This is a genomic window from Saccharothrix sp. (assembly GCF_031180885.1).
Classification (GTDB): Bacteria; Actinomycetota; Actinomycetes; order Mycobacteriales; family Pseudonocardiaceae; genus Actinosynnema.
Genome location: NZ_JAPSLK010000030.1, coordinates 1 through 57322, shown reverse-complemented (window position 1 = coordinate 57322; position 57322 = coordinate 1). Strand labels below are relative to the sequence as shown.

Sequence of the window (57322 nt, the reverse complement as noted above, 5' to 3'; positions counted from 1 at the left end):
CCCACCTCGCGCAACTCCATCGCGGACACCATCAACTGCACCCGGATCGGCAACGGCTCCCGCTGGTACGCGGCGACCTCGATCGGACTGCTCCCGATCAACCCCGCCCCCACCCCGGCTTCGGCGGCCAGCACGACCCCCTCGCGCAGGCACTGCTCCGCCCCCAGCCGCACGTCCGACGCGATGTCCGCCACCGGGTACGGCAGGATCAACGCCCGCACCGCCGTCTGCGCGCTCTCCGCCAGAAACCCATCAGACGAGGGCACCCCCAGCAACCCGAGCACGTCACTGCTCACCACGCACGCGTGCCCAGACACGTCCTGCACGTACACCCGCGACCCGACCGAGTCCAGATCACGCGCGGTCAACGGCCGGTCCAGCACGCGGTGGTCGTACCCCGCCGCCTCCAGCCACGTCCCGCGCGGCGCGGCCCGCAACACCTCCAGCACCTCGGCGACGGTCCGGCACCTGGACACATCCGGCACGCGCGACGCCCGACCGGCCCACGCCAGGTGGGTGTGCGCGTCGATGAACCCGGGCAGGACGGTCGCGCCACCCAGGTCCACCACCCGGCGCGCCGGCAGGTCGGTGTCCAGCGCCACGATCCGACCGCCCCACACGCCCACCGAGGACGCGGACGGTCGGTCCGGGTCGAGCGTCACGAACCGGCCGCCGGTGAGCTTGAGGTCGAGGATCACCCGTGCAGGCTAGCGAACCGCCTCCTTAGGTTAGGGTTAGATAACTTAGGCGAGCCTAAACCGAGGAGGGGCCCGATGCGGGTCGTCATGTTCGGCTACCAGACCTGGGGCCACCGCACGCTGCAAGCCCTGCTGGACTCCGAGCACGAGGTGGCGCTGGTCGTCACCCACCCCAAGAGCGACCACGCCTACGAGCGCATCTGGAGCGACTCCGTCGCCGACCTGGCCACCGAGCACGGCGTCGAGGTCGTCATCCGCAACCGCCCGGACGACGACGAGCTGTTCCAGAAGCTCAAGGAGGTCGCCCCGGACGTCATCGTGGCCACCAACTGGCGCACCTGGATCCCGCCGCACATCTTCACCCTGCCCCAGCACGGCACCCTCAACGTCCACGACTCCCTCCTGCCCGCCTACGCGGGCTTCTCGCCGCTGATCTGGGCCCTGATCAACGACGAGAAGGAGGTCGGCGTCACCGCGCACATGATGGACGAGACGCTGGACGCGGGCGACATCGTCCTCCAGCGCGCCGTCCCGGTCGGCCCGCGCGACACCACCACCGACCTGTTCCACAAGACGCTCGAACTGTTCGGCCCGATCACCGTCGACGGCCTGGCCGAAATCGCCAAGGGCCGCACCGACTTCACCAAGCAGGACCGGTCCAAGGCCAGCTTCTTCCACAAGCGCGCGGAGGAGGACCTGCGCATCGACTGGACGTGGGAGGCCGAGGAACTCGACCGCCTGGTCCGCGCGCAGTGCGCCCCGTACCCCAGCGCGTTCTGCTTCCACAAGGGCAAGCGCCTGGAGATCGTCGAGGCGGACGTCTCGGCGGCCCGCTACGGCGGCACGCCCGGCCGGATCTTCTACCGCGAGGGCGACGGCGTGGCGATCGTCGCGGGCGCCGAAGCGCGCCGGGGCCGCAACCGCGCGTTGCTGGTCAAGAAGGTCCGCACCGAGGACGGCCGCGAACTGCCCGCCGCGGAGTACTTCACGCACATGGGCGGCTACCTCACCAGCCGCCCCTGACGGCCGCGGGGTGCCCGGTGGCCGGGCACCCCGAAACCCGTTGGCCCGCCGTCTCTTTTCGCACCCGGTGATCTCGTCGTGACCGTGATCGCTGATCATTGGGCCATGAGCCGGAAGCGGTCGACGACGTGGGTCAGCGTGGTCGTGTTCCTCCTGTTGATCGTCATCGGGTACTACCTGACCCGCTACCAGGACGAGACCGCACCACCCACCACCACCCAGGGACCCGCCGAACCCGGCCAGGACCCGGCAGCGCAACTCGCGGCCCTGACCATCGCACCCGAGGGCAAGATGGCCGGCTACAGCCGGGACCGCTTCCCGCACTGGAGCAGCCAGGGCAACTCGTGCGACACCAGGGAGATCGTGCTGCAGCGCCAGGGTTCGGACGTCCGCAGCGACGACCAGTGCCGCGCGACCTCCGGCACATGGGTCAGCGTGTACGACGGCGAGACCATCACCGACGCGGGCAAGCTCGACATCGACCACACCGTGGCGCTGGCGGAAGCGTGGCGCTCGGGCGCGGACAAGTGGACCGACGAGCAGCGCCAGAAGTTCGCCAACGACCTGGGCGGCATCCAGCTGATCGCGGTCTCGGCCACCAGCAACCGGGCGAAGGGCGACCAGGACCCGGCCAAGTGGAAGCCGCCGGTGCAGGGCTACTGGTGCACCTACGCGCTGAACTGGATCTCCGTCAAGACGACCTACAAGCTCACCATCGACCAGGCCGAGCACGACGCCCTGGCCTCGATGATCACCCAGTGCCCGAAGTAGCCGGCCAGAGCTGGGCCAGCCCCAACGCTTCCGGCTCGCCCTCGCCGACCTCGTCGAACGGCAACTCCCGCCACGCCAACCGCACGCGATAACGCCCAGGACCACCAGGCACCTCAAGGACCGCCCCGCCCGCGGTGTTCTGGTCGATCACCAACCGCCCGCTCGGCAGGGACAGCGTCACGTCCTCCACCCGAGGCCATTCTCGGCCGTCGAACGGCGCAGGCTCGTCCCAGAACTCGACCCGCAGTCGCGCCCGGATGACGTCGTCCTCGGTCCCGAGGAACACAGCCGTCTCACCCACGCTCAGCCCGGCTTTCCCCGGCGGCCCGGGCAGATCACGCGCCGATCCGTCCACCAGGCCGAACATCCGGTAGTCCGTCACGATGTCGTGGTCGTCGCCCGCCAGCAGCACCCGGGCACGCTACCTCGCCTCAGGGGCGCAGGGACTGCAGCTGGTCCACCAGATCCGTGTAAGCCTCGGTCCGCCGAACCCAAGCCGCCGACCCCGAAGCGGCCGAAGGCGGGTCCCCCAACGGGTCCACGGCCGTCCGCACCCCGTACTCCAACCGGTACGCGATCAACCCGGTGGCCGCCCGCAGCCACGGCGACGGGTCCGGGCTGGTGATCTCCCCGAGCCCCACCCGGAACCACACCGGCATCCGCAAGTCCTGCGCCAGCGCGCGTTCCAGCCGCCGCGCCGCCGCGTCCCAGATCTCCTCGCGCGCCTTCTCGCCGGCGACGATCGCCTCCTGCCGCCACGCCTCCTCGGCCGCCGCGCTGTCCGCCGCCAACCGGGTCGCCGCATCCAGCGCACCGGCTTCGCGCGCCCCGATCTGCCAGTCGAGCTGGTGCACCTCGTGCTCCAGCGCGTCCCGCTCGAACCTCGGCATCCGGCCCGACGCCAGGCGCGCCCCGCCCGCGTCCCGGCGTTCCTTCAACGCCTCGTACTCGGCGACTTCCTGCCGCAGCTCCACGCGGACCGAGTCGGCCAACACCTCCTGCTCGGCTTCCCACGCCGCCCGCAGCGCGGCCACGATGTCGGCCACCTCGCCGTCCACGGCGTCGAGGTCCTCGTCCGGTCCCGAACCGGCGCCGGACAGGCGGCGCTCCAGCACGAGCAGCCGCGCGCTGACCCGGCCCAGTTCGGCGGTCAGCACCTGGGTCGTCGTGATCAGGTCGGCGACGGTCGGCTCGACCTGGTCGAGTCGCTCTTTCTCGGTGGGCGCCACGCGATCCAGCCAACCCCACGAACCCCGTCTCACCAGGCCCGCAGCCGAAAAACCACACAGACAAACGGCAACAACCGCCCATCAGGGTCAACGGTCGACTACGCACAGCGACATTCGGGTAAATGAGTCCCCAACGGTGTATGTCTAGAACATGTCGACATCAGTGCGCGAGACCGAACGAAAGTTCGATGCGCCCACGGGCGCCGACCTCCCGGATCTGGCCGACCTGCCTGGTGTCGCCGCGGTGTCCGGCCCGGAGCAGCAGCAACTGGAAGCCGTCTACTACGACACCGCCGACCTCCGCCTGGCCCGCGCCGGCCTGACGCTGCGCCGCCGCACCGGGGGCGACGACGCGGGCTGGCACCTCAAGCTCCCGGTCGACGGCGACACCCGCGAGGAGGTGCGGCTGCCACCGGGGCGCGCGGCCAAGCACCCGCCGCGGGAACTGGGCTCGCTGGTCCAGGTCCACGCCCGCGGTGACGCGTTGTCGCCCGTCGCCCGCATCCGGACCAACCGCCGACGCTGGCAGCTCGTCGACGACAAGGGCGGCCTGCTGGCCGAGGTCGTCGAGGACCTGGTGTCCGCGCAGGACGTCACCGACGACTCGAACGTCGACTCCTGGCGCGAGATCGAGGTCGAGCTCGGCGACGGCGGCGACACCGACCTGCTCGACCGGGTCGAGCAGCGCCTCAACGGCGTCGGCATCCACCGGTCGACCTCGTCCGCCAAGCTCGCGAAGCTCCTGGCCGACCGCATCGGGCCGACGCCGCCGCCGCGGACCGACAACACCGCCGGCGGGGTCGTCCTCGCCTACCTGCGCGAGCAGGCGGACTCGCTCAAGGCGCACGACCCCAAGGTCCGCCGCCGCGAGGAGGACGCCGTCCACCAGATGCGGGTCGCCACCCGCCGGATGCGCAGCGCGCTCCAGGCGTTCGGCCAGGTCGTCGAGCGCGACGAGACCCGGGCGCTGACCGACGAGCTGAAGTGGATCGCCGGGGTGCTCGGCGAGGCCCGCGACGCCGAGGTCCTGCGCGCCGCGTTCGAGGCGCACGTCGCCGACCTGCCCGGCGAACTCGTGCTCGGCGCCGTCCCCGCGCAGCTCACCCGCTACTTCGCGCCGCGCGAGGAGCAGGCGCACCAGGCCGCGGTGACCGCGCTGGACAGCCGCCGCTACTTCGACCTGCTCGACGCGGTGGACGCCCTGATCGCCGACCCGCCGCTGACGCCGCTGGCGTCCGGCAAGGCGAAGAAGGTGCTGCCGCGGTTCGTCGACAAGACGTACCGCCGGTTGAAGAAGGCCGCGGACAACGCCCACGACGACACGTCCCTGCACGAGGCCCGCAAGGCCGCCAAGCGGCTGCGGTACGCGGTGGAGACCGTCGAGCCGGTGTTCGGCAAGTCCGCCAAGAAGTACCGCAAGCGGCTCAAGCAGCTCCAGACGCTGCTCGGCGAGCACCAGGACAGCGTCGTCGCGCGGCCGGTGCTGCGGGAACTGGGCGCGCAGGCCCACCTCGACGGCGAGAACGGGTTCACCTTCGGCGTGCTGCACGGCCGGGAGACCGCGCGGGCGCGGCGGGTGGAGGAACGGTTCCCCGCCGTCTGGGCGGACCTGGGCCGCCCGAAGCTGCGGTAATTGGTCCAGACCTTGACACCACCTGGTCCGGCTGTAACGGTGATCGGGCCGCCGCCTCGGGTGATCCACGCCGACCAGGAGGACGTCTCGTGCCCCGACTCGGAAGAACCGCAAGAGCCCTGGCCACCCTGCTGCTCGCGGTCGGCGCCGCGGCCCCGGCGCTCCCGGCCCACGCCGGCCCGACCGCGGCCCAGGCGGACCCCGCACACGCCGCAGTCCCGGAGAAACCGTTGCAGCACATCGTTCCCGCCCCGGTCCGGGTCACGCCGAGACCGGGGACGACCTACCACCTGACCCCCGACACGCGCATCTACACCCACCCCGGTTCGCGCGCGGCCGAACAGGTCGGCGAGTTCTTGGCGGACGTGCTGCGGCCGTCCACCGGGTACCGGCTGCCGGTCGTGCCCGGCGCGTCCGGCAAGGGCGTCAGCCTGCTGCTCACCGGCGCCGACCCGCGCGTGGGCGACGAGGGCTACCAGCTCGACGTGACCCGCCGCGGCGTGGTGATCCGGGCGAAGACCGCCGCCGGGCTGTTCGCGGGCGTCCAGACGTTCCGCCAGATCCTGCCCGCGAAGGTCGAGGCGAAGTCCAAGCAGCGCGGCCCGTGGACCGCGCCCGGTGGCAGCATCCTGGACTACCCGCGATACGCCCACCGCGGCGCGATGCTCGACGTGGCACGGCACTTCTTCTCCGTCGACGAGGTCAAGCGGTACATCGACCAGATCGCGCTGTACAAGGTGAACAAGCTGCACCTGCACCTGGCCGACGACCAGGGTTGGCGGCTGGAGATCAAGAGCTGGCCCCGCCTGGCGACCTACGGCGGCAGCACCGAGGTCGGCGGCGGACCGGGCGGCTACTACACGCAGGAGCAGTACAAGGACCTGGTCGCGTACGCGGCGGCCCGGCACATCGAGGTGATCCCGGAGATCGACATGCCGGGCCACACCAACGCCGCGCTGGCGTCGTACGCGGAACTGAACTGCGACGGCGTCGCACCGCCGCTGTACACCGGCATCGAGGTCGGCTTCTCGTCGTTGTGCATCGACAAGGACATCACCTACAAGTTCGTCGACGACGTGCTGCGCGAGGTCGCCGCGCTGACCCCCGGCAAGTACATCCACATCGGCGGCGACGAGGCCCACGCCACCACGGACCCGGACTTCATCGCGTTCATGAACAAGGTCCTGCCGATGGTGACCAAGTACGGCAAGCAGGCCTCCGGCTGGCACGAGTTCGTCAAGGCGAACCCGCCCGCGTCGGCCGTCCCGCAGTTCTGGGGGACCAAGACGGTCGCGGCCGACATGGTCGAGGCGGCCAAGCGCGGCAACGAGATCGTGCTGTCCCCGGCCACCAAGGCGTACCTGGACATGAAGTACGACGAGCACACGCCGTTGGGGCTGAAGTGGGCGGGTTACACCGACGTCGAGGACGCGTACGACTGGAACCCGGGGGCGTACGTCCAGGACCTGCCCGCGGAGGCGGTGAAGGGTGTCGAAGCTCCACTGTGGACGGAGACGTTGACCAAGTCGGCGGATCTGGAGTACATGGCGTTCCCGCGGCTGCCCGCCATCGCCGAGTTGGGCTGGTCGCCGTGGTCGACGCACAGCTGGGACGACTTCAAGGTTCGGTTGGCTGCGCAGGCCGACCGCTGGCACGTGCTGGGGATCAACTTCTACCCGTCGCCGCAGGTGCCCTGGAAGTAGTTGGAGGGGTGGGGTGGGGGTTGCTCGCGTTGGGCATCCCCATCCACCACCCCCGCCAAGCCACCCCGGCAAGAGCCACCAAAAGCACCGCCTGCGGCGGAAACGCCCCCGCCTGCGGCGGAAGCCCCGGCTTCGGCGGGCAGCACGGCCCGGCTTCGCCGGGCCGTGCTGCCGTCGTGGTCAGAAGAAGCCCTGGGCGTCGGGCGAGTAGCTGACCAGCAGGTTCTTCGTCTGCTGGTAGTGGTCCAGCATCACGCGGTGGTTCTCGCGGCCGATGCCCGACTGCTTGTAGCCGCCGAACGCCGCGTGCGCGGGGTACGAGTGGTAGTTGTTCACCCACACCCGGCCCGCCTGGATCTCGCGGCCCGCCCGGTAGGCCACCCCGCCGTCGCGGGACCACACGCCCGCGCCCAGCCCGTACAGGGTGTCGTTGGCGGTCTTCACCGCGTCGTCGAAGTCGTCGAACCGGGTCACCGACACCACCGGGCCGAAGATCTCCTCCTGGAACACCCGCATCTTGTTGTCGCCCTCGAAGATCGTCGGCGTCACGTAGTACCCGCCGGACAGCGCGCCACCGAGGTCGGCCCGCTCCCCGCCGCACACCAGCCGCGCGCCCTCGGCCTTGCCGATCTCGATGTAGGACAACACCTTCTCGACCTGCTCGCGGCTGGCCTGCGCGCCGATCATGGTCTCGGTGTCCAGCGGGTCGCCCTGCTTGACCGCCTTGGTGCGCTCGGTCGCGTCGGCCAGGAACTCCTCGTAGATCGAACTCTGCACCAGCGCCCGCGACGGGCACGTGCACACCTCGCCCTGGTTGAGGGCGAACATGGTGAAGCCCTCCAGCGCCTTGTCGTAGAACGCGTCCCGCTGCGCGGCCACGTCGGCGAAGAAGATGTTCGGGCTCTTGCCGCCCAGTTCCAGCGTCACCGGGATCAGGTTCTCGCTCGCGTACTGCATGATCAGCCGACCGGTGGACGTCTCCCCGGTGAACGCGACCTTCGCGACCCGGCGCGACGACGCCAGCGGCCGGCCCGCCTCCGGCCCGAACCCGTTGACGACGTTCACCACGCCCGGCGGCAGCAGGTCGGCGATCAGGCCCATCAGGACGTGGATCGACGCGGGGGTCTGCTCGGCGGGCTTGAGCACGACCGCGTTGCCCGCCGCGAGCGCGGGCGCGAGCTTCCAGGTGGCCATGAGCAGCGGGAAGTTCCACGGGATGATCTGGCCGACCACGCCCAGCGGCTCGGGGAAGTGGTAGGCCACCAGGTCCTCGCTGATCTGCGAGATCCCGCCCTCCTGGGCCCGGATGACCCCGGCGAAGTAGCGGAAGTGGTCCACCGCCAGCGGCAGGTCGGCGGCCAGCGTCTCGCGGACCGGTTTGCCGTTCTCCCAGGTCTCGGCGACGGCCAGCGCCTCCAGGTGGTCTTCGATCCGGTCGGCGATCTCGTTGAGCACGTTCGCGCGCTCGGCGGCCGACGTGCGGCCCCACGCCCGCGCCGCGCCGTGGGCGGCGTCCAGCGCCCGGTCGACGTCCTCGGCGGTGCCGCGGGCGACCTCGGTGAACACCTCGCCGGTGACCGGGGTGGGGTTCTCGAAGTAGCCGCCCTTCGCGGGTGGGACGTAGTCGCCGCCGATGAAGTGGTCGTACCGGTCGCGGTAGGTCACCACGCTGTCCGCCTGGCCGGGTGCCGCGTACTTGGTCATCCCCACTCGCCTCCCGCGTCGTCGTCGTCGATCAACGGCCGAAAGGTAGGCGGCGCAACGTTGCAGTCACGTTGCACCCGATCGGACCACCCGCCGGCTTGCCGCGCCGCGCCGCCGCGCGTCATCCTGGGTGGCCAGGAGGTTCCCGCCATGCACCCCGACCCGCGCCGGCTGGCCGCTCTCCACACGGCTGTCCTCAGCGGGTCGGCGGCGCGAGGCGCGCGGCCGGTGATCATCGAGTCGTGGCGGCGCTCGCTGGCCGCCCGGGTGGACCCGGACCGCCACGAGGCGCCCGTGGTGCTGGCCCCCGACGAGGTGGCGGACCTGCGCGACGCCCACCCGCTGGCCCCGATGCTGCCGATGCTGCGGGAAACCCTGGTGACCATCGCGGACGACGCCCAGCACGTCATGATCATCACCGATGCCGACGGCCACATCCTGTGGTGCGAGGGCGCCCGGGACGTCCACCGGCTCGCCGAACGCGCCCGCCTCACCGAGGGCTCCCGGTGGAGCGAGGACGCCATCGGCACCAACGCCATGGGCACCGCGCTGGCCGTGGGCAGCCCGGTGACCGTGCACTCCGCCGAGCACCTGGTCCGCACCTACCACGGCTGGACCTGCGCGGCGAGCCCCGTGCGCGACCCCGACACCGGCGCGACTCTCGGCGTGGTCGACCTCAGCGGCCCGGTGACCAGCCGGCACCCGGTGACCGGCGCCCTGGTCCGGACCGCCGCGCGCCTGGTCGAGACCCAACTCCAGATCGAGTTGGCGGCCCGTGAGGAACACCTCCGCGCGGCCAACATGCGCCACCTCATCGCGTTGCGCGGCGAACCCGGCGCCCTGCTCAGCCCCACCGGCCGCGTCCTGGCCGCCGAACCCCAGGGCCTGATCGGCTCACGCGTGGACCTGAGCACCCCCGTCCACCTGCCCGACGGCCGCGAGGCCCACCTGGAACCCCTGGACGAGGGCTACCTGCTCCGCGTCCCCCGACGAACGACCCGCCGCCCCACCCTGTCCCTGCACTTCCTCGGCGGCCTCACCGGCTCACTGGACGGCCGCCCCCTGGTCCTGTCCCTGAGACACGCCGAACTCCTCACCGCCCTGGCCCTGCACCCCCGAGGCCGCACCGCGGAACAACTCGCCCTCCACCTCTACGGCGAACGCGGCAACCCCACCACCATCCGCGCCGAACTCCACCGCCTGCGCGCCCAACTCGCCGACGTCCTGCAAACCCGGCCGTACCGCCTGGCGGCCGACGTGAAGGCGGACTTCCTGACCGTCCGCAAGGCGGTCCGCGCCGGCGACATCGCGAAGGCGGTCACGACCTACCGCGGCGACCTCCTCCCCCGCTCCGACGCCCCGGTCGTGTCCGACGAACGCGAAGACCTGTCGGCCGCCGTCCGCCGAGCAGTCCTGGCCACCGACGACCCGGAACTCCTCTGGACCTTCGCCGGCAGCACCGACGACATCGAAGTCCTCGAACGCCTAACGCAGGTGCTGCCGGCCACGGACCCACGACGCGACCTGGCTCGCACCCGCCTGCGCCGCGCCCTCGCCTAACCTGGTCCGCATGGGGTTCTTCGCGCCGGGGGACGTGGTGTTGCGTCGGGAAGTGCTGCACGGGAAGCCGTGGTCGGTCATGCCGACGCGGGTGGTGCAGGACGGGCCGGACCTGCTCGCCGTGTTCATCGTGCCCGGGACCGTGTTCGGCTATCCCGACCACCACTACGGCCACCCCTGGCGGGCCAAGGGGAACACGCACTGGCGCGGCCACGGCAAGCTCCAACTGCACCGGCCCGGCGACGCCTACTCCGTCGAACTGTTCTGGAGCGGCGAGGACCGGCGGTTCCAGGGCTGGTACCTCAACCTCCAGGACCCGTTCCGGCGCACCCCGCTCGGCTTCGACACGCTCGACCACGCCCTCGACTACTGGCTCGACGCCGACGGCCGCTGGGAGGAACGCGACCGCGACGAGTTCGAGGAGCAGGTCGCCGAGGGCAAGTACGACCCCGCGCAGGCCGACGACATCCGCCGCACCGGCAAGGAGATCGTCGCCATGCTCGACGCCGGCGCCACCTGGTGGGACACCCGCTGGGCCGACTTCACCCCCGACCCGGACTGGCCCGTCCCGGTGCTGCCCGACGGCTGGGAGGACTACCCGCTGCCGTGAGGATCCAGCCCCTGACCCCGGACACCCTCGTCGCCGAACTGGTCGAGCGCGTCGACGCGTTCCCCAAGGACACCTGGACCCGGGTGCTGGTCGACGGCGCGCCCCCGACCCGGCCCGGCGCGCTGGCCGACGCCCTGGTCGACCCGCTCCGCGCCAAGGGCCGGCCGACGCTGCGGGTGTCCGCCGGGGACTTCCTGCGCCCCGCGTCCGTCCGCCTGGAGCACGGCCGCACCGACCCCGAGTCGTTCCGCACGAACTGGCTGGACGTCGGCGGCCTGCTCCGCGAGGTCCTCGACCCGCTCGACCCCGGCGGCACCGGCCGGGTCCTGCCCTCGCTGTGGGACGCCGACCGCGACCGCGCCAGCCGCGCCGACTACGTCACCCTCCCGCCCGGCGGGGTGCTGCTCCTCGACGGCACCCTCCTGCTGGACAAGTGGCTGCCCGCCGAACTGACCGTCCACCTGTGGCTGTCCAAGGCCGCCCTGGAACGCCAGACACCCGAAGAGGAGCGCTGGACCCTCCCCGCCTACGAGGACTACGAACCCGGAGCGGATGTGACGGTGCGCTACGACCACCCCGCCCGGCCCGCTCTCGTGGGTACAGTGGGTCCGGGATAGGAGAGGAGGCGTGATGACCAGGCTGCACCTGCTGCTGGCGGGTCTGTTCGCGCTCACCCTCCTGCACTCGCCCACCGAACTGGTGGCCGCCCTCGCCGCGGTCGCGGTCGTGGTGCTGCTGCTCACCGCCGCACCCGACGTCCAGGCCGCGCCCGCCTGGGTCCGGTCGCTTTCCTTGCGCGACAAGGCTTTGCGCACGGCATTCCTGCGCCTGCGCGACCCCGACGCCGCCGGTCGCCCCCGTCCGCGAGCACCGGGACTCGGCTTCTAACTGCCGACGTCCCCCTTCCCAGCTCGCACCCAGACGGAGAGAAGTTGTTCCACGCCTTGGGCTCTGCCCTGGCGGGCATCGCCACGCCCGCTCTCGCCATCGTCCTGTTCACCGCCGCCGTCCGACTGCTCATGCACCCGCTCAGCCGCGCCGCCGTGCGCGGTGAGAAGGCGCGGGCCGCGCTCGCCCCGCAGATGCGGGAGGTCCAGGCCAAGTACGGCAAGGACCCGGTGAAGCTCCAAGAGAAGACCTTGAAGCTCTACAAGGACAACGGCACCTCGCTGTTCGCCGGGTGCCTGCCCGCGCTGGTGCAGCTGCCGTTCTTCATGGTCATGTACCGGCTGGTCACCACCCCGAACCCGCTGCTGGACGGCACCCTGTTCGGCACCCCGCTGGGCACGCACTGGTTCGGCGCGTTCGGCCACAACGCGGTGTTCCTCGGCCTGTTCGCGGCGCTGACGGCGATCGCGTTCGCCACTTCGCGCCGGCAGGCGGCGGTCGCGGCGCGCAGCGGTGGTCCGCAGCCGCCGTTCGCGCAGGTGCTGCGGCTGTTGCCGCTCGGCACGGTCTTCATCGCGGCCGTGCTGCCGCTGGCGGCCGGGGTCTACCTGCTCACCACGACCGCGTGGACGCTCGCCGAACGCGCGTACCTGTACCGCACGATCAAGGAACCCGTGGTTCACGCGCAGCGGCGGTAGACCTCGCTGGCCAGGTCGGCGGCGTGCCGCATGGCCTGGGCGTGCAGCGCGGTCAGCGAGAGGACGTCGGCCTGCTCCTCGGGGTCGGCGTCCTCGCCGTCCAGGCGCTCCTCGGCCGTGGTGTAGACGACGCACTCGGCGGCCACGCTCAGCCTGCGCGCCAGGAACGCGACGGCGGTCATGAGGTTCTCCGCCTCCTCCGAGGTGATCGGCACGACCCGCGGCGCCTGGTCGGCCAGCTCGTCCCCGGCGGCGCCCAGGTCGGGCGGTTCGGCGCAGCTCGCCAGACCGGTGTCCCACCGGCACGCCGCCTCGTGCAGTGACTCGATGAACGGCTCCCAGTCGATGTTCCGGTCCATTGCTCAGCTCGCCTTCCTCTCCTCGCCTGCTACGGGTTGAGTGCCCGCGCACCCACCGGGACATGCGAGTTTTCCCTTTCGGGTGGAAGGCGGCCCCAACCGGTTACGCAACGCCCGTCGAGGGGTATACCCGCAGGTCAATATGCCACTGCCCGGGCGGTGAACTGGGGTGACGGGACCACGCCGGCCGTCGACGGGTAGGAGATCCGGTCGAGCACGCCGTCCGAGGTGTAGCGCTGGGCCGGGTTCGCGGCGAGCTTGTCCAGCCACACCGTCGAGCCGAACGCGGCGTCCTCGCCGGTCGCGTCCTGGGACCGGATGCGGGGCGTGTTCAGCGGGTCGAAGTCGGCCGCGAACGGCGACGGGGCCGGGTTCGAGCCGACCAGCAGCACGCACGCGTAGTCGTACGACGTGCCGTCCGCCCCGCCCCGCATGGCCAGCACCGGATCGCGCGGGATCGCGCCGAACGGCAGCGCCAGGCTCTTGACCTGGTAGTCCGGCACGGCCCGCTGGATCTCGCGCTGGCCGTCGCTGATCGCCTTCTGCGCCTGGTCGGCGGGCACCGAGGACAGGTTCGTGTGGTACAGCGTGTGGTTGCCGATCTCGAAACCGTGGTCCCGCAGCCACGGCAGCACGCCGGAGCCGTCCGCCGACCCGAACGGCGCTGCGTTGACGTACATGCTCGCCACCGGCCGGAACCCCGGGTGCTTCGCGGCCACGTCGAGCAGGATCGCGATCGCCGTGCCGGGCGCGGGCTGCCCGGAGGCGTCCAGCGCGAACTGGGTCGGGTCGCCGTCGTCGAACGTGAGCACCACCGGGTGCTTGCCCGCCGGGATGTCGATCCGGCCGGTCGCGTACTCCAGGGTGGTCACCGGCACGTAGTCCTCGGCGACGAGCCGCTCCAGTTCGGCCCGGAACGCCTCGGGGGTCCGGTCGTAGACCGAGGTCGGCTGGGCGACCAGCCGGTGGTACATCAGGACCGGCACCTGGCCCAGTTCGTTGGCCCCCACCGCGGCCGGGTCGGGCGGCGCGGACGACGTCGTGGTCGGCGCGGAGGACGCGGCGATCGGCGAGTTGGGGGGCTGTTGGGCGGCCGGCTCGGCGCACGACGCGGTGAGGACGGCCAGGAGCGCGGCAACGGCCAGGGCGCGTTTGGACGGCGACGCGGTGGGGTTCACGATTCCGCAAGGTACGCCGGTCCACTCCGGGTCGCCCGGTTTGACACATTCGGATGACATCTGGTTTACCTGCCTCCTGAGGCGGTATGTCGCGCATTGGCAAAGCGCCGCGCTGATCGGAGTGGTCGATGTCGAAATCCACGCGAAAAACGAGAAGGGTCCTCTTCCCGGCGGCCGCCGCGGTGGCGTTGCTCCTGGTAGCGGGCATGATCACGACATTCGTGCAGCACCGGCCGACCAGCCTCGCGGTCGCCGAATTGGCCGACGGCGGCGCCGTCACCCATTCGGGCTGGGAGCGCGTGGCCATCACCGCGGACGATCCGGGCGAACTCGATCGGGTGATTGTCGAGGTGGACGGCCGACCGGTGGAAGCGCGGCGCGGGGAAAAGGGCATGACGTTGTCCGGGCTGCAACTCGCCGAGGGCCCGCACACCCTGACGGTGCGCGCGGCCAACCCGCTGCCGTGGCTGCCCGACGCCGTCATCGAGCGCCGGTTCACCCTGGACAACACCCCGCCGAAGGTGTCCGTCGAGCAGGTCGACGCCAAGTCGCCGCGCGGTCCGCTGACCGTGCGCGGCGCGGTCGAGGGGGCGGACGAGGTGCAGGTGGGCGACCAGCGGGTGCCGGTCAAGGACGGCAAGTTCGAGGTGTCGCTGAACGCCGTGCCGGCGAGCCTGCTGCTGCAGGCCAAGGACGCGGCGGGCAACTCCGGGCGGCACGAGATGGCGGTCAAGGTGCCGCACCCCGGGATGCGGGCGGTGCACATGAGCGCGGCCGCGTGGGCGACGGCGGAGTTGCGGGAACCGGTGCTGGCGCTGGCCCGGGACAAGAAGATCGACGCCATCCAGTTGGACATCAAGGACGAGAGCGGCGAGATCGGCTACACCTCGCAGGTGCCGCTGGCCCAGCAGATCGGCGCGAACCGCGGGTACTACGACGCCAAGGCGGCCCTGGACCAGTTGCACGGCATGGGGTTGCGGGTCGTCGGCCGGCTGGTCGCGTTCCGGGACCCCGTGCTGGGCAGGGCGTCCTGGCAGGCCGGCGCGCACGACCGGCTGGCCCGCAACAAGGGCGGCGGGCCGTGGTCGCGGCACTACGGCGAGTACGCCTTCACCAACTTCGCCAACCCCGAGGTGCGCGAGTACAACATCGCGATCGCCAGGGAGGCGGCGGCTTTGGGGTTCGACGACATCCTGTACGACTACGTGCGTCGACCGGACGGCCCGTTGGGGCAGATGGAGTTCGCCGGCCTCTCGGTGACCCCGGAGCAGTCCATAGTGGACTTCCTGCGCGACTCGCGGGCGGCGGTCCGGCCGCACGGCGCGTACCTGGGCGCCTCGGTGTTCGGCATCGCCGCGCACTCCGCTACGGACATCGCCCAGGACATCCCCGCGCTGTCCGCGCACGTGGACTACGTGTCGCCGATGGTCTACCCGTCGCACTGGGGGCCGGGCGAGTACGGCGTGGACAACCCGGAGGGCATGCCGTACGAGATCGTGAAGGCGTCGATCGCGCACTTCGTCGAGCTGACCAAGGACACCGGGGCGACGGTCATCCCGTGGCTGCAGGCGTTCTCGCTCAAGCACCACTACGGGCCGGGAGAGGTGCAGGCGCAGGTGACCGCGTCCGCCGACGCCGGGGTGAAGTCGTTCCTGCTGTGGAACCCGGCGTGCCGCTACGACACGGCGGGGCTCTAGACCATGGCCGGCGAGGAGTTCACCCCGGGGTCCTTCAACCGCGAGTGGTGCGGCTACCAGCGGCGGGAGGTCGACGCGGCGATCCGGCAGCTCACCGAGCGGCTGGAGCAGCTCACCGTCGACCGCGACGCGGCCCTGGCGACCGCCGACGACGTGGGGCGCGAGTTGGAGGCGGCTCGGGCGGAGCTGGCGGAGTACCGGATGCTGCACGCCGGGTACTCCAAGGAGAACACCGTGTCGGGGACCATCCGGTACCTGATGCACGTCGCCCGGCAGAAGGCGGAACGCGAGGAGCAGGCCGCGCACGAGCGGGCGGAGACCCTGGTGGCCCGGGCGCGGGAGATGGCGGACCGGCAGGCCGTGCTGCTGGACGAGACCGAGCAGGAGACGCAGCGCAGGTTGGCGGAGGCCGACCGGCGGGCGCGGGAGATCGTGGAGCGGGCGGCGGACGAGGCACGGGCGATCGCGGCGGAGCTGGTGGAACGCCGCAAACTGCTCGACCGCTGGTGCGCGGAACTGGACATCCCAGGCCCGCGCGACGACGACACCGAGGAGCCCACGGTCGATTTGTGCGCCCCAGCGGCAGGCACCGCACCCGCACCCGACCCAGCGCCGGCCGACCCAGCGCCAGCCGACCCAGCGCCAACCGACCCAGCGGCGGCGGGCTCGCCGGCGCAAGCGGCGGGCTCGCCGGCGCAAGCGGCAAGCTCGGCGGCGCAAGCGGCAAGCTCGGCGGCGCAGGCGGAGGGCTTGGCCGCTCAGCCTGCTGCGGCAGCACCGCCGGCACCGGCCGCAGGCTCGGCCGCGCAAGCGGCGGGGTCGGGCGCGGAGCCCGAGCCGGCGGCCCCGCCGGCACCGGCGAAGGGGGCGGCGGCGCAGGCGGCTCCGGCAGCCCCTGCGGCTTCCGCGGCGGACGGGTCGTGACGGGGCGGTTGGCGGTGGTGCACTACGTGGCCGGGCTCTCGCTGGCCGCGGCCACCGTGCTGGCACTGGACACCCGCGCCGTCCCGATGCGCGTCACCGCCGGCCGCCCACCCACCGTCACCACGTCCAGCCACCCCGCCCCCCAGCCCGTCCGCGGCTTCGGGGCCGACCTGCCGCCGGGCGCACCGTTCCCCGCCCAGGGCACCGGTCGGTGGCGCGTGGTCCCCGGCACCGCCAAACCGGCCGGCACCGGTCCCGCCTTCGCGTACTCCGTCGAGGTCGAGGAGGGCATCACCCTGCGCGAAGGCGACCAGCCGTTCGCCGCCCAGGTCCACCACACCCTCGTCCACCCGCTCGGCTGGAAGCGAAGAGGTTTCGAGTTCCGCCGGGTCGACAGCGCGCCGACCCTCCGGATCAGGCTCGCCACCCAGAGCACGGCACGCGAGCTGTGCGGCTTCGACCTGCCCTTCGACACGTCCTGCCGCATCGGCGACACGGTGTACCTGAGCGCACCCCGCTGGATCCGCGGCGCGCACACCTACGACAGCCTCACCGCCTACCGGACCTACGTGGTCAACCACGAGGTCGGGCACTTCCTCGGGTACGGCCACGAACCCTGTCCCGAGCACGGCGCCCCCGCGCCGGTGATGATGCAGCAGACGCTGAGCACCGCCAACGACGAACTCGCGGCGCTCAGCGGTGAGGCCCCGGCGGACGGCAAGACCTGCCGCCCCGACCCGTGGCCGCGCTAGACGACCACCCCATGGCCGCGCCCGCCCCCGACCCCAAGGCCGCGCCGGCCGCCGACCCGTGGCCGCGCTAGACCGGGACCTTCTCCGCGCGCAGCGGCGCCCCCGCCTCGTGCAGGAACTTCAGGACGTACCCGTACGACGTGAACAGCCCGCACTCTGCGTAGGAGATCGACCGCTGCCGGCAGAAGTCCCGGACCAGGGCCTGCGCCCGGCGCAGGTGCGGGCGCGGCATGTTCGGGAACAGGTGGTGCTCGATCTGGTAGTTGAGGCCGCCCAGCAGGAAGTCCGTGAACCGGCCGCCGGTCACGTTCCGCGAGGTCAGGACCTGCTTGCGGAGGAAGTCCAACTGGTGCCCGGCGGACAGCACCGGCATCCCCTTGTGGTTGGGCGCGAACGAGCACCCCATGTACACGCCGAACAGCCCCTGGTGCACCGCGATGAACACAAGTGCCTTCACCGGTGACATGGACGCGAAGACCAGCGTCAAGTACCCGATCGCGTGCACCACCAGCAGCGCCGCCTCCACCCGCCACGCCCGGACCTCGCGCCGCACCACCGGGACCGCCCCGATGACGTGCAGGCTGAAGCCCTCCAGCAGCAGCAACGGGAAGAACAGCCACGCCTGGTGCTTCACCACGAACCGGAAGAACCCGCGCTTGCGCTCGGCCTGCTCGGCGCTGAACGCCAGGACCGCGATGTCGACGTCCGGGTCCTCGTCCTCGTGGTTGGGGTTGGCGTGGTGGCGGTTGTGCTTGCTCATCCACCAGCCGTAGCCCACGCCGATCAGCAGGTTGCCCAGCACCAGCCCGGTGACCGCGTTGGTCCGGTTGGCGGTGAACACCTGCTTGTGCCCGGCGTCGTGCCCGAGGAACGCGATCTGGGTGAACACGACCGCGAGGACCACGGCGGGGACGAGCTGCCACCACGAGTCGCCGATGAGGACGACGGCGGCGCAGGTGGCGGCGAGGACGGCCACGGCCGTCACCAGGCACACCACGTAGTAGCCGGTCCGGCGGTCGAGCAGACCCGCCTGCTTGACCAGCCTGGACAGTTCGGCGAAGTCGCTGCCGCGCCGAGGCGACACATCGGTGCTCACGGCGCGCAGCCTAAGGGGCGGTCGGTGACGCCCTCAGGTCAGCCTGAGTTGCAACTGGGCGAACAACCGGAGCAGCGGGTCGTCCAGGTCGAACCCGCCCACCTCCGCCGCCCGCCGGACCCGGTAGCGCAGGGTGTTCGGGTGGACGTGCAGCCGGGCGGCGGCGGTCCGGACGTCCCCGAACGCGTCCAGGTAGGCCAGCAGCGACCTGGCGAGATCGGCATCGAGCCGTGCCAAGCGCGGGTCCCGGATCCGAGGATGCTCGGCCAGCAGCGCCAACACCTCGCTGACCAGCACCTGTGACCGCACATCGGCCAACGTGGCGACGTCCGCGTCGAGGTCCCGCGCCATGGCGTCCAACACCCGGTCGGCTTCGACCCGCGCCACCATCACGTCGTCCATCGTCGACACGGTGGACCCGATCGCCCCCTGCACCCGCAACCCCATGTGCTTGCGCGCCGCCGCCACGATCTCCTTGGTCAACGCCATCAACGGCGCCCCCGGCGGCAGGTCGGGCAACAGCACGTAGGTCCGCCCCGACGACTGGCTGACCAGCGCACTCCGCCGGTAGGCGGCGGCGTGCACCGAGATCAGGCTGGTCATCTCCGCGCGCCGCAACTCGTGCTGGATCCGATCGGTGTGCTCCTGCCCCCGCAAAGCGAACACCACGACGGCCGCCGGTTTCCCCGGATCCGCCCCGATCTGCTCGGCCACGGAAACCGCGTCCATCCGCCCGTCGAGCAGTGAACCCAAAAGGTTCTCCCGAAATGCCGCAGTGGGCTCCCGCTGCTGGACCAGGTGCAACGCGGTGACCCGAGCCGCCCCCAACAACGCCCGTTCCGACTGCTCGGTGAGCGGCGTGCCACCCTCCTGCACCCAAATAGTGCCCAACGGCTGCGCACCGGCGTGGATGCCGACCGCGATCCGCCGCCGAATCCCCAGCTCAGGCCGCTCGTCGATGCGAACGACCTCCTCACCGGACCGAAGCCGCTGGTAGACCCCCCACTCCCGGAGCATCTTCAAATAGGGCTCCGGCCCCTGCCGCCCCAGGATCGACAACCGCCGCAATTCGTCGACTTCATCGGACGACCGCGAATAGGCGAGCACCCGACTGGCGGTGTCCTCGATGCTGACGATTCCCCCGGTGAGCGCGGCAATGGTCTGCGCCAAGGCGAACAGATCCCCCAGCACCTCGGTCGCACCAGCATCGGCGGTGATCCGAGCAGTGGAAACCACTCCCCGTGCCAACGACTCAAGGTGCTCCCACCGAACCTCGGGCCGAACCGCCAACAACGCCACCCCGACATCGGCAGCGGCCTGCCGCAACACCGGGGACGGCGCGTCCACCTTCACCGCCACCGCCGCCGCCCCACCCGCTCCAGCGGCCCTGACCAGCGGCAACGCGGCTCGCCCGCGCGCCCCGATCACCAGGGCGAGATCGCCGGGCCGGACGTCGGGCACGTCATCGGGGTCGAGGATGACGACGTCGTGGACCTCGACCTCAAGCCCGTGCGGCGCCACCTGGACCTCGACGAGCGGATCCCCCAAGGCGATCAACACCTGCCGCAGGCTCATCCCAGCCGCCCTCCTTCGGACGGCGGCCAGTCGGCGCAGCCTTTGTCCGTTCGTACAAGCGCGAGGGGGCAAGCCTAGACGTCCGGACAACGGGGCGCAGGGTCGGCCGACCTACCGTGGACGGACACCCAACCATGTGGCGAAGGAGCTGCTTGTGGATGCCGTGACCAGGGTCCCCGTGCCGGCGAACGAGCCCGTCCTCAGCTACGCCCCCGGTACCCCGGAGCGCGCGCAGCTGCAGGCGAAGCTGGCCGAGTTGGCCAAAGAGCCCCTCGAACTGACCCTGACCGTCGGCGGCGAGCAGCGCGTCGGCGGCGGTGAGCGGTTCGACGTCGTCCAGCCGCACAACCACCGGGCCGTGCTGGGCACCCTGCACGGGGCCACCCAGCAGGACACCCGGGACGCGATCGCCGCCGCCAAGGCCGCCGCGCCGGCCTGGCGCGCGCTGTCGTTCGACGACCGCGCGGCGATCCTGCTGCGGGCCGCCGACCTCCTCGCCGGTCCGTGGCGGCAGACGCTGAACGCGGCCACCATGCTCGGGCAGTCCAAGACCGCCATCCAGGCCGAGATCGACTCGGCGTGCGAGCTGATCGACTTCTGGCGGTTCAACGTCGCGTTCGGCAAGCAGCTCATCTCCGAGCAGCCGCAGTCCTCCCCCGGTGTCTGGAACCGCACGGACCACCGGCCGCTGGAGGGCTTCGTCTACGCGATCACGCCGTTCAACTTCACGGCCATCGCGGGCAACCTGCCCACCGCGCCCGCCCTCATGGGCAACGTCGTGCTCTGGAAGCCGTCCCCCACCCAGAGCTTCGCCGCGCACCTCACCATGCGCCTGCTCGAAGAGGCCGGCATGCCGCCGGGCGTGATCAACCTGCTCCCCGGCGACGGCCTGGCGGTGTCCGAGGTCGCGCTGGCCGACCCGGACCTCGCGGGCATCCACTTCACCGGGTCCACCAAGACCTTCCAGCACCTGTGGGGCCAGGTCGGCGCGAACATCGCCGGCTACCGCTCCTACCCGCGCATCGTCGGCGAGACCGGCGGCAAGGACTTCGTGCTCGCGCACCCGTCCGCCGACGTGGACGTGCTGCGCACGGCGCTGGTCCGGGGCGCGTTCGAGTACCAGGGCCAGAAGTGCTCGGCGGCCTCCCGCGCCTACGTGCCGCGCTCGGTCTGGAACCGGATGAAGGACGACTTCCTCGCCGAGGTCGAGTCCCTGACCATGGGTGACGTCACCGACTTCGCGAACTTCCTCGGCGCGGTCATCGACCGGCGCTCGTTCGACAAGCTCTCGGGCGTCCTGAACGCGGCCAAGTCCGACTCCTCGCTGGAGATCGCGGCCGGTGGCACCGCCGACGACACCGACGGCTTCTTCGTGCGCCCGACCGTGCTGCTGGGCAGCAACCCCGACCACGAGGTGTTCACCACCGAGTACTTCGGGCCGGTCCTGGCCGTGCACGTGTTCGACGACGCGGACTACGACACCGTCCTCAAGCAGATGGAGAGCGCCGCGCCGTACGGCCTGACCGGCGCCGTCATCGCCCGGGACCGGGCCGCCATCGCGCACGCGCAGGAGTACCTGCGGTTCGCGGCGGGCAACTTCTACGTCAACGACAAGCCCACGGGCGCGGTCGTCGGGCAGCAGCCGTTCGGCGGCGGCCGGGCGTCGGGCACCAACGACAAGGCGGGCTCGGTGCACAACCTCCTGCGCTGGGTCAGCCCGCGCTCCATCAAGGAGACGTTCGTGCCGCCGACGTCCCACCGCTACCCGCACCAGGGGTGACCATGCTGCGCTCGACCCTGCTGGCCGCCTCGCGGTCCGGCGCCATCCGCAGGCTCGTGGAGAGCACCCCGCTGACCAAGCCCGTGGTCAAGCGGTTCATCGCCGGGGACGACGTCGACGGCGCCGTCGCCACCACCGGTGGGGTGCTCGCCGACGGCCGGCTCGTCACGCTGGACCACCTCGGCGAGGACACCCGCGACGCGGCCCAGGCCGGCGCCACCGTCAACGCCTACCTCGAACTGCTCGGCCGGCTGCGCGACGCCGGGTACGCCGACCGCGCCGAGGTGTCGGTGAAGCTGTCCGCGGTGGGCCAGTTCCTGCCGCTGGACGGCGAGAAGATCGCCCTGGAGAACGCGCGGAAGATCTGTTCCGCCGCCGAGTCCGTGGGCACCACCGTCACCCTCGACATGGAGGACCACACCACCACGGACTCGACGCTGGGCATCCTGCGGGAGCTGCGGGTCGACTTCCCGTGGGTGGGCGCGGTGCTCCAGGCCTACCTCAAGCGCACCGAGCAGGACTGCCGGGACCTGGCGCGCGCCGGGTCGCGGGTCCGGCTGTGCAAGGGCGCTTACCAGGAGCCGGCTTCCGTGGCCTACCAGGACAAGTCCGAAGTGGACCTGTCCTACGTGCGGTGCCTGAAGGTCCTGATGAAGGGCGAGGGCTACCCGATGGTCGCCTCGCACGACCCGCGCCTGATCGCCATCGCGGCGGACCTGGCGGCGGGCCGGGCCAAGGACTCCTACGAGTTCCAGATGCTCTACGGGATTCGCCCCGACGAGCAGAAGCGGATCGCCGCCGAGGGCAACCGGATGCGGGTGTACGTGCCCTACGGCGACGAGTGGTACGGCTACTTCATGCGGCGGCTGGCCGAGCGCCCGGCGAACGTGGCGTTCTTCCTCCGGTCGCTGGTCACGAAGGGCTAGGAAGAGCTGGGGAGGTCCGGGGTGCGCGTGGGGTGCGCCCGGACCACCTCCGCCACCGCGTGCTCCGCGCGGGCCAGCCGTTCCGGATCGGCCTGCGCGGACCGCAGCAGCGCCACCGCTTTGTGCGCCGCCGCCAGGGCGCGATCGAGATCCGCGCCGACCTCGGCGCACCGCCGCGCGTACAGCGAAAGCGTTTCGGCGTAACGGATCTCGTCCCCGTGTCCGGTTAGGTGCCACAGCAGCAACGCCGTGCGCGCGCCGATCCGGGCGTCCTCGTTGGTGACCGCGCTGTCGGCCAGCAGGTGCCACGCCTCGGCCAGCCGCACGGTCGCCCGGGGCACCCGCCGCCACACCGCCACCGCGTCCTCGAACGCCTGCGCCGCCTCGGACCGGCGGTCCAGCCTCCGGAACAGCACGCCCAGATCGCCCAAAGCAGAAGCCAGGACCGGCTCGAAGTCGCGCGGGTTGACCTCGGCCAGCCTCCGCAGCACGCCGATCGACTCGCGCACCACCGCCGCCGCCTCCGTGGGCCTGCCGAACGACGCCAGCAGCGCCGCCACGGACCGCAACGTCCGGGCGAACTCGGCTTCGTAGCGCGGGTCGTCGCCCGCGACCGCCCGCCACTGGAGCACCGCGCGCCGCGTCGCGTGCCCGGCCTCCGCGCGCCGGCCCACGTCGAACAGCCGGGCCGCCAGGTGGTGCGCGGCCTTCGCGGCGTCGAGCCGGAACCGCGCGGGTTGCCGGCGGGCCAGGTCGTCGAACAGCCCGGCGGACTCGGTGACGGCCGCCGCCGCGTCCTCCTTGCGGCCCACCGCCGCGTACCGCAGGCCCAACCGGTCGAGAGCGGCGGCGAGCGGTGCAAGGGTGTCCGGGTCGCCGGTGACCAGCAACCGGCACCAGCGGACCGCTTCCTCCGCCGCCACCAGGGCTTCGTCGTTCCGCCGCACCGCCACCAGGCGCAAGCTCAAGTCCCCCAACGCGTTCGCCAACCGGTGCGCGACTGGTTCCCGGTCGACCAACTGCCGGTACAGCGCGACTTCCGCGCGGGACGCCTGCACGGCCTCCTCGCCCAGCGCGGCGAGCGCGGCGCGGGCGCTGAGCAGCCCGTTCAGCTCGGCCCGTGCGGCGATGTCGTCCGTGTTCCTCAACAGCGCTTGAGTGAGGAGGGCGGGCAGGACGTCACCATGGCAGCGCGGATCGTCGAACACTTGGCGCGCAACGACTTCCGGGTGGTCGTGGAGGACCCGCAACGGCCCGATGCCCGCCTTGGCGACCAGTCCGGGGTCGGCGGCGAACAGCTCGACCGCCCGGTCGCGGACGTGCGGCCAGCGCTCGGCGGCGCGCAGGAGGGTGTCCAGGGCGTCCGGCGCGGGTGCGATGCGGTTGTCCAGGAGGGTCACCGCGAGGGCGTCCTCGGCGAGGCGGCCGGTGGTCGGCGGGTTCGGGTCGACGCTGACCACCCGGCGGACGCGGTCGACGAGGTGGTCGCCGGGATCGCCGTGGACGGCGGCCAGCGCGGCCAGGTGGACGTCGTAGAACGTGTCGCAGGGCGGGGTTTCCACGCGGGGCCGGGGCAGGTCCAGCGCGTCGGCGAACCGCTCGCAGGCGGTCGCGAACGACCACTCGTGCTCCTCGGGGCATGGTCCGAGTTCGAGGTCCTCGGTCGCGTAGTGCAGGTCGCGGGCGCGTTGGCGGGTGGCCGACCACCACCAGCCCGCGCCGCGGGCGACCAGCAGCACCCGGGTCGGCCCGTCGCGCAGGACGGCGTGGACGTCGTGCCACGGCAGGAGGTCCGCGTCGTCCAGCACGACCAGCCCGTCGTCGGCGAACCGCCGGGCCAGCCGGGTCTTGCCCACCCCGGACCGACCGTGCAGGAGCAGCACCGACCGCAGCACGGCCGCGTCCCGCCAGCGCGCCAGCCCGGCGAGTTCGGCGGCCCGGCCGTGGAAGGGCACCACCTCGTGCCGCGGGTCCAGCAGCGCACCTGGCGATCCGATCACGGGCCCATATCCTGCACCCGCCCGCGAACCACGATCGGGTTGGTCCCTCCGACCGCCCCCGCTCCCGCGAGGCCGCGTCGGCTTGTCGCGTCGCCCTTCCCGACGATCATGCTTTTCGATCGGCGGGAAACGCGGCGCGACGAGCCGACTTCCGGGCGGCCTCGCCGCCGCGACGCCAGTCGCGGCCATCCGATACAGCACAATCCGAGGCATGTTCATCGCTCTGGTGCCGCACGCGGAGAACGCCGGTCGCCTCCGGCCGCTCTCCGACGCCGGCGTGCCCACCGGGCCGGTGATCGAGACGTCCGACCTGGCCGCCACCGTCGCGGAGTGGGAGCTGCGGGAGCCGCGCTGGCTGTGGTCGTCCACGGCGGAGATCTATCCCGAGCTGCTGGCCCGGGGCGTGCGGGTGCAGCGATGCCTGGACCTGTGGCACGTGGAATCGCTGCTGCTCGCCTACCAGGGCAGACACCGCGAACCCCGCGGCCTGGGCGCGGCGCTCGCGCGGCTGCGGGGGCTCCCCGTCCCCGAGGACCAGGGGCCGCGCAAGCGCGAGTCCCAGCCCACCCTGTTCGAACCCGAACGCGAACCCCTGCCCGGTGACGCGGACCCGCTCGACGCCGTGATCGCCGTCCACGCGGAGCAGCAGCGAACACTCGCCGGCCTGCCCCACGCCGACCGCCTCCGGCTGCTGGTGGCCGCCGAGTCCGCGAGCGCCCTGGCGGCGGCCGAGATGACCTTCCACGGCCTGCCCTGGCGCGAGGACGTCCACGACGCGTTGCTCACCGAGATGCTGGGGCCGCGTCCGGTGAACGGCGCCCGGCCGGCCAAGCTCGCCGAGCTGGCCGACCGGATCACGGCCGCGTTCGGCGGGCGTTCGGTGAACCCGGACGCGCCGGCGGGCATCGTGCGGGCGTTCGGCCGGGAGGGCATCGACGTCCCGTCCACCCGGGCGTGGGTGTTGAAGCAGGTCGACCACCCGGCGGTCGCGCCCCTGCTGGAGTACAAGGAACTGGCGCGGCTGTGGGTGGCGCACGGGTGGTCGTGGCTGGACCAGTGGGTGTCGCAGGGCCGGTTCCGGCCGGACTACGTGGTGGGCGGCGTGGTGTCCGGTCGGTGGGCGACGCGGGGTGGGGCGGCCCTGCAGATCCCCCGGACGCTGCGGCGGGCCGTGGTGGCCGATCCGGGGTGGTCGTTGGTGGCGGCGGACGCGTCCCAGCTGGAGCCGCGCGTGCTGGCGGCCCTGTCGGGTGATCGCCGCCTGGCGGAAGTGGCCGGCGACGACGACCTGTACACGACCCTGGCGGCGGACGCGTTCGACGGCGACCGGGGGCGGGCGAAGATCGCCATGCTGTCCGCGATGTACGGCGGCACCAGCGGCGAGGCCGGTCCGCTGCTGGCCGTCCTGAGACGCCGGTTCCCCGAGGCGGTGGGGTACGTGGAGGCCGCCGCGGTGGCCGGTGAGCAGGGCCGGATGGTCCGCTCGCGGTTGGGCCGCACCAGTCCGACACCGTCCGAGGCGTGGCACGCGCTGACCGGCAACGCCGAGGAGGGCGAGGAGGAGGCCCGGCAGTCCCGGCGGGCGGCCCGCGACTGGGGCCGGTTCACCCGCAACTTCGTGGTGCAGGCGAGCGCGGCCGACTGGACCGCCGCGCTCCTGGGCGCGCTGCGAAGACGCCTGCGCCGAACAGCGCCGGGCGCGCACCTGGTTTTCTTCCAGCACGACGAGGTCCTGGTGCACACACCGACCGAGTCGGCGGAGGCGGTGTGCGCCGAGGTCGCCGCGGCCGGTGCCGAGGCCTCCTCCCTGGTCTTCGGTGACACCCCGGTCCGCTTCCCGATCCACGCCGTCCCGGTGGAGTGCTACGCGGACGCCAAGTAGGCCATTGCGCCGTTCGGTCGATTGAGTCTCGGTCGTGAGAGCGCTCTCATGAACGGACAACCCGGTTCGTTGCCGTGCAGAACGAGTGACAAGGAGGTCACCCGCGCATGGAACCCAGCCGTCGGCGGCGCGCGCTCGCCACCGCCGCCGCCCTGCTCACCGCCGTTCCCGCCGCGGTCTTCGCCACGATCTCGGCCGACGCCTCGGTGCCGCCCACGCCACCGGGCTGGACGCTCCAGTGGAGCGACGACTTCACCGGCGCCGCGAACACCCTGCCCTCCGGCGCCAACTGGATCTTCGACCTCGGCCACAACTACCCCGGCGGCCCCGCGAACTGGGGCACCGGCGAGATCCAGAACTACACCAACTCCACCTCGAACATCCGCCTCGACGGCAACGGCAACCTGCGCATCACCGCGTTGCGCGACGGCGCCGGCAACTGGACGTCCGCCCGCATCGAGACCCAGCGCGCGAACTTCCGCCCACCCGCCGGCGGCAAGCTCGCCATCGAGGGCCGCATCCAGATGCCGAACGTCACCGGCAGCGCCGCCCTCGGCTACTGGCCCGCGTTCTGGGCGCTCGGCTCGCCCTACCGCGGCAACTACTGGAACTGGCCCGCCATCGGCGAGTTCGACATCATGGAGAACGTCAACGGCATCAACTCCGTGTGGGGCGTGCTGCACTGCGGCGTCAACCCCGGCGGGCCGTGCAACGAGACCAACGGCCTGGGCGCGAGCCGCGCGTGCCCCGGCTCGACGTGCCAGTCGGCGTTCCACACCTACCGGTTCGAGTGGGACGAGAGCGTCAGCCCGAAGCAGTTCCGCTGGTACGTGGACGGGCAGCAGTTCCACAGCGTCAGCCAGAACCAGTTCGACGCGACGACGTGGAACAACATGACCGGCCACGCGGGCTACTTCATCCTGCTGAACCTGGCCATGGGCGGCGCGTTCCCCAACGGTGTCGCGGGCCACGCCACCCCGACCGCCGCCACCGTGCCCGGTCACTCGATGGTCGTCGACTACGTCGCGGTCTGGACCGCCGGCGGCGGCACCACCCCGCCGACCACCACGACCACGACGCCCGGCGGCAGCGGCTGGGACGCGTACGCGGAAATCCAGGCCGAACAGGCGACGTCCCGCTCCGGCGGGGTGGTGGAGGCGTGCTCCGAGGGCGGCCAGGACGTGGGCCTGCTCAAGAACGGCGACCGCCTCCACTTCTCCGGCGTCCGCTTCGGCTCGGGCACCGCGCGCCAGTTCATCGCACGGGCGGCGTCGGGCGCGGCCGGTGGCGTGAGCGGCCTGGTGGAGGTGCGGCTGGACAGCCCGACGGCCACCCCGATCGGCAGCTTCGCCATCGCCAACACGGGCGGCTGGCAGAGCTGGCGCACCGTCCCGGCGAACATCTCCGGCGTCACCGGCACCCACGACGTCTACATCACCTTCACCAGCGGCCAGCCCGCGGCTTACGTGAGCGTGAACTGGCTGAAATTCAGCACCTGAGTGGTTGACCTGGCGGGCCGCGGATGCCTCCTCCTCCGCGGCCCGCCATCCCCACCGATCCCGGTTAGGGTTGACAGGGTGCGGGCGCTCGTCAGCGAGTACGAGGAACGTCCGGTCGCGGGCCTGGCCTGCGCCTGGCGGCGTTCGTCGCCCGTCCCCACCACCGGCCGGGTAGTTCCAGACGGCTGCACCGACCTGATGTGGTCGTCCTCCGGCGAGTTGTTCGTAGCCGGCCCGGACACCACGGCCCACCTCACCACCATGCACCCCGGAACGCTCTACGGCGTCCGCTTCGCTCCCGGCGTAGGCCCGTCCGTCCTCGGTGTCCCCGCCCACGCCCTACGCGACCTGCGCGTTCCTCTAACGGACCTGTGGGGCCAGTCCTCAGCCTTGGAAGACGCCCTGCACACCGCCGACGACCCGTGCGCAGTGCTCGCCCAAGCCGCCTTAACTCGACTCCGCACCACCCCACCAGACCCTCTAGCCCAGGCCGTAGCCCATGCGGTCCCCTCTTCAACCGTCGCCAACCTTGCCGCCGACCTGGGCCTGAGCACCCGTCACCTGCACCGCAGGTCCCTGGACGCGTTCGGCTACGGACCCAAGGTCCTGCACCGGGTGCTGCGATTCGACCGCGCGGTGAAGCTGGCGTGGACCGGCGTCCCGTTCGCCGACATCGCGTACCGCACCGGTTATGCCGACCAGGCGCACCTGTCCCGCGAGGTGAAGGAGTTGGCCGGCGTGTCCCTGGGTCAGCTGATCCGCCCGTAGGCGCGGAGGGTCTTGAGGGCTTCGATCGTCACGATCGACCGCCACTCGTACTCGGTCACCGGCGTCCAAGCGGCCCACGGGAACGTCCAGCCACCGTCTTCTTGCTGCTCGGCTTCGAGCCGATCCAGGTCACGCTCAACCTCATCGTCGCTGAACCACCGACGGGCCAGGCTGTCCGGCGTGGGCGCGTAGTGATGCGGCTTGTGCGTCTCCCCGACCGCATACCCCTCAGGCGCCCGCCCGTCCCCCAGGTCAACCAGCCCTTTGCCCCGAACCAACTCCCTCAACTTCTCCGCCGCCACCTCGGCCCTTGCCCGGTCCGGCACGTGGTCCAGGAACCTCGCACAAGCGTTGACCTCGTACGGGTGGGTGTCCCCCAGCCGGTCGATCTTGTCCCACACCAACTCGGTCGCCTTGCTCAACCACTCATGCTCAATCCCGAACTGGTGCAACACACCGGCCGCCAACCCCGTCATCAACAGGTCCGTATCAGTCCCGACCTGCCACCACGGTGCCCGCGGATGGTCCCGCGCCGTCTCCAGACAGTTCGGCAACCCACCGTCGTCGTTGGCCACCGAACCAAAGAAGTCCGCCGCACTGACCACGTACGACTCTTCCCCCACCTCGTGCAGCAACCTCAGGGCGGTGTAGGTGTGCAACGGCTGACTGGTCGGCCCGCGCCCGTCAGGCTCAAGCGCATGCCCAAACCCACCGTCGTCGTTCCGATAAGCCAAAACAGCCGCCACCACCGACCCAGCAGACCCACCGTCGAACAGGAACTCAAACCGCCGCTGCTCCAACACGCGCGCGTTGCGCCAAATGAACGACCTCACCAGATCCACCATGCCCCGACGCTATTCCGCCCGACGAGCACCGTCTTGAACAGATCGGACATCCCCCGCCGGGAGCAACCACCTCGAACTCCCGGACCGCGCTGACCTGCTGTGCCATGATTTGACCGGCGGTTGGCGTGAGGGGAGCGCGAACGATGTACGACGCCGAAGGCGGGGGCGGGAAGCTCAGCTTCGTGGGCGACACGGTGTCCAAGGCACCCGGCGGCGCCGGGGCCGGCTACGTGGTGTCGCAGACCAGGTTCTACGTCGACCCGGACGAGGCCGAGAACCTTATCAAAGGCCTGGAGAAGGCCTACCTGGAGCTGCGGAACGCCAAGCGGTACTCCGACCAGATCACCCAGGTGCAGTCACCGGGCAAGGACGCCTACAGCGGGTTCGCCACCCTGAAGATTCGCGAAACCGCCGGTGACCAGGAGGGCGGCTACGGCTGGGCCAACGAGAAGGCCCGCCTGGCGCTCAAGCAGACGATCCAGAACATCAAAGACGCGCTGGCGGCCTACAAGGGCACCGACTCGGCCGCCCAGGACGCACTGAAGCCGAGGGACTGAACTCTTGAACCGCATTCTCCGGTCCGTTCTCGTCGTCGGAGCCGCCGCGGCCGCTCTCGCCGCCTGCACCTCGACCAACGTGGGCAACCCGACGCCCGCGCCCACCACGGGCGGCGGCGCGACGTCGACCACCAAGACCAGCTCCAAGCCGAGTGGTCCGGCCGCCCTGGACATCCGGAAGTTCACCCAGGACCCGTGCGCCATCCTCGCCGCCGGCGACCTGGCCCCGTTCGGCAACTTCGACGCGCCGAAGGCCGAGGCGGACGGCCCGAACGGCCCGAGTTGCGCGTGGGACGGCAAAGACGTGCTGGAGGACTCCTCGTACCAGGTGGTCCTCGTGGTCAAGGGCGCGACGCTGGAGAGCTTCCGGGAGAGCAACAAGTCCCGCAAGGTGTTCCGCGAGGCGACCGTGGCCGGTTACCCCGCGGTCAGCTACGACACCGCGAGCGGCACCTTGGACTGCAACACGGCCATTGGCACGTCCGACAAGGAGGCCGTGCTCATCCAGGCCACTGTCGGCGACGGTGACAAGGCCTTCGCCGGCAAGCCGTGCGACGCCGCCGAGAAGTTCGGGGCGACCGTCATAGGAAAGCTGAAGGGGTAGGCCATGGCACCTCCCTCAGGCCCCGCGGTGGACATGGACCTGCCCGGCCTCATGCTCCTCCAGATGGGCATCGGCGCGGACAAGATCTACGGCTGGTTCAAGGACGGCAAAGGCCCGGAGCAGACCACCGACGCCACCCAGGACAACTGGAACAAGGTCCGCGACCACCACGCCGAGGTCACGTACCTGATCGAGAAGGCCGTCCGCGACTCGGGCGCCTCCTGGGAGGGCGCCGCCGGCGACCAGGCCAGGTCCGCCACCACCCCGTTGGCCACCTGGTCCGCCGCCGCCGGGGACAGTGCGATGGTCGCCTCCCAGGGCACCAGCAGCATCAGCGACTCCTTCCGGCACGCCCGCGACTCCGTCGAGAAGCCCGTCGACGTCCCCGACAAGCCCTGGTACAACGGCATGGTCCCGTGGGACACCGACTACGACGACGCGGTCGAGAAGAGCCAGCAGGTCAACTCGCGCAACGTCGAGGTCCTCTCCGCGTACGGCAACGCGGCCAACTCGGCCAGCGCCTCGATGCCCACCTTCCAGTCCCCGGACGAGATGGGCGGCGGGATCGAGCCGCCCACGCCCCCGCCGATCCAGCCGCCGAAGGAGTGGGAGCCCGTTCCGCCCGACGACGGTGGTGGCGACGGCGACGGCGACGGCAAGAACCGGACCAACCCGCCGTTGCCGCCGGTCACCCCGCCCCCGCCGAACGTCGACGACGGTGGCGGCAACCTGAAGAAGTCCGAGGTGCTCCCGCCGCCGGACCGGCCGCTGCCGCCTCCGCCCCCGCCGGTCGTCGTCGACCCCTCGCGACCGGGCGACCCGAGGCTGCCCGGCGACCCGCGCCTGCCGTACGACCCCCGGCTCCCCTACGACCCGCGCAACCCGAACGACCCGCGCAACCCCAACAACCGGCCCCGCGTGCCCGGACCCGGTGGCGGACGACCCGGCGGCCCGGGCGGACCCGGTGTGCCCGGAGGCGGTCCGGGTGGTGGCCGCGGCGGTGGCGGTGGCGGAATGGGGCGCATGCCCGGTATGCCCGGCGGCATGGGCGGACCCGGTGGCGGGTTCGGCCCCGGTGGCACGTCCGCCGTCATGCCCGGTGGTGAGCGCGGTTTCGGGCCAGGCGCGGGCGGTGGTTTCGGGCCAGGCGGCGCGGGCGCGGCCGGACGAGGTGGTGCCGCGGGTATGGGCATGGGTGCCGGTATGGGGGCCGGTGCCGGTCGGGGGCAGGGGGATGAGGACAAGGAGCACAAGGCCGCCTCGTACCTCCAAGAGACCGAGGACATCTTCGGCGACGGCACCATGGTGGCCCCGCCGGTCATCGGCGAATAGGGGAGAACAGTGCTGCACACCAAGGTGGCGATCCCGGTCGTCGCGCTCTACAACGCCTGGCAGGCCGAAGGTCTGCCGACGCTGCACAACGCGCTGCTCACCGACGTCGACTTCGACGAGGACCGCCTCGCCGAGGGCGACCTGAGCGGTCTGGCGGACCTCGCGCGGGGTGGCTGGGCGGAGTTGGAGCGGCTCGGGTTGGCGCGCGGCCGGCAGGTGCACCCCGACCTGGGCCGCGCGCTGCGGCTCGTCGCCGAGGCGGGCACGGAGTACTACGCGTTCTTCAACGAGGGTGACGGCGACACGCGCACCGCGCTCGTGGCCCAGTCGGGCGACGACGCGTTGCGCGTGGTCCTGCGGCCGGACAAGCACTTCGTGCTGGAACCGGTGCGCCCGGAGGACGCCGTGCAGTCGCTGGTCGCCGCCCTGCCCGAGGCCAAGCCGGGCCGGGGCGGGGTGATCTCGCTGCCCGCGGACGCGTTGAACGACAAGCCGAAACCGCCGTCGTACAACGAGGAGTACGAGCGCAGCTTCATGCAGGCCAGCCGGCCGACCGGCGCGCACGTCGCGGAGACCCAGCAGCTGAAGAACCTGTTGGCGGAGAAGCGGACCGGCGGCGGGCAGCTGTTCGCCGCCCGCCGCGACCGGTTCGGCCGCAAGCAGCGCTGCGAGGCCCCGCTGACGTTCTTCGACACCGTCACCGGCCGGTACCTGAGCGCGAAGTCGAGGGGCAGCGACGGGACACCGTGGATCACCGTGCAGCCCGCGGACTTCGCCACCCTCCAGGACCGCCTGCGCCGGCTCAGCGACGCCGCAACACCTCGGGGCTGAGTTCGGCCGGGCTGCGGTGCCCGGACAGGCCCAGGGTCAGGTCGAAGTCGGCGAGCAGCCCGCGCAGCACGTGCCGCACACCGACCTGCCCGCCGTGGGCCAGCCCGTAGGCGAACGGCCGGCCGACCATGACCGCGGACGCACCCAGCGCCAACGCCTTCACGATGTCCGCGCCGGTCCGCACACCGGAGTCGAACAGCACCTCGACCTGCTCACCCACCGCCGCCGCGATCTCCGGCAACACCTCCAGCGACGCCACGGCCCCGTCGACCTGCCGCCCGCCGTGGTTGGACACCACGATCCCCTGCACCCCCGCGTCGACGGCCTTGCGCGCGTCGTCGGGGTGCTGGATGCCCTTGAGCACGATCGGCCCGTCCCAGTGCTCGCGCAGGAACGCGAGCTGGTCCCACGACTTGTCGGTGCCGGTGAACAGCTGCACCCACCGCAGGATCGCCATCGGCCGGTCCTCCTCCGGCGGCGCGGCGAGACCCGCCCGGAACGCCGGGTCGGAGAACGGGATGGCCGTCCCGACGCCGCGCAGGAACGGTAGGTAGGACTGGTCGAGGTCGTGGGGCCGCCACGCCAGCGTCCACGTGTCGAGGGTGACCACCAAGACGGAGAACCCGGCCTTGCGCGCCCGGTCCAGGATGCTCACGCAGACGTCCGGGTCGTTCGGCCAGTACAGCTGGAACCACCGCGCCCCGTCCCCGGCCGCGTCCGCCACCTCCTCGATCGTGTGCGACGAGGCGGTGGACAGCACGAACGGCACCCCCAGTTCGGCCGCGGCCCGTGCGGTGGCCAGCTCACCGTCCGGGTGCAGGATCGACTGCACCCCGACCGGCGCGAGCAGCACCGGCGCGGACAGCTTCGTGCCCAGCACGGACACGCCGAGGTGCCGCTCGGTGGCGTTGGTGAGCATCCGCGGCACGATCCGCCACTCGTCGAACGCCTCCCGATTGGCCCGGGCGGTGGCCCCCGACCCGGCGGCGCCCGCGACGTACCAGAACGGCCCCGGCCCGAGCCGTTCCCGAGCGGACGCCTCCAGCGCCTCGGGGTCGGTGGTGAACGGCGGCACCTGCCCGGCCAGGCCTTGGAGGTAGATCTCGTTCTGGTACCCGGCGAATCCCGTCATGCGTCCCTCCCGAGCCATCACGTCCGCCGATCATGCTCGACCCGATCCCCGGCCACCGCAAGGTCGTCGCCGAACCACCGCCGGGGCAGCAGCCACGTCAGCCGCTCCGACCGCAGCACCGCCAACGGCCCGATCACCGCCAGCAGCAGCACGTACCCGGCCACGAACGGCGCGACCCGGGAGTCCAGCCCCGCCGCCACCGCCATCGCGGCCAGGACCAGCGAGAACTCGCCCCGCGTCAGCACCGTCAACCCGATGTCCACCGCCTGCTGACGGTCGAACGAGTGCAGCTTCGCCGCGAACAGCCCCGCGCCCAGGTTCAGCACGATCGTCACCAACACCGCCGCCAGCACCGGCAGCACCACCCCACCGACCGCCCCCGGGTCGATGCTCAGCCCGAAGATGAAGAAGAACAGCGCCCCGAACGCGTCCCGCAGCGGCAGCACCAGTTTGTGCACCCGCTTCGCCACCCCCGAACCGCCGAGCACCGCGCCGACCATGAACGCGCCGATCGCGTCGGACACCCCCAGCTCGTGCGCCACCGCCGCACCGGTCACCGCCACGCCGACGAAGCACACCACCAGCAGCTCGTCGTCCATCCGCCCGAACAGCCTGGTCACCACCCGGCCACCCCACCGGGCGATGGCCGCCAGCACCAGCAGGAACAGGAACGCCTTGCCGAAGTCGAGCAGCGCCCGCACGCCCGAGGTCCCGCCGAGCACCGGCTGCAGCACCGCCAGGTACAGCGCCAGGAACACGTCCTCGATCACGATGATGCCCATGACCAGCCGGGACTCCGGCCGCCGCAGTCTCCCAGCCTCCACCAGCAGCTTGGTCACGATCGCCGACGACGAGATCCCGATCGCCCCGGCCACGACCAGCGCCTCCCGCGAACCCCACCCCAGCGCGAACCCGAACGCCAGCCCGCCGCCGATGTTGAGCGCCAGGTACCCGACGCCCGCGAACGCGAGCTTGCGCCCGCCGGACACCAGGTCGTCCACGGAGAACTCAAGACCGAGGTAGAACAGCAGGAACACCAGGCCGAGACTGGCCAGCACGCCCATCTCGGCCGGGTCGTCCACAAGGGACAGACCGGGGGTGTTCGGACCGAACAGGATGCCGGCGACCATGAACAGCGGGATGGTCGGCAGTCCGATCCGGACACCGGCGCGGGCGATCAGTCCCGCCGCCAGGAACGCGCCGCCGACCGCGAGCAGGGCGTGGCCTGTGTTCATCGTCGAGCCTCCAGCGCGATCGCGACCGGTGCCGCCGTCAGGACGGTCGAGACGGTACCGGCGACGAGCCCGATCAGCAGCGCGGTGGCGAAGTCGGCGAGCGACCCGTCACCCAGCACCAGCAGCGCGCCCAGCACGAACAGCACGCCGATGCCGGTGTTCACCGTCCGCGGCACGGTTTGCAGCACCGCCGCGGACACCACGTCCGCGTAAGGCGTCGACCGCCGCGCCCGGCGCAGCTCGCGAACCCGGTCGAACACCACCACCGAGTCGTTCACCGAGTACCCGATCACGGTCAGCAGCGCGGCCAGGAACACCCCGTCCGCCGTCTTCCCCAGCCACGCGAACGCGCCCACGAGCACCACGACATCGGCCACCAGCGCGACCACGGTCGCCAGTCCCAACCGCCAGTCGAACCGCACCGCCAGGTACGCCAACTGCGCGGCCACCGCGATGCCCAACGCCACCAGCGCGTTGCGCCGCAACTCCGCCCCCAGCGACGGCCCGATCAACTCGTTGCGAACCTGCGAAGCCCCTCCAGCAGCCCTATCCACGGCGTCACCAACCCGTGCCGCCTGCGATTCGTCGATCGGCCCGGTCCGCACGGAGATCCCGTTGTCCCCCGACGTCGCCACGACCGCGTCCCCGAACCCGGCCGCCACCAGCTCCGCCCGCACCCGTCCGGCGTCCACAGAGGACGCCGTGTACTCGATCATCCGCCCGCCGGTGAACTCCACCCCCAGCTCCAACCCGCGCACGAACAACCCCAACACCGCCACCACCGCGACCGCACCCGCCGCGAACAACCACCGCCGAGGCCGCCGGAACAGCTCGAACCCCTTGGTGCCGAGCCACGTCCGCACTCGCCCCAGGTCGTGCAGCCCGCTCCACCGGGGCCGCCGCTCCAGCACCGGCATGACCAGCTGCAACAGCACCCGGGTCAGCACCAGCGCGCTGAACAGCGACGCCAGCACCCCGATGGCCAGCGTGACCCCGAACCCCTTCACCGGCCCCGTGGCGAGCCAGAACAACAACCCGGCCGCCAACAACGTCGTCACGTTCGAGTCCGCGACCGCGCTCAGCGCCCCCTTGAACCCCTGGTCCACCGACCGCGGCAAACGCTTGCGCCGCGCGAACTCCTCCCGCGACCGTTCGAACACCAGCACGTTCGCATCCACCGCCATGCCGATGGCCAGCACGAACCCGGCCAACCCGGGCAAGGTCAAAGTCGCCCCAACACCCAACAAGGCCGCATACGCCAGGACCGCGTAGCCACCCAGCGCCAACACCGCCACCAGCCCCGCGAGCCGGTAGACGAACACCAGGAACAACCCGGTCAACGCGATCCCGATGACCGCCGCCCGCGCACTGGCCTCGATGGCCTCGGCCCCCAACGTCGGCCCCACGGTCCGCTGCTCGACGACCTCCACCGGCACCGGCAACGCCCCGGACCGGATCACCAGCGCCAGCTCACGCGCCTCGTCCTGGCTGAACTTCCCGGTGATCTGCGTGCTGCTCCCGATCATGCCCGTGCCGCACACCACCGACGGGTCGACCCGCGGTGCCGACACCACCTTCCCGTCCAGCACGAACGCCACCCTCCGACGGGTGTCACCCGGCTGGTAACAGGCAGCCTCCGCAGTCACCTTCTGCCACTTCGAAGGCGCGTCCCCCTGGAAATCAACCGTCACCTGGTACCCCGCACCAGCCGAGTTCGGCGCGGCCTGGGCCCCCTTGATCCCCTCCCCCGTCATCACCACAGCACCCAGCGCCACCGAATCACCTTCAGGCGTCGGCACGTCACCAGGCCCCGTCACAGGCTGCACGACCAACTGCGCGGTCCGCCCCAGCACCTCGACGGCCTCCGCCGGGTCCTGCACCCCCGGCAGTTCGACCACGATCCGACGATCACCCGACCGCGCCAGAACAGGTTCGGCGACACCCAACTCGTCCACCCGCCGGCGCAACACCTCCATCGCCCGATCGGTGTTGTCAGAGGTGGCTTCAACAGGCGTTTCCAGCACGATCTGAGTACCGCCGCGCAGGTCGAGACCGAGGCGCGGCTGGCTGGTGAGCAGGACGAACGTCGACGCGGCGAGCACGCCGAGGGACAACAGCCCTCGGACGAGGAGTTCTCGCCGCGCGCGAAAGCGCGGCATGACGGGGTGACCTCCGGGGTCGGGGAAGGGAGAAGAGGATCAGAAACCGGAGGTCAAAGGCGGTGCACGCTCACCCAGCAGATCACGAACGGCGCGCTCGGCACCAAGCTGTACGGGCTCAACCACATCCGCGAACCGACGCGGCTCCGGCGCGACGTGGACGGCCGGCTGGACACCGTCGAGCGGCTGGCCCTGGTGCCCCTGCTGGACCGGGTGGGTCGTGGCCCGCGTGGCGGCCGTACCCGGGAGGTGGACGGCGTCGACCGCCGCCGAAAAACCCGCGACATCGCCGCGTTCGAGGGCGACGGGAGCGGCCAGCACGAACCCGGCGATCAGCGCCAGGACCGCCAGCAGTCTCGTCACGGGTGCCCTCCTCCCGACGACCAGGCTACCGACCACCGCCGAGCACGACGACCGATCCGCCGACCAGCGCGCACAGCCAGCCGAGCACCAGCGGCTGCATCGTCGTCGCGCCCAGGAACAACGCGACCGTCCACCCCGCCAGCACCAGCGTCGACAACCCGAACAGCGCCGCCACCACCGCCACCTTCGGCCGGTACCGCGGCAACACCCACACCGCACGCCGCGCCCGCAGCAACAACTGCCCGACCACCACGCACACCGCCAGCACCAACGCCGCGGAGAACCACCCCAGCAACGGCGTCGGCTTGGGCATCCCCGCCAACAGCAGCAACAACCCGCCCGCCACCAGCAACGCGGCCACCCGCGAGAACACCGGCCACACCAACTCGTGCGCCCGGCTCAACGCGTCCCCGGACGGCGGTCGGGCCGGCGCACGCCGTTTGCGCTGGACCGTGGCCAGGTTCGCGTGCACGTCCTCGTCCACCGGGTCCAGCCGCAGCGCCGACCGGTAGGCCCACTCCGCCGTGCCCCAGTCCCGCACCCGCAGCGCCGCGTCACCCAGCACCTGGAACGCCCGCGCCTCGGTCGGCGCGAGGTGCGCCGCCTCCCGCGCCACCTCGACCGCTTCGAGCCGCGTGTCCGGCGCCGCCGCCAGCACCTCCGCCAGCACCACGTGGCACCGCCAGTCGCCGGGCTTGCGCCGCACGCACTCCCGCGCCGCCACCGCCGCCTCGGCGTGCCGCCCCAACTCGCTCAACGCCAGGGCCGCCAACCGCTGCGCCCAGGCGTGGTCACCGTCCAGCACGAGTGCCCGCTTGGCCGCGTCCAGAGCGGGATCGGGCTCCCCCACGTCGAGGTGCGCCGCCGCCAACCGGCACCACGCCTCGGCGTGCAGCGGATGAGCCACCAACGCGGGCCGCAGCAGTTCGATGGCCTTCCGCGGCAATCCCCGTGCGGTGAGTTCCGCGGCCCGCACGACGACCGCGGCGATCGGCTCGCCCATGTGAACACACCTCCCGCACTCCGCCGCACAGTGTGACAGCGCCGAACCGCGTCCCCCACCGGGTGATCCTTCCGACCTGGGACTTCTCACCGGGGAAGTAACCACTGTTGACGTACAATCGGTCCATGGAGCCCCTGCCGCCGGGCTGCGCAAGCCACTCCGACCTGAACTTCCTCCTGCACCGCGCAGCCCAGCAACTGGGCACCGCCGCCCAGGAGGCCTCCGCCCGGCACGGCATCACCACCCGCGGCCAACTCGTCCTCACCGCCCTGACCACCGAGGCCCTCCCCCGCACCCAGTTGGCTCTGGGCGCTGCCCTCGGCGTGGACAAAACCACCCTCACCGCGGAACTGGACCGCCTCGAACGCGCCGGCCTGATCATCCGCAACCCGGATCCCACCGACCGCCGCGTCCGCTTCCCCGCCATCACCGACGCAGGCCGCGAAGTCCAAGCGGAGGTCCGAAAACTTCACGCCGCGGTGGAAACCGAATTCACCGCCACGCTCGACCCTTCGGACCGCGAAACCCTGCGCACCCTCCTCGAACGCCTGATCACCACCAACGACCGCCCGAACAGCGGCTCCTGCATGTAACCGGTCACACCAGGTCAGCGAGGTTGGAAGAGCGGAGCTGATCAGGAGAAACGGCCGCCTGGGCGTCCACCAAAGCCTGCAACGCCACCCCGTCGTCCCACTGGTTGACGTTCATCGCCGCCCGCAACCGCCCGTCCCGCAGCCAGAACGCGGTGAAGTCCCGCTCCTCCAGCGACCCCCGCACCACCAACTGGTCCTTCTCCGCGTCCGCCAGCCCCCGGTACTCCATCCCCAGGTCGTACTGGTCCGAGAAGAAGTACGGCGCCGCCGCGTACGGTTCGCCGCGCCCGAGCAAGGTCCCCGCGACGTGTGCTCCCTGGTCCTTGGCGTTGGCCCAGTGCTCGATGCGCACCCGCCTGCCGTACCGGGGATGGTCGTGCGACGCGATGTCCCCCACCGCGCACACGCCGGCCACCGACGTCCGCAGCGCCGCGTCGACCGCGACACCACCTTCGGCCATCGCCAGTCCCGCCTTCTCCGCCAACTCGAGCGCGGGCCGGGCGCCGACGCCCACGACCACCACGTCACCCTCGACCACGGACCCGTCCGCCAGCCGGACCCCGTTCGGCAGGAAGCCGTCCACCCCGACCCCGAGCCGCCAGGCGACCCCGTGGTCGGCGTGCAGCCCGCGGAAGACCTCACCGACCACCGGACCCAGCACCCGCCGCAGCGGCAGGTCGACCGGATCGACGACGGTCACGTCACCCCCGCGCACGCGCGCCGCCGCGGCGACCTCGCAGCCGATCCACCCCGCACCCACCACCACGACGCGGGCCCCGGGCACCAGCCGCTCGCGCAGTCCGAGGGAGTCCTCGACGGTCCGCAGGAGGTGCAAACCTGGGAGGTCTCCACCCGGAACGGGCAACGTGCGCGGAACCGAGCCGGTGGCCAGGACCAGCCGATCGTACGAATGCGTTGCTCCCGCGGAGTCCACGATCACCCGTTCGCCGACCCGGACCTCGGTGATCTCGACCCCCAGCCGCAGCTCCACGCCGTGCGCTTCGTAGAACCCCTCCTCGTGCACCCGATTGGGCCACTCGGCGTTCCCGACCAGCACGTCTTTGGACAACGCGGGCAGTTCGTAGGGCTGGTGCCGCTCCCGGCCGAAGATGACGAGGCCGCCGTCGTACCCCCGCTCCCGCAACGCGCCGGCCGCGGAGGCGCCGGCCAGGCCAGACCCGATTATCACGATGCGTTGCGGTTCAGCCATTTTTCACCCTCCCAGGTGACTGGAGCGATGACCACGTGCGACGCTATCGACAGCTCGGCACGGTCGCCCGTCGGGATTTTTCCCGTCATGGCACCAACCCGCGTGCGTCCCTTCCCCGGGTGCACCCGGATTGGTCCGAGCACCCGTGTCGAGAAGTGGGAGGTATGGGGGCCGTGGGTACTGGCAAGGAGTGGCAGATCTCCTGCCGCGACATCGCATCCCGTCGCCGTGACATGACCGTCTTCGTCAGCCAGGGGCACGTGGTGGTGACCGTGCCACCGGGCGAGGCCGCGGTGCTGACCCCGCTGGAGGTCGGCCGCCTGCGCGCCGCCCTGCGCGACGCGGTGGTCAACGCCTCCGGCAACCCGGAGCACTAGCGCTCCACCGCACCCTCACCCCCGCGACACCCGCGTGCACCCGCGGGCTCTCCAAACAGCGCGCGCACTCACTCGCCGGCCACCGCAGCATCGCAGCACCACGCCCGCCGCCGGCCACCCCAGCACCGCGCGCACCCGCCGGCCACCCCAGCACGGCGAGCCACCGCACGCCCCGCAGCACCGGACGCCACCCCGCGCGAAAGTGCGCACCTGTGCCCCGGCCCAGCGCGCCCGCAGCGCGAAACAGTGCCGCCCGCGCGCCCAACCCCCGCCACCCACCACCAAAAACCGCAGGTCAGGCTGCCCGGAACCGATCAACGGCCGGCCGCCGGCCCCCGTTCACCATCATCCCACCGCCCACCGACAATTTCGCCGCGCGCTCTTCCTACTCACGGGTAGGTAGTGCCACTATCGAGCCGTGAGCACCTACTTCGTCACCGGCGCGACGGGCTTCATCGGCCGCCGCCTGGTCGAGAGGCTTCTGGCTCGGCCGGACTGCGACAACGTGTTCGCCCTGGTCCGGCCGCAGTCCGCGGACCGGGTCGCGAAGCACGACAAGCTCACCGTCGTCCCGGGCGACCTGCGGAACCCGATCGACCCGGACACCCCCGCCGCCGACCACGTCGTCCACCTCGGCGCGATCTACGACCTGACCGCCCCCGAGGACGAGCAGCACCTCACCAACGTCCTCGGCACCCGGCACGTCCTCGACTTCGCCCGCGCGCACCGCAGCGTCCTGCACCACGTCTCCTCCATCGCCGTCGCGGGCGACTACCGGGGCACCTTCCACGAGGACGACTTCGACCTCGGCCAGCACCACCCCTCCCCCTACCACCGGACCAAGTTCGAGGCCGAAAAACTGGTCCGCGCCGCCACCGGCACCCGCTGGCGCGTCTACCGCCCGGCTGTGGTCGTCGGCGACTCGACCACCGGCGAGATCGACAAGGTCGACGGCCCGTACTACTTCTTCCCGCTCATCGCCGCGCTCGCGCACCTCCCGACCAGGCTCCCCCTCGTGGCCCCGCACTTCGGCGCGACGAACATCGTCCCGGTCGACCACGTCGTCGAAGCCCTCGACCGCCTGATCCACGCCGACGTCCCCGACCACAGCACCTTCCACCTGACCTCGGACAACATCTCCCTCACCGACGTCTACAACGCCCTCGCCGCACCCGCCGGAGCCCCGAAGGTCCGCGCCGCCTGGCCCACGCTGCCCCTCCCGGCCGCCCCCACCAGCGCGATCCTCACCGGCACCCTCACCGAGCTGGGCATCCCCCCGCACGCCCTGCCCAACCTGGCCCTCAACGCCACGTTCGACTCGACCGCCACCCGCACCACCACCGGCCTCGAACCACCCGCCTTCCCCACCTACGCCGAAACCCTCTGGCGCCACTGGCAGGACCACCTCGACCCGCTCCGCGCAGCCCGCAAGCACGGCCTCGCCGGCCGCACCGTCCTGATCACCGGCGCGTCGTCGGGCATCGGCCGCGCCACCGCGCTCGCCGTCGCCAAGAAACAAGCCACCGTCCTCCTCGTGGCCCGACGAGCGGAAGAACTCGACCAGGTAGCCGACGAGATCAACCAGTCCGGCGGCAAGGCCCACACCTACCCGTGCGACCTCACCGACGCCGAAGCCGTCGAAGCCCTGCTCAAACAAGTGCTCGCCGACCACGACGGCATCGACATGCTGGTCAACAACGCCGGCCGCTCGATCCGCCGTTCCGTGCACCTCAGCGTGGACCGCCTGCACGACTACGAGCGCACGATGGCGCTGAACTACTTCGCCCCGCTGCGCCTGATCCTCGGCCTGCTCCCGCACATGCAGGAGCGCCGGTTCGGGCACATCGTGAACATCTCCAGCATGGGCGTGCAGATCAACACCCCGCGCTTCTCCGCCTACCTCGCCTCGAAGGCCGCGCTCGACGCGTTCAGCCGGGTCGCCGCCGCCGAGACCGTCGCGGACGGCGTGACTTTCACGTCCGTGCGCATGCCGTTGGTGCGCACGCCGATGATCGGTCCCTCCAAGGTCTACGACGCGTTCCCCGCCGCCACACCGGAACGCGCCGCGCAGTGGGTGGTGCGCGCGCTCGAACGCCGCCCCGAGGAAGTGAACCTGCCGCTGGGCGTCCTGGTCGAACTGGCCCGGAAGCTCGCCCCGAAGACGATGAGGTCGTTGGTGCACCTGGGATACCGCGCGATGCCGGAACGAAGCGAACGCACGTCACCGCCGGCCGCCGTGGCCGCCGGCGTGACCCGACTGACCCTGCGAGCCCTGCGGTGAACCGGGTCGCCGGCGCGGTCCGCGCGCTGCTGGTGCTGGTGAAGGCCGGGGTCGTGCGGCCGATGAACCCGTTGAAGCTGCTGAAGGTCCTCGACGCCTACCTCCAGTGGGACATCACCCTGGCGTCCGGGTTCGCCATCGGCGCGGCCCGCCACCCGGACCGGCCCGCGATCGTCGACGACCTGGGTTCGTTGTCCTACAAGGAAGTCGACGAACGCACCACCCGCCTCGCGCACGGCCTGCGCGACCTCGGCGTCACCGCGGGCAGCAAGGTCGCCGTGCTGTGCCGCAACCACCGGGGTTTCATCGAGACCACCACCGCGTGCGTGAAGCTCGGCGCGGACACCGTCCTGCTCAACACCGGCCTCAGCACCGGCCAGATCGCGACCGTGCTGCGCGAGCAGGACGTCTCGCTCGTCGTGGCGGACACCGAGTTCCGCGACCTGCTGGCCAACGCACCGCGCAAGGTCCGCCGCGTCATCGCGTGGGTGGACAGCCCCACCAAGAGCCGCACCCTCGAAGAACTCATCGCCGGCTCCCCCGCCACGACGCTGCCCAAGCGCCCGCCGCGCGGCCGGCTGATCGTCCTCACCTCCGGCACCACCGGCGCGCCCAAGGGCGCCAAGCGGCCCGAACCGGGGAGCCTCATGCCCGCCGCCGCGCTGCTCTCCCGCATCCCGCTCCGCGCGGGCGACCGGTTCGCCGTGCCCGCGCCGCTGTTCCACACCTGGGGCCTGGCCGCGTTCCAGATCGGGCTGGTCCTGGGCGCGACTTTCGTGCTGCGCCGCAAGTTCGACCCGGCCACCACCGTGGCGGACACCCGGAACCACCGCGCGGACGCGTTGTTCGTCGTTCCCGTGATGCTGCAACGGATCCTCGAACTGGAGCACCGCGCGCACCTGCCGCACCTGCGGGTCGTGGCGTCCAGCGGCTCGGCGCTCCCGCCGCCGGTCGCCAAGCGGTGCCTCGAAGAACTCGGGCCTGTCCTCTACAACCTGTACGGGTCGACGGAAGTCTCGTGGGTCAGCATCGCCCGCCCGGACGAACTGGCCCGCCACCCCGACACCGCCGGCCTCCCGCCGCACGGCACCCGCGTGGAGATCCTGGACGAGCAGGGCCGCCCCGTGCCGCCCGGCGCGACCGGCCGCATCTTCGTCACCAACGACATGCTGTTCGACGGCTACACCAACGGCAGCAGCAAGGAGGTCCGCGACGGGCTGATGTCCACCGGCGACGTCGGTTACCGCAACGGGTCCGGCCTGCTGTTCGTGGCCGGTCGGGACGACGAGATGATCATCTCCGGCGGCGAGAACGTGTACCCGCGCGAGGTCGAGGACCTGCTGGCCGGCCTCAAGGGCGTGCGCGAGGTGGCCGTGGTGGGTGTTTCGGACGACCAGTTCGGGCAGCGGCTGGCGGCGTACGTGGTGTGCGACGAGCCCAGCGCGCTGGACGCGGAGGCCGTGCGCGAGCACGTGCGGGACAACCTGGCGAAGTTCTCCGTGCCGCGCGACGTGGTCTTCCTCGACGCCTTGCCGCGCAACGCCACCGGGAAAGTGCTCAAGCGCGAACTGAAATGAGTATCCTGCCCGTCGGGGGGCGAGCGAACCCGATGATTCCCGTGCCACGCACCGACGCGACGCCGGCACCGGCGCCCGACGCGCCGCCCCTGCCCGCGCCCGCCGACGCACCCGGACCGGCCGCCGCCACCGTCCCGACCCACGCGCCCGTTCCAGCCCACGCGACCGCGCCGACCGACACAGCCGCCCCAGCCGATGCGACCAGCCCGCCGGGCAAGCGGACCGCCCGGCCGGCGGATCCGCGTGCGGGTGCCCTCGCCAACCTGCGCGAAGCCCGCCGCGCCCTGGACGAAGGCCGCCCCGGCGACGCCCTGGAAGCCGCCGAGAAGGCCGTGGCCGCCTTCTCCTGGCTCGACGACGCGGAAGGCGTGGCGTTCGCCGTCCTCACCCAGTCCATCGCGCTCGGCAAGCGCGGCCTGCTGCCCGGCGCCCTGGACACCATCGACCGGATCCGCCAGATCGCCTCCGCCAACCGCCACACCCAGCTCCAGGCGTGGTGCAGCTACGCCCAGGCCGTCGTCGAACTGCGCCTGGACTCCCGCGAACGGTCCCTGCACTCGCTGTCCCGCGCGCTGGGCCTGGCCGAGATGACCGGCGACCACGAACTGGTCGGCTCGATCCTGTTCGAGCAGGCCAACCTGATGCGCACGCAGTACCACGAGCACTGCATGACCCGTTCCGACGCCGCGCGGTGCAGCTCGGACGGCGAACCGTGCCTGCGCAAGCTGCGGCGCGCCGAATCCCTGTGCGCGCAGGTCAGGGAGAAGTGGAAGCAGGTGGACGACCCGATCCGGATGGCCCGGGTCAACCTGCTGCTCGCGCACGTCCGCCTCGACCTCGGCGACGTCGACCGGGCGCTGCGCTCGTGCCGGCGCGCCGACCACCTGCTCGCCGGCCACGACCGGCCCGTCCTCAAGGCCGAACTGCTCATGGCGCGCGCTCGGGTCAACGGGGCGCGCGGCCGGTCCACCGACGAGGTCAGGCAGCTCGCGCACGCCGCCGAGCTGGCCATGGGCTGCCTGGCGCGTGAGGTGGCGGTCCGGGCGCACGGGGCCCTCAGCGCCGCCTACGAGCGCACGGGACGGCTCGACGCGGCCCTGCGGCACGCCCGCGCCCAACTGGAGCAGTACCGGCTGTGGGAACTCCAGGAGGGCCGGGACCTGTTGCGGATGCGCGAGCACGACCTGTCCGCGCGGCTGGTGGAGCAGTTGGCGCACCAGCGGTTCGAACCGCGCCGCGAGGCCACCGTGGCCCGGCCGCCGGACCGCCGGGAGCCGCTGCGGGCCACGTCCACCGCCGAACAGGTCAGCCGGCGCATCGCCCGGGCGTTGGACGCGGGCCTGACCAAACGGGGCATCGAGGTGCTCCGCCGGGTGGCCGGCGGGGACAGCACCGCCGCCATCGCCGCCGACCTGGGACTTTCCCCCAAGACCGTGCAGAACCACCTCCAGCGCATCTACCGGACCATCGGCGTCCGGGACCGCGCCGGGGCGGCGGTGTGGTGGGTGGAGGTCGGGGACGGGTCCAGTGGCTGAGAACACATCCGGACTCCGTCGTGACCGGGATGGCCGATCCGTGCCGCCAATGGTGGGATGTTCACGACGATCACACCGCCGTCCTTGGGGGATTTGCCTATCGCGCTGCGACAGAACTGGGTGATGAGCCGCACGACACCTGTGTGCCATGCTCCGCTTGGACGCTTCTCCCTGCGTCCCCTGGCGAGCGGCGGTAGTGCGATGCGGGTGGTCGGTGGGCAGTGGGGCCCCGCTGACCGCACCCGCGCGCCGCGACACCGGGTGCCCACCGGCCGTGCGGGTGCGGCCGGTCGATCAGGCGGAACCGGCCCCGCCGCGCCGGCCGTACCGGCCGAACCCCTCCAGTCCAGGCCGCTACCGATCGAACGGAGCCAGACGATGGTTGTGAACACGATCCGCAGAATCCTCGCCGTGGCCGCCCTGTGCGCGGGCCTCGGCGCGGTGCTCGCCGCCCCGGCGAGCGCGGAAGTGCAGGGCGAGAGCACGGCCTCGGAAATCTTCACGCCGCCGTACGTCCAGCCGTAAAACCGAACGAACGTCCTCAGGGCCAGGTCTGCCCGCGAGGCCGCCGTCGGCTTGTCGCGTCGCCTTTTCCGACGATCACGCTCTTCGATCGGCGGAAAACGCGGCGCGACAAGCCGACACCCAGGGCGGCCGAGCCGCGCGACGCCAGTCGCGCCATTCAACACAGCGGGCCGGCCTTTGGGGCACAGTGGACCGTGTGAGCACCGATCAGCTGCGCCTGCGCGCGCCGCGGCACCGGGTGAGCCGCAAGTCGATCACCCTCTGGACGTTGCACGCCGTGATCGGCTGGGCCGTGCTCCTGGTGCCCCAACTCGTCGCGCTGCCCTTCGGCGGCACGTCGTGGCAGGTCGCGGCCCTGGTCGCCACCCTGGTCGTGGGCATCGCGCACACCCTGGTCATGCCGCGCTGGCGGTACCGGGTGCACCGCTGGGAGGCCACCCCGGACGCGGTCTACACGCTGGCCGGCTGGCTCAACCAGGAGTGGCGCATCGCGCCCGTGTCCCGCATCCAGACCGTCGACACCAAGCGCGGCCCGTTGCAGCAGCTCCTGGGCCTGTCCACGGTGACGGTCACCACGGCGTCCGCCGCCGGCCCGGTGCACATCGAGGGCTTGGACCACGACGAGGCCGTCCGCCTCGCCGACGAACTCACCACCACCACCCAGGCCACCCCGGGCGACGCGACATGACCGCCGACCACCCCACCCCGCCGCCCGCCGACGACCCGGCCGCACCGCCCGCCGACCACCCGGCCGCACCGCCCGCCGACCCGCTCACCAGCGCCCCGCTCACCGACCTGCCCGTCGCGCCCGAGTACGCCGAACCCGTCGTCGACTGGCACCGGCTGGACGTCCGGATGCTCGTCGTCCGCCCCCTGAACGAGATCGTCAACCTGGTCCCCGTCTTCCTCGGCCTCCTCCTGCTCGGCCGCGGCGAGACGTGGCGCATCCTGGCCAGCGTCGGCGTGATCGTCGCCATCGTGGTGTTCGGCCTGCTGCGCTGGGTGACCACCCGCTACCGCATCACCGCCGACCAGGTCGAGCTGCACACCGGTCTGTTCGTGCGCAAGCGCCTGGCCGTGCCCCGCGACCGCATCCGCACCGTCGACCTGACCGCCAAGCTCGGCCACCGCCTGTTCGGCCTGTCCGCGATCCGCGTCGGCACCGGCCAGCGCGACCAGCCCGGCGAGGACGGCCTGACCCTCGACGCCGTGTCCTCCGCCGAAGCCGAACGCCTCCGCGTACTCCTCCTCACCCGCACCACCACCACCGCAGCCCCCGAGCCGAAGGCCGCCGAAGGCACCGTCCTGTCCACCTGGGACACCCGCTGGCTGCGCTACGCCCCGCTCACCCTGTCCGGCCTGGTCGCGGTCGGCGCGCTGTTCGGCCTGGTCGTGAACTACGCGCGCGAACTCGACGTCGAGGTCCTCGGCCCGATGACCGACCTCGCGCACTGGGTGGTCGAACAGCCGATCTGGCTGACGGTGTCCGTGTTCACCGGCGCGGTCCTGCTGATCGCGGGCCTGGGTTCGGTGCTCGTCTACGTCGTCCAGTTCTGGGGCTACCGGCTGACCCGCGAGCCCGACGACACCGTTCGCGTGCAACGGGGTCTGCTCACCACCAGGTCCGTTTCCGTTGCCGAACAACGACTCCGCGGCGTCGAGATCGAGGAACCCCTGCTCCTGCGGGCCGGGCGCGGCGCGCACGCCAAGACCGTCACCACGGGCCTGGGCCGCAAGGGCGAGAGCAACCTCCTCCTCCCACCGGCCCCGATCACCGAAGCCCACCGCGTCTCGGCCCTGGTCCTGCACCAACCGACCTCGCCCACCCAGGCCACCCTGCGCCGCCACCCCATCGCCGCCCTGCGCCGCCGCGTGATCCGGGCCATCACCCCGGTCCTGGTCCTGACCGCGGTCGTGGCGTACCTGGCCCCGTCGTGGACGTGGCTCCCGATCGCCCTGCTCCCCGTCTCCGCACTCCTCGCGTGGGACCGCTACCGCTCCCTCGGCCACGCCCTGACCGACCGCTACCTCCTGGCCCGCCAGGGCTCGGTGATCCGGGAAACCGTCGCCTTGCAGCGCACCGGCATCATCGGCTGGCGCATCTCCCGCTCCTTCTTCCAGCGGCGCTCGGGCCTGGTCACCATCTCCGCGACCACCGCCGCCGGCGACGGCGCGTACCACGTCGTCGACGTGGCGGAGGCGGACGGCCTGGCGGTGGCGGACGAAGCGGTGCCGGGCCTCCTGCGCCCGTTCCTCGAAGCGCCTTCGGAAGTGCGGTCAGAAGTGCGGTCAGGCGGAGCGGAAGGTGGTGCGGTAGGCGCTGGGTGACACGCCCAGCAGCGCGCTCATCTGCTGGCGCAGGGCCGCGCCCGTGCCGAACCCCGAGTGCCGCGCGACCTGGTCGACCCCCAGGTCCGTGGTCTCCAGCAGGTGCCGCGCCAGCTCCACCCGCCGCTCGGTGATCCACTTGCCCGGCGACACCCCGGTCTCCTCCCGGAACCGCCGCGTGAACGTCCGCACGCTCATCCGCGCCCGCTCCGCCAGCACCCGCAGCTCCAACGGCTCGGCCAGGTGCTCCAACGCCCAGGCGCGGGCCGGCGCGGTGGACGTGTCGGCGACGTCCGGCACCGGCCGCACGATGAACTGGGACTGACCGCCCGGCCGCCACGGGGGCACCACGCACCGGCGCGCGGCCAGGTTGGCGATCTCGCTGCCGTGGTCGTTGCGCACGACGTGCAGGCACAGGTCGATCGCCGACCCGACGCCGGCAGAGGTCAGCACGTCCCCGTCGTCCACGAACAGCACCTCCGGGTCGAGGTCGACCCGCGGGTACAGCGCGCGGAACCGGTCGGCGTGCATCCAGTGCGTGGTGGCCCGGCGGCCGTCCAGCAGACCCGCCGCCGCCAGCACGAACGCCCCGGTGCACGTCGACATCACCCGGGCTCCGCGCGCCGCAGCCGCCTGCAACGCCTCGCACACCTCGGGCGCGACGACCCCGTCCAGGACCTCGGACCCGGAGTGGACCCCCGACACGACCACCGTGTCCACTTCGGTCAGCAACTCCAGCCCGTGGTCCGGGGTGACGGTGAACCCGGACGAGCTGTGCACCGGCCGACCGCCCGGGGTGCAGACCCGAACCCGGTAGAAGCGCCGCTCTTCGTCATCTCGGGCTGCGTTGAAGACCTGCGGCGGTGTACCAAGGTCGAAGCCCACGACCTCGTCCAGCGCGAGAACAGCGACCTCGTGGCGGTCCATGGCCGGATTCTTTCACACAATGGCTGTCCGGCCACTTCCACCGGCCCCGTCGATCATGGAAGCTGTCCGCGTGACTGGGAGGAAGCAAAACTGGGCTTGGGTGGTTGCCGGGGTGTCGTTCGTGGCACTCGTGGGGGCTGCCGCGTTCCGCGCGACCCCGGGCGCGTTGATCGAACCGCTCCAGCAGGAGTTCGGCTGGTCCACCGGCCTGATCGGCCTGGCCGTGTCGGTGAACCTCGTGCTGTTCGGCGTGACCGCGCCCTTCGCCGCCGCCCTGATGGAGCGGTTCGGGGTGCGGCGGGTGGTGTCGTTCGCGCTGGTCATGGTGGCGATCGGCAGCGGGCTGACCGTGTTCATGACCTCCGCGTGGCAGTTGGTGCTGTTCTGGGGCGTGATGGTGGGCCTGGGGACGGGCTCGATGGCGCTCGCGTTCGTCGCGACCATCACCGGCCGGTGGTTCATCAAGCACCGGGGCCTGGTGACCGGTGTGCTCACGGCGGGTGGCGCGACCGGGCAGCTGGTGTTCCTGCCCGCGGTGGCGCACCTGTCGGAGTCGTCGGGCTGGCGCTCGGCGTCGCTGATGGTGTCGGCGGCGGCGCTGGCCGTGGTGCCGCTGGTGTGGTTCCTGCTGCGGGAGTACCCGGCCGACCTGGGCGTGCCCCTCTACGGCGGCACCGAGGTCGTGCCTCGTCCGGAGCGGACTTCCGGCGCGGCCCGCCGGGCGATCGGCGCTCTGACGTCGGCCGCCCGCACCGGCCCGTTCTGGTTCCTGGCAGGCGGTTTCGCGATCTGCGGCGCCACCACCAACGGCCTGGTCGGCACCCACTTCATCCCCGCCGCCCACGACCACGGCATGCCCACCACGACGGCGGCCGGCCTGCTGGCCCTGGTCGGCATCTTCGACATCGTCGGCACGATCCTGTCCGGCTGGCTCACCGACCGCGTCGACTCCCGTGTGTTGCTGGCGGCCTACTACACGCTTCGCGGCGCGTCTCTTCTGGTGCTGCCGCAACTGTTCCACGAGTCGGTGCAGCCGAGCATGCTGGTGTTCATCATCTTCTACGGCCTGGACTGGGTCGCGACCGTGCCCCCGACCGTGGCGTTGTGCCGCGAGGTCTTCGGCGCTTCGGCCCCGGTCGTCTTCGGCTGGATCTTCGCGTCACACCAACTGGGCGCCGCCATCGCCGCCACCGCGGCAGGCCTCACCCGCGACCACTTCGGCAACTACCACCCGGCTTGGTACGCGGCGGGCGCGCTGAGCATCGGCGCGGCCTTCCTGTCCATGAAGGTCCGCCGCAAGACCCCGGAACCACTCGTGCCGCAGCCGGTCTGAGGATCAGCGGCGCTTGCGGGCGGTGCCGAAGATGCCTCGGGTGATTTCTCGACCCAGGGCGCTTGCGGCTGACCGCAGGAACGACTTCACCGCCGAGTTGCCCAGCACCTTCTCCACCACACTGGGCTCCTCGGCGCGTTCCGGCTCCTGGTGCGGCGCCTCGGGAGTCGGCGGCGCTACCTTCGCCGCCAGCTTCTCGTAGGCCGACTCACGGTCCACCGTCTCCGCGTACTTCCCGTTCAGCTCCGACGACCCCGCCGCCTGCTTGATCGCGTCCGCCCCGATTGTGTCCATCAAGGACCGCGGTGCACGAAGCCGGGTCCACGCAACAGGCGTCGGCGCGCCCTTCTCGCTCAGCACGGTCACCACCGCCTCGCCGATCCCCAGCGACGTCAACGCCTTCTCCAGGTCGTAGTGCGGCGACGTCGGGTACGTCTTCACCGTCTTCGCCAGCGCCGCCTGGTCCTCCGGCGTGAAAGCCCGCAGAGCGTGCTGCACCCGCGCACCCAACTGCGACAGCACGGAGTTCGGCACATCGGTCGGCAGCTGCGTGCAGAAGAACACCCCCACACCCTTGGACCGGATCAGCTTCACCGTCTGCGTGATCTGCTCCAGGAAAGCCTTCGACGCGTCCGCGAACAGCAAGTGCGCCTCGTCGAAGAAGAACACCAGCTTCGGCTTTTCCAGGTCCCCCTCCTCGGGCAGCTCCTGGAACAGCTCCGCCGGCAACCACATCAGGAACGTCGAGAACAGCGCGGGCTTCGACTGCAACTCCGCCAACTCCAGCAGCGACACCACACCGCGCCCGTCGGACGACACCCGCATCAGGTCGCGCGGGTCCAACTCCGGTTCACCGAAGAACGTGTCACCGCCCTGCGCCTCCAGGTTCACCAGCGACCGCAGGATCACGCCCGCCGTCGCCGACGACACCCCGCCCAGCCCCTTGAGGTCCGCCTTGCCCTCCTCGGACGTCAGGTGCGTGATCACCGACCGCAGGTCCTTGGTGTCCAGCAGCGGCAGCCCGCGCTGGTCGGCCCAGTGGAAGATCAGGCCGAGCGTGGACTCCTGCGTGTCGTTGAGCCCCAGCACCTTCGACAGCAGGATCGGCCCGAAGCTGGTGATCGTCGCCCGCACCGGCACGCCCGACCCGCCCGTGCCCAGCGACAGGAACTGCACCGGGAACGCGGCGGGCTGCCAGTCGTCGCCGGTCTCCGCGGCCCGGGTGGTGATCCGGTCGTTGGCCGCACCCTCCCGCGACAGCCCGGACAGGTCGCCCTTGACGTCCGCCATGACCACCGGCACGCCTGCCGCCGACAACTGCTCCGCGACGAGCTGCAACGTCTTGGTCTTGCCGGTGCCGGTGGCGCCCGCCACCAGGCCGTGCCGGTTCAGGGTGGCCAGCGGGATGCGGACGCGGGCGGCGGGGTCGACCGTTCCGTCGACCAGCACGGCCCCTAGTTCGACGGCCGCGCCCTGTGACGCATAGCCCTCGGCGATGTCGGTCTGAGCCGTCATTGCAGCGAGCGTAATGAGATTGGTAGGTCTCGCCACTCGAAGCGACCGCGGTGTCCGACGATCCGACGACTAGGCTCGCGCGGGTGATGGATCGCTTGGTGTGGATCGACTGCGAGATGACCGGGCTCGACCTGGGCAAGGACGCCCTCATCGAGATCGCGGCGCTGGTGACCGACGCGGAGCTGAACGTGCTCGGCGAGGGGGTCGACGTGGTGATCCACGCCGACGACACCGCGCTGGACTCGATGCCGGAAGTCGTGATGGCGATGCACGCCAAGTCCGGCCTCACCGAGGAGGTCCGCCGCTCCACCGTGACGCTGGCCGACGCCGAGGCGCAGGTGCTGGCCTACATCAAGGAGTGGGTCCCGGACCCGCGCACCGCCCCGCTGGCGGGCAACTCGATCGCCACCGACCGCGGCTTCATCGCCCGCGACATGCCCGAGCTGGACGCCCACCTGCACTACCGGATGGTCGACGTGTCGTCGATCAAGGAGCTGGCCCGGCGCTGGTACCCGCGCATCTACTACGCGCAGCCGGAGAAGGGCCTCGCGCACCGGGCGCTGGCGGACATCCGCGAGTCCATCCGCGAGCTGGCCTACTACCGGCGGACCGCGTTCGTGCCGCAGCCCGGTCCGTCGACCGAGCAGGCCCAGGCGGTGGCGGCCGAGCTGCTGGCCGCCGACCGGGACGTCGAGCAGGCCGCCGCGGACCGGGCCGCCGACCACGCGGTCGAGCCCGGGAAATAGGGTCGATTTCAGTCCCGGCGGTAGGGCACTGTATGCTTCATGCCGCCGGGTCGACCGGTCTTGGTGGGTGTAGCTCAGCTGGCAGAGCACTGGGTTGTGATCCCAGGTGTCGCGGGTTCAAGTCCCGTCACTCACCCCAAGCGAAACGCCCCCTGGCCACCCGGCCCGGGGGCGTTTTTCTCATTCGAGGAGTTCAGTCGCAGTGAGCGCCACACTCGTCGCGAAAGGCCTCGCCGCGGGCCACGGGGACCGCGTGCTGTTCTCCGGCCTGGACCTGGTCGTCGCGCCCGGTGACGTCGTCGGTCTCGTCGGGGCGAACGGCGCGGGCAAGTCCACCCTCCTGCGCACGCTCGCCGGCCTGCTGCCGGCCGACGAGGGTGTGATCCGCCTCTCCCCCACCACCGCGACCGTCGGCCACCTGCCGCAGGAGCCCGAGCGCCGGCCGGGCGAGACGGTCCGCGACTTCCTGGCCCGCCGCACCGGCGTCACCGCCGCCCAGGCCGAGCTGGACCGGGCGACCGAGGCGCTGGCCGCGGGCGTCGACGACGGGTACTCCGAGGCGCTGGAGCGGTGGCTCGCGCTCGGTGGCGCGGACCTGGCCGAACGGGCCGAGGAGGTGGCCGCGGACCTCGGGTTCACGATGAGCCTCGACCAGCCCATGACGTCGCTGTCCGGCGGCCAGGCGGCCCGCGCGGGCATGGCGTCGCTGCTGCTCAGCCGCTACGACGTGTTCCTGCTCGACGAGCCCACCAACGACCTGGACCTGGACGGCCTGGCCCGGCTGGAGGCGTTCGTCACGGGCCTGCGCGCGGGCACCGTGCTGGTCTCCCACGACCGCGAGTTCCTGGCCCGCACGGTGACCCGGGTGGTCGAGCTGGACCTGGCGCAGCAGCAGGTCCGCGCCTACGGCGGCGGCTACGAGTCGTACCTGGAGGAACGCGAGATCGCCCGCCGGCACGCCCGCGAGGACTACGAGGAATACGCCTCGACCCGCCAGGCGCTGGAGGAGCGCGCCCGGGCGCAGCGGGCGTGGATGGAGAAGGGCGTCAAGAACGCGCGGCGCAAGGCGGGCGACAACGACAAGATCGGCCGCAAGTTCCGCACCGAGGCGACCGAGAAGCAGGCGTCCAAGGCCCGCCAGACCGAACGGCTCATCGAACGGCTGGAGGTCGTCGAGGAGCCGCGCAAGGAGTGGGAGCTGCGGATGGAGATCGCCGCGGCGCCGCGTGCGGGTGCCGTTGTCGCGGTCCTGCGGGGCGCCACGCTGACCCGCGGCTCGTTCACGCTCGGACCGGTGGACCTCCAGATCGACTGGGCGGACCGGGTGGCCATCACGGGCGCCAACGGGGCGGGCAAGTCGACGCTGCTGGCGGCCCTGCTGGGCCGGGTTCCGCTCGACGCGGGCTCGTCCGCGCTGGGTCCGGGCGTGGTGGTGGGCGAGATCGACCAGGCGCGCGGGCTGTTCCTGGGCGACGAGGCGCTGGTGGACGCGTTCGGCGCGGCCGTGCCCGACATGACCCCGGCGGACGTCCGCACGCTGCTGGCCAAGTTCGGCCTCAGGGCGGCGCACGTGCTGCGGCCGGCGGCGTCGCTGTCCCCCGGCGAGCGCACCCGCGCGGCGCTGGCCCTGCTCCAGGGCCGGGGCGTGAACCTGCTGGTCCTGGACGAGCCGACGAACCACCTCGACCTGCCCGCGATCGAGCAGCTGGAGCAGGCCCTGGACTCCTACCCGGGCACGTTGCTGCTGGTCACGCACGACCGGCGGATGCTGGACGCGGTGCGCACGACCCGCCGCCTGGAGGTGGCGGCGGGTCGCGTGAAGGACCTGTGAGCTAGCGGTTTCCGGTTGGCCGCTGCCGGTTGGCGGCTGCCGGCTGCCGGTTAGCGCTTGCCGCCCTTGACCCACTCTTCCCAGGGGATCTGCCAGTCGCCGAAGCCGTCGGTGGGCTCCAGCGCCGGCCCGCCCGAGTTGGTGACGATCACGATGTCACCGGGCTTGGAGATGTCGTAGACCCAGCGGGCGTTGTCCGGGGACAGGTTCAGGCAGCCGTGGCTGACGTTGCGGTGACCCTGGTCGCCGATCGACCACGGGGCGCTGTGGAAGAAGATGCCGCTGTGGGACATGCGGGTCGCCCACTTCACCGGCGTGACGTAGCCGCCGGCTTCCAGGGAGAGGCCGTAGGTGCGGGAGTCCATGACGATGTCGGCGTGCTTCTCCATGGTCACGTAGGTGCCCGTGGGGGTGGCGTTCTCCGCGTTGCCCATCGAGGTGGGCATGGTGCGGGCGACCTGGCCGTTGATCTTGGTGACGACCTGGTGGGTGCCGCCGTCGGCCTCGTGGATCACGGCGTCACCGATGGTGATGGTCGCGGAGCGGTCCTCTTCGCCGTAGATGCCGTTGCCGAGGTGCTTGCCGTAGACCTTGGCGTTGACCGTGATCTTGGTGCCGGACGCCCAGTAGTTCTGCGGGCGCCAGTGGACGGTCTTCTCGTCGAACCAGTAGAACGCGCCCTCGACCTTGGGCTCGGTGGTTATGGAGATCATCGCCTCGGCCGCGGCCTTGTCCGCGATCGGCTCGTCGAAGGAGAACGAGAGCGGCTGGCCCACGCCGACGGTCCAGCCGTCGAGCGGGTAGATCGACAGGAAGGTCAACGTGCGCGGCCGCACGGTGGTGAAGGTGGACGTCTTGGTGGCGGTCTGGCCGTCCGCGCCCTGGCCGGTGACGGAGAGCGTGTAGGTCTTGCCGTAGCCCAGCGGCTCGGAGTTCGTCCACTGGAGACCGTCCGGCGACAGCTGACCCGCGACGACCTTGCCCTCGGGGTTGGTCAGCGTGGCCTGGGTGATCTTGCCGTCGGTCGCGGTGGCGACGACCGGAAGTCCGGGCGCCACGTCGACGGCCTGGTCGGCGGGCCCCGTGCTCAACGTCACGGGCTTGGGCGGCGGCGTGGAGGACGTGCTCGTGCTCGTCCCGGTGGAAGCGCTCTCACTAGCGCCACTGGCCGTACACCCGGCCGCGACCAAGGCGACCAACCCCACCGCCAACGCTCTCAGCGTCCCCCGGCGCACCGACATCCCCGTTGCCTCTCTTCCCCTCACGACACCCCAACGGGTGTCCCCACAACAAGGTGACGCCTGGAGGGTTGACGCCGTTGCCCGAGATGCCGGATCGTTACGCCCGCGAAGTTCCCCTTGGTTGCGGACCCGCACACCGCCCCTGACCAGGCGATTGGGAACCGCGTAGGACGCTGTGCTAATGTTTCTCCCGTCGGAAGGGCCAAGCCCCTCCAGCGCCGCTAGCTCAACTGGCAGAGCAGCTGACTCTTAATCAGCGGGTTCGGGGTTCGAGTCCCTGGCGGCGCAC

The 57322-nt window shown here is 71.7% G+C and carries 51 protein-coding genes and 2 tRNA genes (1 of these 53 cut by a window edge); 34 read left to right on the top strand and 19 right to left on the bottom strand.

All coding sequences use genetic code 11. The features are described from left to right. On the bottom strand, positions 1-698 hold the beginning of the coding sequence (locus RIN75_RS27900; RefSeq protein ID WP_309115003.1) for an amidohydrolase. It extends 841 nt beyond the left edge of the window; 698 of the gene's 1539 nt are visible here — the first part of the coding sequence; its start codon is at positions 696-698; its stop codon lies beyond the left edge, outside the window. A gap of 75 nt (positions 699-773) precedes the next feature. Here RIN75_RS27900 and RIN75_RS27895 point away from each other — a divergent pair, with 75 nt between their 5' ends. Both RIN75_RS27895 and RIN75_RS27890 read left to right on the top strand, forming a co-directional pair. Continuing rightward, positions 774-1721, top strand: a complete 948-nt coding sequence (locus tag RIN75_RS27895; RefSeq protein ID WP_309115002.1) for a methionyl-tRNA formyltransferase — start codon at positions 774-776, stop codon at positions 1719-1721. Positions 1722-1826: 105 nt separating this feature from the next. Then, the gene (locus RIN75_RS27890) at positions 1827-2492 is read left to right on the top strand and encodes an HNH endonuclease family protein (RefSeq protein WP_309115001.1); all 666 of its coding nucleotides are present in this window, start codon (positions 1827-1829) and stop codon (positions 2490-2492) included. Here RIN75_RS27890 and RIN75_RS27885 read toward each other — a convergent pair. Together RIN75_RS27885 and RIN75_RS27880 are read right to left on the bottom strand one after the other, a co-directional pair. Then, positions 2473-2904 carry a hypothetical protein gene (locus RIN75_RS27885; protein ID WP_309115000.1) on the bottom strand — a complete coding sequence of 144 codons (432 nt, stop codon included), beginning with the start codon at positions 2902-2904 and terminating at the stop codon, positions 2473-2475. The two genes, RIN75_RS27890 and RIN75_RS27885, sit on opposite strands and share 20 nt — an antisense overlap. Before the next feature lie 19 nt (positions 2905-2923). Further along, positions 2924-3721, bottom strand: a complete 798-nt coding sequence (locus RIN75_RS27880) for a hypothetical protein (protein ID WP_309114999.1) — start codon at positions 3719-3721, stop codon at positions 2924-2926. A gap of 151 nt (positions 3722-3872) precedes the next feature. Between RIN75_RS27880 and RIN75_RS27875 the strand changes: the two genes are divergently transcribed. Then, on the top strand, positions 3873-5354 hold the full coding sequence (locus RIN75_RS27875) for a CYTH and CHAD domain-containing protein (protein WP_309114998.1): 1482 nt from the start codon (positions 3873-3875) through the stop codon (positions 5352-5354). An 89-nt stretch (positions 5355-5443) separates the two neighbouring features. Further along, positions 5444-7057 carry a beta-N-acetylhexosaminidase gene (locus RIN75_RS27870; RefSeq protein WP_375296033.1) on the top strand — a complete coding sequence of 538 codons (1614 nt, stop codon included), beginning with the start codon at positions 5444-5446 and terminating at the stop codon, positions 7055-7057. 180 nt (positions 7058-7237) lie between these two features. On the opposite strand, the gene RIN75_RS27865 is transcribed toward RIN75_RS27870, so the two are convergent. After that, positions 7238-8761, bottom strand: coding sequence for an aldehyde dehydrogenase family protein (locus tag RIN75_RS27865; RefSeq protein WP_309114997.1), 1524 nt, complete (start codon positions 8759-8761; stop codon positions 7238-7240). Positions 8762-8911: 150 nt separating this feature from the next. Between RIN75_RS27865 and RIN75_RS27860 the strand changes: the two genes are divergently transcribed. Genes RIN75_RS27860 through RIN75_RS27840 form a run of 5 tightly spaced genes read left to right on the top strand, consistent with a single transcriptional unit; the run spans position 8912 to position 12517 of the window. Next, entirely contained in the window at positions 8912-10321 is a 1410-nt protein-coding gene (locus RIN75_RS27860; RefSeq protein ID WP_309114996.1) for a GAF domain-containing protein, read from the top strand. A 10-nt stretch (positions 10322-10331) separates the two neighbouring features. Next, the gene (locus RIN75_RS27855; RefSeq protein WP_309114995.1) at positions 10332-10931 is read left to right on the top strand and encodes a DUF402 domain-containing protein; all 600 of its coding nucleotides are present in this window, start codon (positions 10332-10334) and stop codon (positions 10929-10931) included. Beyond that, positions 10928-11548, top strand: a complete 621-nt coding sequence (locus RIN75_RS27850) for a uridine kinase (protein ID WP_309114994.1) — start codon at positions 10928-10930, stop codon at positions 11546-11548. Before RIN75_RS27855 ends, RIN75_RS27850 begins: the two co-directional genes overlap by 4 nt. Before the next feature lie 13 nt (positions 11549-11561). After that, positions 11562-11819, top strand: a complete 258-nt coding sequence (locus RIN75_RS27845; protein WP_309114993.1) for a DUF6412 domain-containing protein — start codon at positions 11562-11564, stop codon at positions 11817-11819. Positions 11820-11863: 44 nt separating this feature from the next. Then, a complete protein-coding gene (locus RIN75_RS27840; RefSeq protein WP_309114992.1) occupies positions 11864-12517 on the top strand; it encodes a YidC/Oxa1 family membrane protein insertase in 654 nt (217 codons plus the stop codon). Here the strand turns inward: RIN75_RS27840 and RIN75_RS27835 are convergent. Beyond that, positions 12499-12876, bottom strand: a complete 378-nt coding sequence (locus tag RIN75_RS27835; RefSeq protein ID WP_309114991.1) for a hypothetical protein — start codon at positions 12874-12876, stop codon at positions 12499-12501. The two genes, RIN75_RS27840 and RIN75_RS27835, sit on opposite strands and share 19 nt — an antisense overlap. Before the next feature lie 137 nt (positions 12877-13013). Beyond that, a complete protein-coding gene (locus RIN75_RS27830) occupies positions 13014-14054 on the bottom strand; it encodes a polysaccharide deacetylase family protein (RefSeq protein ID WP_309114990.1) in 1041 nt (346 codons plus the stop codon). A gap of 206 nt (positions 14055-14260) precedes the next feature. Between RIN75_RS27830 and RIN75_RS27825 the strand changes: the two genes are divergently transcribed. From RIN75_RS27825 to RIN75_RS27815, 3 genes are read left to right on the top strand one after another with little or no spacing between them, the layout of a single operon-like run. Next, complete coding sequence (locus RIN75_RS27825) at positions 14261-15751, top strand: putative glycoside hydrolase (protein WP_309114989.1); 1491 nt, start codon at positions 14261-14263, stop codon at positions 15749-15751. 3 nt (positions 15752-15754) lie between these two features. Next, complete coding sequence (locus tag RIN75_RS27820) at positions 15755-16675, top strand: hypothetical protein (RefSeq protein WP_309114988.1); 921 nt, start codon at positions 15755-15757, stop codon at positions 16673-16675. Next, a complete protein-coding gene (locus RIN75_RS27815) occupies positions 16672-17427 on the top strand; it encodes a DUF3152 domain-containing protein (RefSeq protein WP_309114987.1) in 756 nt (251 codons plus the stop codon). Before RIN75_RS27820 ends, RIN75_RS27815 begins: the two co-directional genes overlap by 4 nt. Positions 17428-17494: 67 nt before the next feature. Here RIN75_RS27815 and RIN75_RS27810 read toward each other — a convergent pair whose 3' ends face one another. Continuing rightward, positions 17495-18532 carry a fatty acid desaturase family protein gene (locus RIN75_RS27810; protein WP_375296035.1) on the bottom strand — a complete coding sequence of 346 codons (1038 nt, stop codon included), beginning with the start codon at positions 18530-18532 and terminating at the stop codon, positions 17495-17497. Positions 18533-18556: 24 nt separating this feature from the next. Further along, entirely contained in the window at positions 18557-20098 is a 1542-nt protein-coding gene (locus RIN75_RS27805; RefSeq protein WP_309114985.1) for a helix-turn-helix domain-containing protein, read from the bottom strand. Positions 20099-20252: 154 nt separating this feature from the next. Between RIN75_RS27805 and pruA the strand changes: the two genes are divergently transcribed. Next, positions 20253-21878, top strand: a complete 1626-nt coding sequence (gene pruA / locus RIN75_RS27800; protein WP_309114984.1) for an L-glutamate gamma-semialdehyde dehydrogenase — start codon at positions 20253-20255, stop codon at positions 21876-21878. Between the two features lie 2 nt (positions 21879-21880). Beyond that, the gene (locus tag RIN75_RS27795; RefSeq protein WP_309114983.1) at positions 21881-22804 is read left to right on the top strand and encodes a proline dehydrogenase family protein; all 924 of its coding nucleotides are present in this window, start codon (positions 21881-21883) and stop codon (positions 22802-22804) included. On the opposite strand, the gene RIN75_RS27790 is transcribed toward RIN75_RS27795, so the two are convergent. After that, positions 22801-24804 carry a tetratricopeptide repeat protein gene (locus RIN75_RS27790; protein ID WP_309114982.1) on the bottom strand — a complete coding sequence of 668 codons (2004 nt, stop codon included), beginning with the start codon at positions 24802-24804 and terminating at the stop codon, positions 22801-22803. The two genes, RIN75_RS27795 and RIN75_RS27790, sit on opposite strands and share 4 nt — an antisense overlap. Positions 24805-25015: 211 nt before the next feature. Here RIN75_RS27790 and RIN75_RS27785 point away from each other — a divergent pair, with 211 nt between their 5' ends. The 3 genes from RIN75_RS27785 to RIN75_RS27775 all read left to right on the top strand — a co-directional run bounded on the left by RIN75_RS27785 (position 25016) and on the right by RIN75_RS27775 (position 28953). Beyond that, positions 25016-26686 (top strand): bifunctional 3'-5' exonuclease/DNA polymerase, encoded by a 1671-nt coding sequence (locus RIN75_RS27785; protein WP_309114981.1) that lies wholly within the window; start codon positions 25016-25018, stop codon positions 26684-26686. A gap of 107 nt (positions 26687-26793) precedes the next feature. Next, positions 26794-28185: a carbohydrate-binding protein gene (locus RIN75_RS27780; RefSeq protein WP_309114980.1), complete on the top strand. Its 1392-nt coding sequence runs from the start codon at positions 26794-26796 to the stop codon at positions 28183-28185. A 78-nt stretch (positions 28186-28263) separates the two neighbouring features. Further along, complete coding sequence (locus tag RIN75_RS27775) at positions 28264-28953, top strand: helix-turn-helix domain-containing protein (protein WP_309114979.1); 690 nt, start codon at positions 28264-28266, stop codon at positions 28951-28953. Here RIN75_RS27775 and RIN75_RS27770 read toward each other — a convergent pair. Next, entirely contained in the window at positions 28935-29798 is an 864-nt protein-coding gene (locus tag RIN75_RS27770) for a hypothetical protein (protein ID WP_309114978.1), read from the bottom strand. The genes RIN75_RS27775 and RIN75_RS27770 overlap by 19 nt on opposite strands. A 143-nt stretch (positions 29799-29941) precedes the next feature. On the opposite strand from RIN75_RS27770, the gene RIN75_RS27765 reads away from it, so the two are divergent. Genes RIN75_RS27765 through RIN75_RS27750 form a run of 4 tightly spaced genes read left to right on the top strand, consistent with a single transcriptional unit; the run spans position 29942 to position 33122 of the window. After that, the gene (locus tag RIN75_RS27765) at positions 29942-30355 is read left to right on the top strand and encodes a hypothetical protein (protein WP_309114977.1); all 414 of its coding nucleotides are present in this window, start codon (positions 29942-29944) and stop codon (positions 30353-30355) included. A gap of 4 nt (positions 30356-30359) precedes the next feature. Then, positions 30360-30959 (top strand): DUF3558 domain-containing protein, encoded by a 600-nt coding sequence (locus RIN75_RS27760; protein ID WP_309114976.1) that lies wholly within the window; start codon positions 30360-30362, stop codon positions 30957-30959. A gap of 3 nt (positions 30960-30962) precedes the next feature. Then, positions 30963-32291: a hypothetical protein gene (locus tag RIN75_RS27755; RefSeq protein ID WP_309114975.1), complete on the top strand. Its 1329-nt coding sequence runs from the start codon at positions 30963-30965 to the stop codon at positions 32289-32291. A gap of 9 nt (positions 32292-32300) precedes the next feature. Further along, entirely contained in the window at positions 32301-33122 is an 822-nt protein-coding gene (locus RIN75_RS27750; protein ID WP_309114974.1) for an ESX secretion-associated protein EspG, read from the top strand. Here RIN75_RS27750 and RIN75_RS27745 read toward each other — a convergent pair. From RIN75_RS27745 to RIN75_RS27725, 5 genes are read right to left on the bottom strand one after another with little or no spacing between them, the layout of a single operon-like run. Next, the gene (locus tag RIN75_RS27745; protein ID WP_309114973.1) at positions 33094-34254 is read right to left on the bottom strand and encodes a lactate 2-monooxygenase; all 1161 of its coding nucleotides are present in this window, start codon (positions 34252-34254) and stop codon (positions 33094-33096) included. The genes RIN75_RS27750 and RIN75_RS27745 overlap by 29 nt on opposite strands. Before the next feature lie 17 nt (positions 34255-34271). Beyond that, positions 34272-35489, bottom strand: a complete 1218-nt coding sequence (locus tag RIN75_RS27740) for a cation:proton antiporter (protein WP_309114972.1) — start codon at positions 35487-35489, stop codon at positions 34272-34274. After that, complete coding sequence (gene secD, locus RIN75_RS27735; RefSeq protein WP_309114971.1) at positions 35486-37648, bottom strand: protein translocase subunit SecD; 2163 nt, start codon at positions 37646-37648, stop codon at positions 35486-35488. Before secD ends, RIN75_RS27740 begins: the two co-directional genes overlap by 4 nt. A gap of 39 nt (positions 37649-37687) precedes the next feature. Next, entirely contained in the window at positions 37688-38011 is a 324-nt protein-coding gene (locus RIN75_RS27730; RefSeq protein WP_309114970.1) for a hypothetical protein, read from the bottom strand. Between the two features lie 25 nt (positions 38012-38036). Further along, complete coding sequence (locus tag RIN75_RS27725) at positions 38037-39014, bottom strand: tetratricopeptide repeat protein (protein WP_309114969.1); 978 nt, start codon at positions 39012-39014, stop codon at positions 38037-38039. A gap of 125 nt (positions 39015-39139) precedes the next feature. On the opposite strand from RIN75_RS27725, the gene RIN75_RS27720 reads away from it, so the two are divergent. Beyond that, a complete protein-coding gene (locus RIN75_RS27720) occupies positions 39140-39607 on the top strand; it encodes a MarR family winged helix-turn-helix transcriptional regulator (protein WP_309114968.1) in 468 nt (155 codons plus the stop codon). 4 nt (positions 39608-39611) lie between these two features. On the opposite strand, the gene RIN75_RS27715 is transcribed toward RIN75_RS27720, so the two are convergent. Further along, positions 39612-40817 (bottom strand): FAD/NAD(P)-binding oxidoreductase, encoded by a 1206-nt coding sequence (locus RIN75_RS27715; protein WP_309114967.1) that lies wholly within the window; start codon positions 40815-40817, stop codon positions 39612-39614. Positions 40818-40981: 164 nt separating this feature from the next. Here RIN75_RS27715 and RIN75_RS27710 point away from each other — a divergent pair, with 164 nt between their 5' ends. From RIN75_RS27710 to RIN75_RS27680, 7 genes are all read left to right on the top strand, one after another. After that, positions 40982-41194 (top strand): hypothetical protein, encoded by a 213-nt coding sequence (locus tag RIN75_RS27710; protein WP_309114966.1) that lies wholly within the window; start codon positions 40982-40984, stop codon positions 41192-41194. Between the two features lie 418 nt (positions 41195-41612). Then, entirely contained in the window at positions 41613-43475 is a 1863-nt protein-coding gene (locus RIN75_RS27705) for an SDR family oxidoreductase (protein ID WP_309114965.1), read from the top strand. Next, entirely contained in the window at positions 43472-45052 is a 1581-nt protein-coding gene (locus RIN75_RS27700) for an AMP-binding protein (protein ID WP_309114964.1), read from the top strand. Before RIN75_RS27705 ends, RIN75_RS27700 begins: the two co-directional genes overlap by 4 nt. 41 nt (positions 45053-45093) lie before the next feature. Further along, positions 45094-46587, top strand: a complete 1494-nt coding sequence (locus RIN75_RS27695; RefSeq protein WP_309114963.1) for a LuxR C-terminal-related transcriptional regulator — start codon at positions 45094-45096, stop codon at positions 46585-46587. 378 nt (positions 46588-46965) lie between these two features. Then, the gene (locus RIN75_RS27690) at positions 46966-47112 is read left to right on the top strand and encodes a hypothetical protein (RefSeq protein WP_309114962.1); all 147 of its coding nucleotides are present in this window, start codon (positions 46966-46968) and stop codon (positions 47110-47112) included. Positions 47113-47308: 196 nt separating this feature from the next. Next, a complete protein-coding gene (locus RIN75_RS27685) occupies positions 47309-47800 on the top strand; it encodes a PH domain-containing protein (protein WP_309114961.1) in 492 nt (163 codons plus the stop codon). Beyond that, positions 47797-49440: a PH domain-containing protein gene (locus RIN75_RS27680; RefSeq protein ID WP_309114960.1), complete on the top strand. Its 1644-nt coding sequence runs from the start codon at positions 47797-47799 to the stop codon at positions 49438-49440. The genes RIN75_RS27685 and RIN75_RS27680 overlap by 4 nt, the downstream gene beginning before the upstream one ends. Here RIN75_RS27680 and RIN75_RS27675 read toward each other — a convergent pair. Then, entirely contained in the window at positions 49402-50367 is a 966-nt protein-coding gene (locus RIN75_RS27675; protein ID WP_309114959.1) for a helix-turn-helix domain-containing protein, read from the bottom strand. The two genes, RIN75_RS27680 and RIN75_RS27675, sit on opposite strands and share 39 nt — an antisense overlap. 55 nt (positions 50368-50422) lie before the next feature. Between RIN75_RS27675 and RIN75_RS27670 the strand changes: the two genes are divergently transcribed. After that, positions 50423-51700: an MFS transporter gene (locus tag RIN75_RS27670; RefSeq protein ID WP_309114958.1), complete on the top strand. Its 1278-nt coding sequence runs from the start codon at positions 50423-50425 to the stop codon at positions 51698-51700. Positions 51701-51703: 3 nt separating this feature from the next. Here the strand turns inward: RIN75_RS27670 and RIN75_RS27665 are convergent, their stop codons facing one another. After that, complete coding sequence (locus RIN75_RS27665) at positions 51704-53215, bottom strand: helicase HerA-like domain-containing protein (protein WP_309114957.1); 1512 nt, start codon at positions 53213-53215, stop codon at positions 51704-51706. Positions 53216-53301: 86 nt separating this feature from the next. Here RIN75_RS27665 and orn point away from each other — a divergent pair, with 86 nt between their 5' ends. The 3 genes from orn to RIN75_RS27650 all read left to right on the top strand — a co-directional run bounded on the left by orn (position 53302) and on the right by RIN75_RS27650 (position 55792). Then, positions 53302-53961, top strand: coding sequence for an oligoribonuclease (gene orn, locus RIN75_RS27660; RefSeq protein ID WP_375296034.1), 660 nt, complete (start codon positions 53302-53304; stop codon positions 53959-53961). Between the two features lie 63 nt (positions 53962-54024). Continuing rightward, a tRNA-His gene (locus RIN75_RS27655) sits at positions 54025-54100 on the top strand. Between the two features lie 63 nt (positions 54101-54163). Then, positions 54164-55792, top strand: coding sequence for an ABC-F family ATP-binding cassette domain-containing protein (locus tag RIN75_RS27650; RefSeq protein ID WP_309114955.1), 1629 nt, complete (start codon positions 54164-54166; stop codon positions 55790-55792). A 50-nt stretch (positions 55793-55842) separates the two neighbouring features. Here RIN75_RS27650 and RIN75_RS27645 read toward each other — a convergent pair whose 3' ends face one another. Continuing rightward, complete coding sequence (locus RIN75_RS27645) at positions 55843-56889, bottom strand: Ig-like domain-containing protein (protein ID WP_309114954.1); 1047 nt, start codon at positions 56887-56889, stop codon at positions 55843-55845. A 359-nt stretch (positions 56890-57248) separates the two neighbouring features. On the opposite strand from RIN75_RS27645, the gene RIN75_RS27640 reads away from it, so the two are divergent. Then, positions 57249-57321 (top strand) — tRNA-Lys (locus tag RIN75_RS27640). The last annotated feature ends 1 nt before the right edge of the window (position 57322 follow it).

Excerpts from the sequence above, each read along its gene's own strand:
- RIN75_RS27895 (WP_309115002.1), top strand. The coding sequence starts at position 774 with ATGCGGGTCGTCATGTTCGGCTACCAGACCTGGGGCCACCGCACGCTG.
- RIN75_RS27890 (WP_309115001.1), top strand. The coding sequence starts at position 1,827 with ATGAGCCGGAAGCGGTCGACGACGTGGGTCAGCGTGGTCGTGTTCCTC.
- RIN75_RS27875 (WP_309114998.1), top strand. The coding sequence starts at position 3,873 with ATGTCGACATCAGTGCGCGAGACCGAACGAAAGTTCGATGCGCCCACG.
- RIN75_RS27865 (WP_309114997.1), bottom strand. The coding sequence starts at position 8,761 with ATGACCAAGTACGCGGCACCCGGCCAGGCGGACAGCGTGGTGACCTAC.
- RIN75_RS27860 (WP_309114996.1), top strand. The coding sequence starts at position 8,912 with ATGCACCCCGACCCGCGCCGGCTGGCCGCTCTCCACACGGCTGTCCTC.
- RIN75_RS27855 (WP_309114995.1), top strand. The coding sequence starts at position 10,332 with ATGGGGTTCTTCGCGCCGGGGGACGTGGTGTTGCGTCGGGAAGTGCTG.
- RIN75_RS27845 (WP_309114993.1), top strand. The coding sequence starts at position 11,562 with ATGACCAGGCTGCACCTGCTGCTGGCGGGTCTGTTCGCGCTCACCCTC.
- RIN75_RS27835 (WP_309114991.1), bottom strand. The coding sequence starts at position 12,876 with ATGGACCGGAACATCGACTGGGAGCCGTTCATCGAGTCACTGCACGAG.
- RIN75_RS27825 (WP_309114989.1), top strand. The coding sequence starts at position 14,261 with ATGATCACGACATTCGTGCAGCACCGGCCGACCAGCCTCGCGGTCGCC.
- RIN75_RS27820 (WP_309114988.1), top strand. The coding sequence starts at position 15,755 with ATGGCCGGCGAGGAGTTCACCCCGGGGTCCTTCAACCGCGAGTGGTGC.
- RIN75_RS27805 (WP_309114985.1), bottom strand. The coding sequence starts at position 20,098 with ATGAGCCTGCGGCAGGTGTTGATCGCCTTGGGGGATCCGCTCGTCGAG.
- RIN75_RS27795 (WP_309114983.1), top strand. The coding sequence starts at position 21,881 with ATGCTGCGCTCGACCCTGCTGGCCGCCTCGCGGTCCGGCGCCATCCGC.
- RIN75_RS27785 (WP_309114981.1), top strand. The coding sequence starts at position 25,016 with ATGTTCATCGCTCTGGTGCCGCACGCGGAGAACGCCGGTCGCCTCCGG.
- RIN75_RS27780 (WP_309114980.1), top strand. The coding sequence starts at position 26,794 with ATGGAACCCAGCCGTCGGCGGCGCGCGCTCGCCACCGCCGCCGCCCTG.
- RIN75_RS27770 (WP_309114978.1), bottom strand. The coding sequence starts at position 29,798 with ATGGTGGATCTGGTGAGGTCGTTCATTTGGCGCAACGCGCGCGTGTTG.
- RIN75_RS27765 (WP_309114977.1), top strand. The coding sequence starts at position 29,942 with ATGTACGACGCCGAAGGCGGGGGCGGGAAGCTCAGCTTCGTGGGCGAC.
- RIN75_RS27755 (WP_309114975.1), top strand. The coding sequence starts at position 30,963 with ATGGCACCTCCCTCAGGCCCCGCGGTGGACATGGACCTGCCCGGCCTC.
- RIN75_RS27745 (WP_309114973.1), bottom strand. The coding sequence starts at position 34,254 with ATGACGGGATTCGCCGGGTACCAGAACGAGATCTACCTCCAAGGCCTG.
- RIN75_RS27740 (WP_309114972.1), bottom strand. The coding sequence starts at position 35,489 with ATGAACACAGGCCACGCCCTGCTCGCGGTCGGCGGCGCGTTCCTGGCG.
- secD (WP_309114971.1), bottom strand. The coding sequence starts at position 37,648 with ATGCCGCGCTTTCGCGCGCGGCGAGAACTCCTCGTCCGAGGGCTGTTG.
- RIN75_RS27725 (WP_309114969.1), bottom strand. The coding sequence starts at position 39,014 with ATGGGCGAGCCGATCGCCGCGGTCGTCGTGCGGGCCGCGGAACTCACC.
- RIN75_RS27720 (WP_309114968.1), top strand. The coding sequence starts at position 39,140 with ATGGAGCCCCTGCCGCCGGGCTGCGCAAGCCACTCCGACCTGAACTTC.
- RIN75_RS27715 (WP_309114967.1), bottom strand. The coding sequence starts at position 40,817 with ATGGCTGAACCGCAACGCATCGTGATAATCGGGTCTGGCCTGGCCGGC.
- RIN75_RS27710 (WP_309114966.1), top strand. The coding sequence starts at position 40,982 with ATGGGGGCCGTGGGTACTGGCAAGGAGTGGCAGATCTCCTGCCGCGAC.
- RIN75_RS27690 (WP_309114962.1), top strand. The coding sequence starts at position 46,966 with ATGGTTGTGAACACGATCCGCAGAATCCTCGCCGTGGCCGCCCTGTGC.
- RIN75_RS27680 (WP_309114960.1), top strand. The coding sequence starts at position 47,797 with ATGACCGCCGACCACCCCACCCCGCCGCCCGCCGACGACCCGGCCGCA.
- RIN75_RS27675 (WP_309114959.1), bottom strand. The coding sequence starts at position 50,367 with ATGGACCGCCACGAGGTCGCTGTTCTCGCGCTGGACGAGGTCGTGGGC.
- RIN75_RS27670 (WP_309114958.1), top strand. The coding sequence starts at position 50,423 with ATGGAAGCTGTCCGCGTGACTGGGAGGAAGCAAAACTGGGCTTGGGTG.
- RIN75_RS27665 (WP_309114957.1), bottom strand. The coding sequence starts at position 53,215 with ATGACGGCTCAGACCGACATCGCCGAGGGCTATGCGTCACAGGGCGCG.
- orn (WP_375296034.1), top strand. The coding sequence starts at position 53,302 with ATGGATCGCTTGGTGTGGATCGACTGCGAGATGACCGGGCTCGACCTG.